Below are 57,671 nucleotides of genomic sequence, written 5' to 3' on the forward strand. Positions count from 1 at the left end.
TACCGCATCCGGTATAGCCTGATCGGCTTCAACTTCCGCAAGGAGTACTTCGAATACCTGGAAGTCAGGGATGTGGAGCTGCGCAAATACGGACAGCTGGAGGCGCAGGAGATCCGCTTTAACGCCCGGGCTGAAGCAGACCAGCTCCTGATGCTGAGCGTGTCGCTGCTGGCTTATGCTGAAACACGGATGGAGGAGGGTTATGTGCTGCTGAACAGCAAGGCATTCAGTCCCTGTGCGATTATTGCCGCTTTCGCAGCTGAACAAGCGGGAGCGTACCCTGCGGGGCCGGTGAACATTGAACTTAACGAAGAACAGCAAACACGGGCAGCAGCCATCAGTATGATGTGTTACGAAGGCAACAGGCTGCTACGAGATCAGGAACAACGGAAAGAGAAGATATCCAGGAAAATAACGAAAACGCCACCAAACGGGGCAACGAAGGAGCGAAAGAGAGACAACTTAGGCTTTGCGATAGGGAAGCGCGTATCGTTTTCTTCCAAGTGCGGGTGATGCTCTTGGCCGTTTATCGAAAATTACAGGGCTAAAAGTCTTCAGTCAACACTGTGACACAGTTTTTATTCAGCTCATCAATCCTTGAATCAAGGGATTTATAAGTAGCGGCATCATCCAGAGCAAGGTAAATGTTCTTAATTGAGGTCAGCACCTGGTCATTCGGGTCACATGCCACAGCCTTTTCCAGATGGGGAACGGCTTTCTTAAGAATCCCTTTGTATTCGGCCATGTATCGCTGGTTTACACTGGCATTGGTCTTTTCTGCCTTCATTTTGGTGGATAAGGCATTGGCATGGTCGAGATAGAGATAACCAAGGGCAAGATGCGGTACATAATAATTAGGCTCAAGCGTCAACGATTTCTCGTAGAAGACAATGGCTTTCTGCTTGTTTTTGCTGTCTTCATAAAGCCTGCCAAGTTTGAAATAGAATATGGCCTGTTGTTTCTTCGAAAGAACGGTGGCAGATGGAATCAGTTTCTCGGCGATTTCCATTGCTTTTTCAGCGTTCCCCTCGGACAGGTGGAGGCTGAAATCGTAATATTGATCTACAGGTGTCTGACTTATAGCGGTTTTAGAAAGAAAAATTAATAGTATTATAGCAATATGTTTCATCTTGAATTCAGCTGTAAATATCCCAAATATGGTATAATTAATATAGAGCTGCAAAAATTCAGCCAAGGTTTACAGTAAGCAAACAATGAGTCTCCCTTGTCAGTTTGATATTTAACCAATGCTAACTATATTGGTGATCAGATTTATGGAAAAGGCAAATTCATCACCGGAAATCAGAGCGTTAATCGACTCGATTCTTAACGTAAGGTTAGGGATGAAGCAGTTTATTCAACGTAAGGTAAGGGATCATGGGATAGACCTCACCTATGAGATGTTACAGGTATTGACTGTCTTGTGGAGAAAGGGAGAAACGAATCAGCAGGATATTGCCGATAATATTCAAAAAAATAAGGCGAGCCTGACATCTCTACTGGACAACCTCGAGAAACGTGGGCTTGTTAACCGATTAGAAGATCCGTCTGATCGGCGTAACAAGATAATTTCGCTTACTGCGCCTGGATTAGGGTATCGGGAGGAACTTCAGCCGATCTTTAATGAGTTTTATGAGGCGTTAAGTAAGGATATTTCGAAAGCAGAAATAGGGGAAGTTGCTACGCTCCTCGGGCGCATTTATAAAAATCTGATTTAACAAACACCATTTGCGGTCATCACTCTAGTTACGGACTGTTAATAGCGATTTAATTTCTGCAAATTAATATGCTAAAGAAGAGTAAGTTCTTCTTGAAGTTTTTTATGGTGGATGAAACTTTCTGTAACTTTAAGAAATTTTATGTCCCATTCCCAGATTCTTATTATTGGAGCAGGCGCGGCCGGGCTTCTTGCTGCACGGGATCTCTCGTCTGCGGGAAAGAAGGTTGCTGTATTGGAAGGCGGTGCCCGTACAGGTGGACGCATTCTGGATGTCGAAATTCCGGGATGGTCTATACCTCTTGCGCTGGGAGCTGAATTTATACATGGCGACCTTCAGCTGACTTTTGATCTTTTAAGCGAGGCTGGGCTGACCTATGCTCCCGTGGATCAGAAAGGGATCAGCGTGAGGGATGGTAAGGAAGTTTCGGAAGAGAGGACCGGACATTGGACGGAATTTATGGATCGCCTGAATACCTTAACGGCGGACCTGACTTTAAGTGATTTTCTTGCTTCATTTTTTGGCGATGACCGCTACGCTGTTTTGCGAAAGGAGGTTCTACGGCTTGCAGAAGGATATGACGCGGCGGATCCTGATAGGGTAAGTGTATTTTCGCTGCGCGATGAGTGGTCTGATGATGGTGTGCAATACCGGGTCAATGGTGGTTATGGACGTCTGATCGATTTTCTTGCTTCCGAATGCAATAAATCGGGTTGTAGCATTCATCTTCATAAGGTGGTGACGCGGATCCGTTGGCAGAAGGGGTTTGTTGAGGTTTTAACTTCCAATGGAGAATCTTTTACGGCTGATAAACTGATCGTGACGGTACCCCCGGGAATCCTTCGCATTCCATCCGGCAATGCGGGATCGATTACGTTTGAGCCTGCCCTGCCTGAACAAGAGCGTGCTTTCGGGGCGATCGGTTTTGGTGCCGTGATAAAAATCGTTATCGCGTTTAAGTCTGCTTTCTGGGCTGATACAGTACATCCGGATATCACCTTTTTGTTTTCAGATGAGGCCGTACCTACGTGGTGGCTGCATTCTCCTAATACAACACCGATCTTATACGGTTGGATCGCGGGGCCTCAGGCTGCCAGGATGGACTCCTGCACCGATAAACAGGTGATGGAAAAAACGGTTGCGGCATTGGCGAAGACCTTCGCGTTACAGGAAGGTTTCCTCTATGAACAGATGGAAGACTTTTCTCTTTTCAACTGGAATACTAACCCGTTTTCAAAAGGTGGATACACCTTTATGACGCTGGAAGGCAGAGAAGCCATAGAAACACTGCGTGCCGGTGTTCAGGATACCATTTATTTTGCCGGAGAAGCGGTCTATACGGGGTCGCACGGGGGGACTGTTGAGGCTGCTCTTGTTTCGGGCAGGGAAACGACCCGCATGATCCTGAACAACTGATGTTTATTTTCTACAAGTAGCGGTATGATCTATCTACGTTTGGCCTTATATCCTTTTTCTTTTTTATACGGAATGATCTTGCGTTTACGTAATTATTTTTACTCCGTCGGGGTGTTTCGTTCACGGAAATTTGATCTTCCCGTAATCTGCATCGGCAACCTGGCCCTGGGTGGGGCGGGTAAGAGCCCGATGGCAGAATACCTGATCCGTTTATTAGGCGGGGACTACCGCGTGGCTGTGTTAAGCAGGGGCTATGGACGGCGAACAAAAGGTTTCAGGTTGGTAAGTGAAGGAGATACGGCGGCCGATAGCGGCGATGAACCCCTGCAGTTTAAGAAGAAGTTTCCGGCCCTCACCGTGGCCGTCTGCGAGAAAAGGGTGACAGGTATTGAGAAATTGCGGGAGGAGCATGACCTGGTGATACTGGATGATGCTTATCAGCACCGGGCGGTAGATGCAGGACTTAAGCTGCTGCTGTTTGATTATACCCGGCTTAATGAGCCCCTGGTAGTTCTGCCGGCAGGGAATCTTCGGGAGCCTTTCGCGGGGCGGGCCAGGGCTGACGCTATTATTTTAACCAAAACAGAAACAGATCTTAGCGACAGCGAGCGAGATAGAGCCATAAAGAGGGTAAAGCCACTTGACGGGCAACTGGTGCTTTTTTCTTATCTTAAATATGGACGGTTAACTCCGCTGTTTGAGGGAGAAAGTGTTGAGCTGGCAGATTTGAAGCGCAACACCAGGGTTTACCTGCTTACAGGGATCGCTAATCCTGAACCGCTGCGCCGGAAAATAACTTCCTCAGGCTTTGTTGTAAAGCACTATGATTACCCCGACCACCATCCTTTCAGCCCAAAAAATATTAGTAAACTTGCGGAAGATTTCAGACAGGATGAGGCACTGGATAAGATAATTGTCACTACCGAAAAGGACATTCAGCGCCTGATGACTGAGGGTCTTCGTGAAGTCCTGGAATATCTGCCTGTTTTCTACCTGCCTGTCGAGGCAGAATTTCATCAATCTGATAAGGAGAGGTTTGACTTATTAATAAAAGACTATGTTAGCAAATATCTATAACACCACTGAATATATTAAGAAACGTATCGGCGATTTTGAACCGGAAATAGGGATTATTCTGGGAACCGGTCTTGGGGGGCTTGTAAGTGATATAGAAGTTCTTCATAAGCTTATGTATTCGAACATTCCGGACTTTCCGATCTCCACGGTGGAGTTTCACTCAGGGCGGTTGATATTCGGAATGCTGAATGGAAAGAAGGTGGTTGCGATGCAGGGAAGGCTGCATTATTATGAGGGCTATGATATGAAGCAGATTACCTTTCCGGTAAGGGTAATGAAAATGCTTGGTATTAAGCGTCTCTTTGTATCCAATGCGAGCGGCTCTTTGAATCAGGACATTAAAAAGGGTGACATCATGATCATTGAGGATCATATCAACCTGGTTTCAGAAAATCCCCTTCGCGGAAGAAACTGGGTTGATCTGGGGCCCCGTTTTCCTGACATGAATGAGCCTTACGATCGTGAAATGATTGCAAAAGGGATGGAAATTGCGGCGGCACATAACATCAGCTGCCATAAGGGCGTTTACGTGTCGGTACCAGGCCCGAATTTGGAAACAAAGGCGGAGTATAAATACTTGCGGATCATAGGTGGAGACGCAGTAGGAATGAGCACTGTACCGGAGGTGATCGTAGCGAGACATATGGGCTTGCCTGTCTTTGCCGTTTCTGTCATCACAGACGAAGGCTTCCTGGAAGCCTTGGAACCTGTTTCTTTAGAGGAGATTGTACGTGTAGCTCAGGAGGCAGAGCCTAAAATGACCTTGATATTGAAAGAGTTGCTTGGCTCTTTTTAACGTTTTGATGTTGATGAGATATTTTGTTGTTGCTCTGGTAGCAGTTTTTTTTGCGGGCCTTAATCCGCTTGCCGCACAGATTCAGGGAACCCCTGAAGTGAGGTCGGCGGGTGCTGAGCTGGATTCCCTGCGTAAGCTGGAGGAGGAGGGGAGAGATACGGTGATTTTTAATTCGACTTATATCCGCTATACCAATCTTGGTTTACTGAAAGACAGTACTCAAACGGAACCGTTGGATACCACTCTTTATCGTTTTCAAAATTATAATCCGCTGATTACGCCGGAAAATCCGAGCGCTAATTTAGGTAATTTGGGATTGCCTTACCGGGATCTCCTTTTTACTCCTACCAAGTCGATTGGCTTTGATGCTGGTTTCCACTCCATGGACCGCTTTAAACTTACACAGGATTCTATCAAATATTACCGTGCACGTACGCCTTATACTTCACTATACTATGTAAACGGCAGCAGGACTGAGCAGGTGTTCAGGGTGACGCATTCGCAGAACGTTAAGCCGAACTGGAATGTCGGCGGAAACTATTTTCGTGTGGGAGCGAGGGGGATTTATCGAAACCAGAATTCGGATCATCTGAATGCAGCTGTATTCAGTTGGTATGAGTCGCCGAAAAAGCGCTATAATTTGCTTGTAAACGGCTTGTTTAACACCCTGAAGACGGAAGAAAACGGTTCGGTGAGAAACAACGACATTTTCAATTCAACCAATACGCTGGGTGCTCAGGAAGAGTCTGTTCATCTGAACAATACACGTGATCCTACGCGTCAGTCGTACAGGTCAAAGTCGTTTTTTCTAAAGCAATTTTACTATCTGGGGAGGATTGATACAGCGGGGGCTGAGGGTAGTTCAAGTATATTGCCAACTCAAAGGGTTTCGCATTCTTTGTTGTACTCCAATGAGGCTTACCGGTTTTATAAGAATGAAGACGATCCCTATAACGTGTTTCCGGATGTTGCCGGTGCTGGTACGTTGGTTATCGACTCCACGCATATAAAAAATCTGCGAAACGAGTTTATGTATAGTTTCTACCTGAGAGGTCGCTCGGTGAGCTTTCTGAAGAACGAGATTAAACTCGACGTGGGAATGCTCCACGATCTGTACTGGTACGATCAGATGGAGTATAATACATCCTTTCAGAATATCACCTTGAAGGCAAACGCGGGCTATCGCTTTAGCGACCGTGTGAATCTGAATGCGGACTTGCAGCAAATTGTACAGGGAAGGAACGCCGGAGATTATCTTTACGATGCGAAAGCCCAGCTGATGTTGAGCCGGTCGGTCGGGCGTATCGTGTTTGGAGCTTATACACAAAATAAGTCGCCGGAAATGATTTATGAAAATCTGGCTTATACATACCATAACTGGAGCAGAAGTTTCGATAATACAAAGGTGAATAACCTGTCTTTCGCTTATGTTAATCCGAAGTTTAATATGCTGGCTAAGGCGGAGTATTTCCTCGTCGACAATTATCTGTATTTAAGGGAAACGCCGTTTGTGAACGAAATTGAACCGGCTCAGGAGGGCAGCAGTATCAACTTGCTAAAACTTACGCTGAGCAAGAGGTTTAAAGTAGGAAAGTTCAATATGGAGAACTTTTTGGTTTATCAGAAAACCGACTATCAGGATTTATTAAGAATTCCTGAATTCTATACTTACAATAGTGTGTATTTTTCAAACAGCTACTTCAAAAAGGCGCTCTTTGCTGATCTCGGTTTTGATGTTCGTTTGAATACTCCGTACACGGCTTCGTCCTACGCCATTAACGTGAGCCAGTTCTATAATGGTTATCCCGTGAAGTACTCATCTTATCCGATTGTGGATCTTTGGGCGCGTTTCGCTTTGCGAAGGGCTAACCTTTTTGTGAGATATGATTATGCAAACCAGGGCTTGTTTTCAAAGGGGTATTATACTGTAAACCGGTATCCGATGCCCAGCGCGCTGTTTAAGTTCGGTGTGAGCTGGAGTTTTTATGATTAATCAGCGTTAGAGCGATGCCCGGTCTGCGGATAGTTTTCAGGTTTTCTGCTTCTTCTTTTTTGCGGCGGGGAACAGCACGTTGTTTAGTATCAGTCTGTAGCCGGTTGAATTAGGGTGCAGGTGCAAATCCGTTGGGGGATCGCCGATCGCATGCTGGTAATCTTCCGGGTCATGCCCCCCGTAGAAGGTCCACTGGCCCTTGCCAAACTCTCCGTGAATGTAACGTGCTTCATCTGCAGCCTTGGATTCGCCTAAAACGAGCACGTTGGGTTTAAGAAGTGATTTTCTGAATGCGGTGGTTTGCCCCATAAAACCTTTGATTACCTGATCGTGGTTTTGAGTGAGCATCGTAGGTATTACATCCCATTTTGCGGAAAAGTCAAAAAGGGTGAAGAAATCGTCGGTGCGTTCGAGTGTTCTGGTGGCGGTGGCATCAATGTCTGAAAACTCGTAGTTGTACGGGTTCATGTCCAGCCTGAAGTTTTGAAAAGCGAATGTTTTGGTATAGTCGAGCTTCTTTTGAGCGTCATTATCCGCGGGGTCGCCGTCAAACATCGTTTCGCAGATGTCGACACCTTCAGCAGCGAGGGCGATATCGAAGCTTTCGGTCCCCGAGCACATGGCAAAGAGAAAACCGCCGCCTGCACAGAAGTTACGGATAGAGAGGGCGACATCGAGCTTCATTTGTGACACCTTCTTATAGCCTAGCTTTTTCGCTGTTTTTTCCTGTAGCTTCACATCATCGGTATACCACTCGGCCATCCGAAATGTAGACCAGAAGCGACCATACTGACCGGTGAAGTCTTCATGGTGAAGGTGTAGCCAGTCGTAGCCGGAGAGGCTGCCCTTAAGCACCTCTTCGTCGTAAACAATGTCATAGGGTATTTCCGCATAGGTGAGGACTAAGGTTACGGCATCGTCCCAGGGAAGCTTGTTTTTAGGCGAGTAAACGGCTATTTTGGGTGCTTTTTCAAGCTTGATGATATCCATATTTACCTGATTGTCGGCTATGGTGGTGAGGATAGTGTTTGTGGCGGCATCGGTAAGGACCTGATAAGATACATTTCTTACTTTGCACTCTTGCTCCACCGCTTGCGAATAAGCGAAGAGAAAGCTTCCTCCGCGGTAGTTCAGCAGCCAGTTTGCCTCGACGCCGTTTTTTAGCGCCCAGAAGGTTAATCCGTATGCCTTAAGATGGTTTTTTTGATCTTCGTCCATCGCGACCAGTAGCGAGGCGGCTCTTGCTCCGAATGAGAGATGGAGAAGGAGGGCGATCATCAAAAGTCTTTGCATGGTGTAAATAGATTATGGGAAAAACCTTTAGTCCGTTAAATCTAAATGAAATAATTAACTTTGGCGTTTAAATTAGGAAATCATGAGTAAAGCAATAATAAAGACAGAAAAAGGCGATATGACCGTAGAGTTCTACGACAAGGACGCTCCTAACACCGTGGCTAACTTCTTGAAGTTATCTAAAGAAGGATTCTACAATGGTGTTACTTTCCACCGTGTTATTCCTGATTTCGTTATTCAAGGCGGGGACCCTACAGGTACAGGTGCAGGTGGTTCTGGTACGCGCATCAAATGTGAGCTGACAGGTGAAAATCAGTATCATGATCGTGGCGTATTGTCTATGGCCCACGCAGGACGTGATACAGGCAGCTCTCAGTTCTTTATCTGCCATAGCCGTAACAATACAGCACATTTAGACAGAAATCATACTTGCTTTGGTAAGGTTGTGGAGAATGTTGACGTGGTGGACGCGATCCGTGCGGGTGATAAGATTTTGAGTGTTGAAGTAATCGAAGAAAACTAAGCGCATGAATTTAAGAGGTCTGGTATCTGTTTCGGGAAAACCGGGACTATACAAAGTTATTGGTCAGAATAAGTCGGGATTTGTTCTGGAAAGTCTGGATGAGCAGAAGGTGAAGCTTGTAGTGAATATTTCTACATCCAAGCTAGCTTCTTTGGAAGATATTACTGTCTTTGGTGAGAACGGCGACCTGAAGCTCATTGACATCTTTGAAAAAATTAAGGCAAGTGAGTCGGTTCCTGATGCTAAATCAGATGGAAAAACCTTAAGAGCATATTTCAGAGAAGTTGCCCCAGACCATGATGAGGAAAAGGTCTACGCTTCAGATATGAAGAAGATCCTGGTTTGGTATTCCATCATAAAGGAGCTTCCGCTATTTGACGAGGAGCCCACAGCGCTTCCTGCATCTGCAGAAGTTGAAGAATCTACAGAAGAGAAATAAAATAAAAGCCCGGATCTACTCCGGGTTTTTTTGTTTCTGTACTTAGAAGAAGTACATGATCGCAGCGCTGATTGCGATTCCGATTAGTATAAGGACCCAGAAGTTTTTCTGCTCCTTGTCGGGGTCAGCGCCCCTATAGCGGTATTTTCTTGGTTTAAATTGCATCTGTCTGCTCTTTATGGTTGTTAATCGTGATGGTAGGGTTCGCCTTTCAAAATAGTGAATCCCCGGTAGACTTGCTCAATGAAGAACAGGCGAACCATTTGATGAGAGAACGTCAACTTAGACAAAGATATTTTGCCGTGGGCTAACTTATAAATGTTTTCATCGAATCCATAGGGTCCGCCGACGATGAACACGAGGTTCTGAATCCCGCTGACCATCTTCTTGTTCAGGAACTCAGAAAACTGTCTGGAGGTAAATTCACTTCCTTTTTCATCGAGCAAAATAATATGATCGGTCGGGTTCAATGCCTTTTGAAGCAGTTCTGCCTCTTTTGCCTTTTGCTGATCCTCCCTTAGGTTCTTGGTGTTTTTGAGATCGGGTATTTCTATCAGATCGAATTTGATGTAATGCTTGAGTCGGCCGAGGTATTTGGTGATCCCTTCGTTTATGTATTTGTCGTCGGTTTTACCTAACACCAAAAAAGTTATTTTCATTAGCGTATAAATTGTTTTTTAGGGCGATGAAGCATGGTCGTCATGCTTCTCTACTTTGTGAGTTTCACCGGGATTTCGTTTCAAAAGTACTGAAATTTAAAAGTCATTGTTTCATCATAAATCGAAGCGGATTTCTGACTGTATATCAGCACTACGATTTAGTCGTTAGTATACTACCATGAAAACTATCTTTGTAATGTACTGTTTTTTACTTGTCGGTCTTAGCGCCTGTGCGCAGGATAAAGTTTCGTCCAATGAGAAGGGAAGCCGGGATACGACTGTAAAGAAAATAATGACAAGCGATATGAATTATAATAAATTAACGGCAGAAGAGGAACGCATCATTGTTCATAAAGGAACCGAATACCCTGGCACCGGCAAGTTCTTACATAACACAGAAAAAGGGACGTATATCTGCAGAAGATGTAATGCGCCCTTGTACCGCTCAGATTCAAAGTTTGATTCGCACTGTGGTTGGCCGAGTTTTGATGACGAGATAAAGGGGGCTGTGAAAAGGGTGCCTGACGTGGATGGTCAGCGAACAGAGATCGTCTGTGCAAACTGCGATGCGCATTTGGGACATGTATTCCTGAATGAGGGTTTTACGGCGAAGAATACGCGCCATTGTGTTAATTCCGTTTCGATGGATTTTATAGCGGATTCGAAGTAGATTCAAAAAAATCTCTAACTTCACAGCCGATAATTTAGTATTATGAAGTTACTCGAAGGAAAAACTGCGCTAATTACCGGCGCTTCAAAAGGAATAGGCCGTAAGATCGCTGAAAAATTCGCTGAGCATGGTGCGAATGTAGCTTTTACTTATTTGTCTTCCGTGGAGAAGGGGCTGGCTCTTGAGCAAGAATTGCAACAGGCTGGAACAAAGGTCAAGGGATATCGGTCGGATGCCTCTAAGTTTGATCAGGCTGAACAGCTTATCACGGATGTGGTTGCTGATTTTGGTGCGCTGGACATTGTGGTCAATAACGCTGGTATCACCAAAGATGGATTACTCATGCGTATGACGGAGCAACAGTGGGATGATGTGCTTGAAGTCAACTTGAAGTCTATTTTTAATGTTACTAAGGCCGCTTCTAAAATCATGATGAAGAACCGGAAAGGTGTTTTTATTAATATGAGTTCGGTTGTTGGCGTTCAGGGAAATGCCGGACAAGGAAACTATGCTGCTTCTAAAGCGGGTATTATCGGTTTTTCTAAGTCTATGGCCAAGGAGCTTGGCTCGCGCAATATCCGTACGAATGTTGTAGCCCCTGGATTTATCAAGACCGAGATGACGGACGTTCTGGATCCGAAGGTTGTTGCAGGCTGGGAGCAAAGCATTCCGATGAAGCGTGCAGGTGAGACGGACGACGTGGCTAATGTCTGTGTATTTCTTGCATCTGACTTGAGCGCCTATGTAACGGGACAAGTTGTTGCCGTGGATGGCGGTATGCTGTAGGCATTACTGATAAGATATAGGGCCGGGATATTATCTCTGCTAATAATCAGGTTATATTTTAATGAAAATTGGCATATTTACATTTGGTAGTATGCCAATTTTTTTATCTTGGAATTTCAGATAAGTCATCTTTTATGGTTAGTGTTCAGCCTTCTCCTCGGAGTAGGTTATGCATTTTTTTTATATGCGCCAGCTAACCGGGCGACGGGCATCCCACACCGCCTGCTGTTTGTATTACGGCTTTTCAGTGTCGCTGCGATAAGCTTTCTTCTGTTTGCTCCGGAAATCAGGTCAGTTGAAAAGACGCTTGAGAAGCCTCTGATAATTTTGGCTCAGGACAACTCCGCTTCGCTGACGCTTGGCCCGGCCGATAAGACGGAACGCGTGCGATATCGTGCTTCTGTTAAAAGATTATATGAAGAACTTGCAAAAAAATATCAGGTAGATACGCTTCTGCTCGGTGACAGTGTGCGTGCGGGGCTTCGTGTTGATATGCAAGATAGAAGTACTGATATCTCTTCCCTTTTTCAAAGTGTAAGAAGTCTGTATGCCGGGAGAAACGTCGGGGCTATCATTTTAGCATCTGATGGGCTGTATAATCGGGGAGGTGATCCACTGTCTGAAGCTTTATCCTTGAAGGCGCCTGTCTATTCCATTGCGCTTGGGGACACCAATGCGAGGAAGGATCTCCGGATATCCAATGTCAATTACAATGAGCTAATTCAGGCGGGCAATGACTTCGAGATCAACCTCCAAGTGGAGGCGTATCAAAGTAAGGGGCATCAGTCAAGGCTCTCGGTTTACAGAGAACGGGAAGTGGTATTTTCGAGGGTATTAAGTGTCAACTCAGATAATTTCCATCAGAACCTTTCGGTTGTTTTACCTGCGCAGCGTGCAGGGACAACACGGTATACTGTTCGTCTAGACACACTACCAGATGAGGTCTCTGTTGAAAATAATATAAGTGATTTTTACATTCAGGCTCGTGATGTAAAAAAAGGTGTTCTGATTATTGCCGATGCTCCGCATCCGGATATCGGTGCTATCCGGCAATCACTTGGAATGGCGGGTGATTATGAGGTAAGTCTTGCTTATGTACAAGATCTTAAGGCTGCTGAAATCGCAAAGGCTGATCTGCTCATCTTGTATCAGTTGCCTTCCCTGAGAGAGCGTTTACATACTTTTATGGGTATGATCAAGGCTAAACCTATATTATATGTCCTGGGTGCTCAAAGTGACCTTCCTGCTTTCTCCTCCATGCAGAGCCTGCTTGACCTAAGAGCCGCAGCGGTTCCGCTTGAGGCCTCAGCGGTTATAAACTCTTCTTTCGGGGCGTTCGCTGTGCCCGACAGTTTGAATTATGCGATAGGAGGTTACGGTCCCTTGCTGGTGCCCTTCTCTGATGTTCATTACAAAGGGAATCATGATGATTTTCTTCATCAGCAAGTTGGTAAATTCAATACCGGCAGGCCGCTTTTTAGCTTCTCTCCCGACTCTGAGCCCAGGTTCGCTGTGTTTGGCGCGGAGGGTATCTGGCGATGGCGCCTTCAGGCTTATCTCGCTTCGGGAAATCATAACTTGATCGATGAACTTTTACGTAAGGCGATGCAATATCTGGTGGCAGATACGGACAAACGTAGGTTCAGGGTTTATTCCTCTCAGCAGCTTTATACTACTAGTGAGCCGGTTATTATCAACGCAGAGCTGTATAATGAGGCACTTGAGCTGGTAAATAAGCCTGACGTGTCTTTAACCTTGCTTGGAGCATCCAATAGAATCTTTTCGTATCAGTTGTCGCGAACGGACAACTCGTATACACTTAATGTGGGTGTGCTGCCTGCAGGTGAATATACTTACACAGCATCTACCAAGCTAGGTAGTGTTACGCATAAGGCTGGAGGCAAGCTGCTGGTGAGAGCCAATCAGCTCGAGTTTCAGGAAGTGAAAGCGAACCATCATCTTTTCCATCAGCTCGCCATGCAGAGCGGCGGAGAGCTGTTTTATCCGCATCAGTTGGCGGAGATGGCAAGAGCAATTGATAAGAATGAAATGGTGAAAACGGTATCATATGAAGATGCCACGGTAAACGACCTGATCAATGTGAAATGGCTTTTAGGCCTTATCTGCGGATTGATATTCTGTGAATGGTTTTTGAGAAAAAGAGGAGGTGAATTATAGCGGCGCCTGATCTTCCTTCTTGAAAAGATAGAAGGATAGGCCTGCATGCTTGCTTTTCCAGTCTCCTTCGATAGTCCCTTCGAAGTTTTCGCGCCCTTTGAAGGTATAGATTGTTTGTCTTTTGTTGTTGAGGCATCTCAGGTTCCAGCTGCCGGTTTCCGAATCAATAGTCCCCGCCATCGGATGGGTTTTTCCTGATGCTGCTTCATAGCAGGTTCCCCGAACAGAAATCATTTCCGAACCTCCAGTGGTTTGAACAGGTTCCAGTATAATTTTGATGTAAGATCTCCCTTTTATTTCCCCGATATAAGTTAGTGTGGTGGTTCGTTTTAGCGGAGTGTTTTTATCCAGTATAATGACCTCTTTTTGGGGTTCTGGTTGCTGAGCAAGCGCCAGCGACACTCCTGGAATAACCAGGGTGGCCAAGAGGGTAAAGAATATTTTATGCAATTGGTTCAATTTGGATAAGTTCTTATTCTAGTTATTTCTCTAACTCTCTCTCCGGAATAATTACATATACATCCTCATTTTCCTTTTTCATGAGGTATTTCTCTCGGGCGAACTTTTCGAGCTTGGTTTGATCAGTAGTCAGCTCGCCTAAGGTCTTTTTTACTAATTCAGTTTCTTTGGTATAAAAGTCCTTCTCTTCCTGGAGCTTTCTTAACTCTGTTCGGTAGTCGTATTGAGACATCAAATCATTTCTGTCAAAAAACAGCATCCATGCTACAAAGATAGAGGCAGAAAGGAAGTACTTATTGCTGAAAAGGTTGATGATGCGTTTCATAGTGGTACAAATATAAAACATCCCGTATGGTTTTCATACGGGATGTGCATTATGAGTATTAAAACTTTATTATCAGTACTTTACGCAAACTGATTGCGTAGTGACTATTTTAAGAATTTGAAGTCTCTTCCGATGAAACGGGCAGATGCACCAAGTTCTTCTTCGATGCGGATTAGCTGATTGTATTTTGCAATCCTGTCTGAACGTGATGCAGAACCAGTCTTGATTTGACCACAGTTAAGAGCTACGGCAAGGTCAGCAATCGTGTAATCTTCAGTTTCACCTGAACGATGGCTCATCACAGATGTATAGCCGTTGTTCTGTGCAAGTGTTACTGCGTTGATCGTCTCAGACAACGAGCCAATTTGGTTTACCTTTACCAGGATAGAGTTAGCAACTCCGGTTTCGATTCCTCTCTGAAGGAACTTTACATTAGTAACGAACAAATCGTCACCTACCAGCTGGATTTTCTTGCCTAGTTCGTCTGTAAGTTTTTTCCATCCGTCCCAGTCAGTTTCAGCAAGACCATCTTCGATAGAAAGAATAGGGTATTTAGCAGCCCATTCAGCCCAGTAAGCAACCATATCGTCACTGCTAAACGTTTTGCCTGGGTTGGATTTGTAGAAACTGTATGTTTTTGTTTCTTCATTGTACATCTCAGAGCTGGCCGCATCCATCGCAATGTAAATGTCCTGACCTGGCTTGTAACCAGCAGCTTCAATTGCCTGAAGCACTGTTTCGATAGCTTCTTCGTTGCTCTGGATTTCGGGAGCAAATCCGCCTTCGTCTCCTACGTTGGTAGAGTATCCTTTTTTCTTTAAAACGGACTTTAACGTGTGGAATATTTCAGTTCCCATTCTCAATGCCTCAGAAAAAGTATCAGCGCCTACGGGCATGATCATAAATTCCTGAAAATCGATTTTGTTGTCAGCATGAGCGCCACCGTTCATGATGTTCATCATGGGAATAGGAAGTGTGTTCGCATTAACACCGCCAATATAACGGTATAAAGGCTGGCGGCTTTCCTGCGCTGCAGCTTTTGCGACAGCGAGAGATACACCAAGGATTGCGTTTGCGCCGATAGAACCTTTGTTGTGAGTTCCATCAATATCGTTCATCAATTTATCGATAGTATTCTGATCAAATACATCAATACCCTGAAGTTCTTTAGCTAATTTTTCATTTACATTTTTAACAGCGTTTAGGACGCCTTTACCCATGTATTTGCTTTTATCGTTATCACGCAGTTCAACCGCTTCGAACTGGCCGGTAGATGCTCCTGATGGTACGGCAGCGCGCCCAAGGGTTCCGTTTTCAGTTACTACGTCTACTTCAACAGTAGGATTGCCCCTTGAGTCGAGGATTTGGCGGGCATGTACGTCTAAAATTAAGCTCATTTGTTTTGTATTAGTTTATTACCGTATTGGGTTATTTTCTTCTTATATAGTTACAAAAACTATGCAGGATTAGGCCAAAAGTAGTGTTTTTTAGAGCATCAAAAATAACTTATCTTACAATTATTTATGATTAGAAACAAAAAACCCGTCAATATAAACTATTAACGGGCTGTAATCTATTTCGTGGTTTCAGGAATCATCATGTCGACAAACTGGTCGAACAAATAGCGTGAATCATGAGGTCCGGGAGAAGATTCAGGGTGGTATTGAACCGAGAATGCTTTCTTTCCCTTTACACGGATACCTTCAATCGAGTTGTCATTCAGGTTCAGGTGAGTGATTTCAACCTTGTCTGAATGGCGAACGTCATCTGAAATTACGCCAAAGCCATGATTCTGCGATGTGACTTCACAGTGATCTAAGATGATATTTTTGACAGGATGGTTGAGGCCACGGTGGCCGTTCTTCATTTTCATGGTCCTGATGTCATTGGCTAACGCAAGCAGCTGATGGCCAAGACAGATTCCGAATAGCGGCTTATCCGCTGATAACGCCTGCTTGACTGTTTCAATTGCGTAAGGCATGGAAGCCGGGTCGCCGGGACCGTTCGAGATAAAGTAACCATCGGGTGCCCATTTCTCCATTTCCTCGAATGGTGTTTTCGCAGGGAAAACCTTTGCGTAAACATCTCTATGATCGAAATTGCGGAGGATGTTCTTTTTGACCCCTAAGTCCAGAACGGCCACGCGATGTTTTGCATTCTCGTTGCCATAATAGTAAGGTTCCTTTGTACTGACCTGAGAAGAAAGTTCCAGCCCGTCCATAGAAGGAACTGCAGCCAGCATTTTTTTTAACTCTTCAATGTCGAGTACTTCTGATGAGATGATTGCGTTCATAGCGCCTTTGTCACGAATGTGACGGACGAGTGAACGTGTATCAACATCAGAAATGCCAACCACATTTTCTTCCTGGAAATAGTCCTGGATAGATTTGTCAGATTGCTTACGGCTGTAGGCAATGTTGAAGTTTTTACAAACGAGGCCGGCAATTTTAATATCACCTGATTCAATCTCTTCAGAATTTACTCCATAGTTTCCAATGTGTGCATTGGTGGTAACCATGATCTGTCCAAAGTATGACGGATCGGTAAAGATTTCCTGGTAACCGGTCATTCCGGTATTAAAACAAATTTCCCCGGTTGTAGTGCCAATCTTTCCGGCAGCCTTTCCGTGGTACACAGTTCCGTCCTCAAGAAGGAGCACAGCAGGTAGTTTGATATAATTAATCATTTCAGTTTATGTCGTATAGATTTGAATTCTTGTGTTCGCTTAATGTTTCGTTTATCCACTCATAGTACAGGTATTCTGCACCTGGGCCATAAGCCAGAATGAATTCATTCTCAGCGTATCCCTTGTTTTTGATGTTTGTAAATAAATGAAACAGGTTAAAGTTCCCGAAAGATTTTCCGGATTCAGAGTACAACATACTGAAGCAGTTCACTTCAATTTTCACAGGGGACAAAGGTATAAAATTATTGTGAATTATAGAATCGGATGAGCATACTTTTTCTACATTTGCCGGAATACCAATCGAGACGAGATATGTCAGTAAATACACAGATCAAACGTATCACCACCAACACTCTTCATGATATGAAAGCGAGAGGTGAAAGAATCGCTATGTTAACGGCCTATGATTATTCAATGGCCAGAGTGGTTGACGATGCAGGGATAGATGTTATTCTGGTAGGCGACTCTGCGTCAAATGTAATGGCCGGGCATGAAACAACATTGCCCATTACACTTGATCAGATGATCTACCATGCAGCATCGGTAGTGAGGGCGGCAGCACGTTGTCTGGTAGTTGTGGATCTTCCGTTTGGTACCTATCAGGGAAATTCGAAAGAGGCGCTGCATAGCGCTATCCGGATCATGAAGGAGTCTGGTGCCCATGCTGTAAAGCTCGAGGGGGGCGAAGAGATCCGTGAATCCGTTGAGCGAATTATCACTGCCGGGATTCCGGTGATGGGACATCTTGGTTTGACGCCGCAATCTATCCATAAATTTGGCACGTATACAGTAAGGGCTAAAGAAGAGGCTGAAGCTAGCAAGTTGAAGCAGGATGTGATCGCTTTGCAAGAGGCTGGTTGCTTTGCTATTGTGCTGGAAAAGATTCCGGCAGAGCTGGCCAGGGAAGCAACTGCTAGTTTGAAAATACCCACCATTGGCATAGGTGCGGGTCGTTACTGCGATGGGCAGGTCCTGGTTATACACGATATGATTGGCTTGAATAAAGGTTTTAAGCCCCGGTTCCTGCGTCAGTATCTGGATATGTATGGAATGATGAATGACGCGGTGAAGTCGTACGTAAATGATGTAAAATCAAGTGATTTCCCTAGTGATAAGGAACAGTATTAATCCTAATGGCTAAGATAGATAAGGGATATATAAGCTACGATGTGACAGATAAGGATGTCTTATTTGAAGACAACCATCTGATAGCCATAAATAAACGTGGAGGAGACATCGTGCAGATCGATGATACTGGTGATGAGTCTCTGGATGAAAAAGTTAAAAAATACATCGCCAGGAAGTACAACAAACCCAATGGTGCGTTTTTAGGGGTGGTACACAGGCTCGACCGGCCGGTAAGCGGTGTGATTTTATTTGCCCGTACAAGCAAGTCTCTCGATCGTGTTAATAAGCTGTTCAAATCCCGGCAAATGCACAAGACGTATCTGGCAGTGGTAAGAAATCGTCCGGTTCCGGAATCAGGCAATCTTGTACACTGGTTGGTAAAGAATCCGCAGAAGAATGTCACTAAGGCCTATGATCAGGAGGTGCCGGGAAGTCTGCGTTCTGAACTTAATTACAAGCTTATTGCTGAACTGGGGGGGTATTATCTTATCGAGGTAGATCCCATTACAGGCAGACCTCACCAGATCAGAGTGCAGTTATCCACTTTGGATTGTCCGATCGTAGGTGATAATAAATATGGGTACCCTCGCGGCAGCCTTAAGAAAACTATTGCTCTTCATGCACGCAGGTTGCAATTCGTGCACCCGGTAAAGAACGAACCGGTTGACATAGTTGCGCCTTTGCCTCACGACGGGTTCTGGGAAAAGTTCGAACACCTCATCTGATTGTTAGGATTAAGCCTGCGAAACCGCTATATTACGGCCTCTAACATGATTGGATGTACAAATCGGCTGTAAAATCTTTTTTTACCTGGTATATAGGGTTTATTTTAAGAAAGGACTTTTCGAGGTTTTCTTTCAATAAGATTTCTTTTGAAGAACAGCGGTCAATCCTCTTACTTGCCAATCATTTTTCCTGGTGGGACGGCTTTATGATTTTTTGGATCAACCGTTTGCACTTCCGGAAAAAATTTCATGTAATGGTCACGGAAGAGAACTACAAAAACGTTTGGTTTCTAAAGTACCTGGGCGCGTTCCCGGTCGGTCGGCAGCCTAAAAAGATGATAGAGTCCCTTGAATACGCCGGCCGTTTGCTGGATGATCCGGGAAATCTGGTGCTGATCTTTCCACAAGGGAAGTTACATTCTAATCATGTAAAAGAGATTGCCTTTGAGAAAGGACTAATCAATCTCATCAACTCTTCGAATAAGCATTTCCAATACGTTTTCTCCGCGTCTTTCGTTGATTACTTTGATACACGTAAACCCACTGCAGCCTGTTATTTACAAAGCTGGGAGGGTGCCGAGTTTGCTAGTTTACAGTTAATTAAGAGTGCGTATAACAAACATTATGAACATTCACGGCAGGAACAATGCCGAACTATCAAATAATAAATGCTTGTCTTTTATGTAGTTTTCTTTTTCCTGATACTGAGGTTTACGATTAGTCTTTTCAACTTTATTTCTAATCCCAAACTTCCTGTTTCACCCAGAAAGTATACTGATCTGGTGTCTGTTTTAATTCCCGCTCGCAATGAGGCTGGCAGGATAGAAGTTCTGCTTCAGTCTGTAATGGAGCAGTCATATCAGAACCTGGAGATCCTCATTCTGGATGATCAGTCTACAGATGAGACGCTCAGAGTCTGTAACTTATATGCCAGTCAAGACAAGCGAATCCAGGTGATCAGGGGAAAGGAACTGCCCGATGGGTGGCTCGGCAAAAACTTCGCGTGTCATCAGTTGGGGCAGCTTGCGAAAGGCCGGTATTTCGTGTTTATCGATGCGGATACAAAAATAGAGGATGGCTTGTTTGACAATGCCGTTCACAGGGCCAGGCGGGGCAAGCTTGTTCTTTTAAGTCTGTTCGCTACTCAGATCATGGAAACCATAGGCGAAAGGATTGTCGTTCCCCTGATGCACTTTATTCTTCTTAACCTGCTGCCCCTGCGTCTGGTTAGATTATCACGAAATCCCTCGTTTTCTGCTGCTAGTGGCCAGTTTATGATGTTCGACGGGCCAATGTACCAGATCTACCACTGGCATGCCCAGGTAAGGGATAAGGTGCTTGACGATATGGAAATTGCGAAGCTGATAAAAAATTATCAGCTGCCCATAGAAACGCTTCTTGCAAACGGTTTTATCAAGTGTCGTATGTACAGCGGCTATGACGAGGCCGTAAATGGCTTCAGTAAAAACATCCTTGCAGGGTTCAATATGAATGTTGCAGGCTTGATCTGCTATTTGCTGCTGGTAATGGTTGGTCCCATATTTATCGCCTACTACCTGAGCGTTTCTCTGCTTATGTTTGCTGTGACCCTGATCCTTTTAAGCAGAATAATGATATCGATGATGAGCGGGCAGAACGTGTTTTGGAACCTGATTTTACATCCTGTTCAGATGGTCTCATTAACCTTGATTTCAGTTGTTTCGATAGTCAGACACTTAACCCAAAAGACCACGTGGAAAGGGCGTGCAATAAAATCATGATTATAAGATTTAAAACGTGTTCTTCGCTCATTGTTTTGTTCTATAGTGTTGGTCTGTTTGGGTTTTTATATCCGCCGACCGTGCCTCTGTTCAAGCAACTGGTGCCGTTTCATCTCTTGCTAATGACCGGCTTGCTGATAGTAAATCAGCATGTTAGAAATCGATCATTCTGGATTTTTCTTGCAATTACTTATGTCGCTGGCTTTCTCGTGGAGCTGGTGGGCACCCAAACCGGACTGGTCTTCGGAAGCTATTCTTATGGAGGGACGCTTGGTTATAAAATTTTTGATACACCGCTCCTGATAGGAGTAAACTGGATCCTGGTCATTTATTCTGCCGGAATGGCCCTGTCGATACTGGGTGTGAGGAATCTCTACGCATTTCTGTTTCTAGGAGCGTCATCAGTTACCTTGCTCGACTTCCTGATAGAACCTGTTGCTATGGAGTATGACTATTGGGATTGGGCAGGTGGTGTAGTTCCTGTGCAAAACTATATCGTATGGTTCATTTTTTCTGCTGTTCTTCTTCTAGGATTTCATAAAGCTAAATTCGCCAAAAATAGCGGGCCGGCTGCAATATTGTTCGTGGTGCAGTTTTTGTTCTTCCTGGTTCTCTATATCAGCCTGTAACCGTTTATTTTGCGCAGATAATAATGCAGTACCAAACAGAAACATTTTGCTATTTTTGCGTTAATTTATTATGAGTTATAATCTACAAGTAACAATAGACGGAAATTCAGGGTTTTGCTTTGGAGTGGTTTACGCCATAGACATGGCAGAAGAGATATTGGAAGAGGATGGATATCTGTATTGCCTTGGAGATATAGTACATAATGATGAAGAAGTGGAGCGCTTGAAAGCCCGTGGCCTGAGGATTATCAATCACGATGAACTTCCTGGTCTTCACGGGGAGAAGGTGCTGATACGCGCTCACGGAGAAGCTCCGGAGACTTATCGTATTGCCTTGAAGAATAATATTACCTTGATTGACGCTTCTTGTCCGGTGGTTCTCAAACTCCAGAATAGAATCAAGGTGTCTCATGAAGACGACGAGCCCGTCCTTATTTTTGGTAAACATGGCCATGCGGAAGTTATCGGTCTTCAGGGACAGACGAATAATGAGGCTTTGGTTTTTCAGGATCTCACTGAACTTGACAATGTCGACCTTCCCGCCAAATTTACGCTCTATAGCCAGACAACAAAGGGTACCGAGAAGTTTTACCAAATCAAAGATGAACTTATTCAACGAGGGTATGAGGTAAAGGCTAACGATACCATATGTCGGCAGGTCTCTAACAGGAATGAAGATCTGGAGAGTTTTGTGACGAATTTTGATAAGATTGTTTTCGTATCTGGCAAGAAATCATCAAACGGCAAGGTTCTCTACGAAGTGTGTAAAAAATATAATCCAAACACCTATTTCATATCTCAGGCTGAAGAGCTCGATATTAACCTGTTCAGTCCCGGTGACAAGGTTGGGATTTGTGGAGCCACCTCCACCCCGATGTGGCTGATGGAAAAGGTAAAAGCTGTACTTGAAAATTTCTAATAACTGGTTTCTCTCATGAGAAAGGCATCTAACTTCGGTATACTGGTCGCTTTGGTTGTCATCTCTTGCTGGGCGCTGTGTCTGTTTTCACTTCTTCGCTGGAACTTTCAATGGGATAATCCGCTCGTTTATCTCATGATTCTGGTGCAGACACATCTGTATACGGGCCTTTTCATTACGGCGCATGACGCGATGCACGGTACTGTGTCTTCTTCACGTAAATTTAATCTCTTCATAGGTCAACTTTGCACTGCCTTATATGCTGCTTTTTCCTTTAATAAATTGATGGTCAAACACCACGAACATCATCGTCACGTACACTCCGATCTTGATCCGGATTATCATGAGGGTACCTTTCCTGTGTGGTATTTTCATTTCATGAAGGAGTACATGTCTGTCTTGCAGATTGTGATGATGGCCGTGTTGTTTAATATCTTAACCATCTGGTTTACAGAAGTTAATATACTTGTTTTTTGGGTATTGCCTGCCTTGCTCAGTACGCTTCAGCTTTTCTTTTTTGGTACCTGGCTGCCTCATCACGGCGAGCATCAGAACGTTCATCATTCCCGGAGCTTGAAGAAAAACCATCTTGTTGGATTCTTTTCCTGCTATTTCTTTGGATATCATTACGAACATCACGAGTTTCCCGGTACGCCATGGTGGAAACTTTGGCGGATGAAATAGCTAAGCGAAATCAGCTATATTTGCAATCGATTTATGAGCAAGCAAGGCGTTTTATTGGTAAACCTGGGGACACCGGATAGTCCCTCAGTCAAAGATGTGAGACGGTATCTGGATGAGTTCCTGATGGATGAACGGGTGATCGATATCAGTCAGCTTGGACGGACCCTGTTAGTTAAAGGGATAATTGTGCCTTTCAGAGGGCCTAAATCAGCCAAAACATATCAAAAGATATGGACAGATAAGGGCTCGCCACTGATGTATTATAGCGAAATAATGAGAGACGAGCTGCAGAAGCGCCTGGGAGATCGCTATCAGGTGGAGCTGGGTATGCGCTATCAGAACCCATCCATTGAGTCGGCACTTAATAAGCTGAAGGCAGGCGGGGTCAAAAGTATCCGGGTAATTGCGTTGTTCCCTCAGTACGCCTCGGCAACCACCGGATCTGTTCATCAGAAGGTGATGGAAGTTGTGAGCAAATGGCAGGCCATTCCGGATATCTCATTTATTAATTCCTTCCACAACGATCCTGATATGATCACTGTTTTTGCAGAAAATGGGAAAAAGCATGAGCCGGAAACATATGATCACTATCTCTTCAGCTTCCATGGCTTGCCACAAAGGCAGCTCATTAAAGGGGATGATTCAAAGAGACATTGTCTGCAATCTTCAGACTGTTGTTCGGTACTCAACGAGACGAATAAATTTTGCTATTCAGCACAGTGTCATGATACAGCGCGCCTGATCGCTGAAAAACTTAATATCCCCGCGGAAAGGTTTACCGTGACTTTTCAATCCCGACTAGGCAAGGAGCCCTGGGCGCAGCCTTACACCAGCGAAGTTATTCATAACCTTGCTAAACAGGGAATCAAGCGTCTACTGGTATTTAGTCCGGCTTTTGTAGCTGACTGTCTGGAAACCATATATGAAATCGCGGAAGAATACGATCTGGAGTTTAAGGAACTTGGCGGAGAGAAAGTTCAGCTTGTCGAGAGCCTGAATGATAACCCGATTTGGATAGGAGTCCTGGAGAAATTAGTTAAGCAGGCGGTATAAGCTTTTACCTTCGCTTAAATACATACTCATCCAGATAGGAAAAGATAGCTTCCGTCGCACCGGTATTGTTTAGAACCAGTTTCTTTGCTGCATTGCCACTTTCCCGGCGGAAGTCAATTTCTTTAAGCTTATTCAATACTTCGAGTAGTTCATCTTTATTTTTAATGCTGAAGGCGGCGTTTTCAGCAATGAGCATTTTTGCTTCCAGAAAGCGTTTGTAATTTGGTCCAAATATTATGGGAAGACCGAATGCAGCCGCTTCGAGCGTGTTATGGATACCTACCCCGAAACCTCCTCCGATGTATGCGATCTGGCCATATTGGTAAAGAGAGGAGAGCATACCGATATTATCGATTATTAAAATTCTCCACTTTTTCGTCTCGTCAGGAAGTCCGTTTTCTTTCAATTCAGAATATCTCAGGTAGGTGTTTGCAGGAAGGAGACTCTCAAAGGCTTTCAGCTTATCGGGTTTGATCTCATGTGGCGCAATGATAAACTTCCATTCTTCAAATCGCTCGATGGCCTTCGAGAGGATGTTCTCATCCTCCGGCCAGGTGCTTCCGGCGACGAGAACATTTGCTGAGCCACAAAACTCCCTCACAAGCTGAAAATCTTTCGGTTGCCGGGCGTTCGAGGCAACCCGGTCAAAGCGGGTATCTCCACCAATACTGGCATGAGTGATGCCAATATTTTCAAGCATCGAAATGCTGGCAGCATCCTGTACAAAGAGCCTGCTCACCTTTCTCAGCATAGCCCGGTGCAAACCGCCATACCATTTGAAGAATATCTGATCATCCCTGAATATAGCTGATATTACGATCAAAGGGATGGAACGTCGATTCAGCTCGCTAAAGAAGTGGTACCAGTATTCATATTTCGTAAAAATAGCCAGCTTCGGATTGATGATATCTACAAATTGGCTGGCATTTCTTCTTGTATCTAAAGGAAGGTAGAACACATGATCAGCAAGGGCATAATTCTTTCTGAGTTCATATCCCGAGGGGGAGAAAAAGGTGATTACAACAGGATACCCAGGATAGTCACTTTTTACTTTTTCTATCACCGGCCGGCCCTGCTCAAACTCCCCTAAAGACGCAAAGTGAAACCAGATGTGTTGCTTTTCAGAATTTACCTCCTGTTTCATCTTTTGAAACAGGTTTTTTCTACCTTTAACCCAGGCTTTAGCTTTGACGTTAAATGCTTGGGACATTACAATTATTATCCAATAAAATTGAATCCCAAGATTATATATGAACAGCATGTGTTTCTTATGATTAATATTGGCCGAAAATACTGTTAAATAACAAATTAATTTGCTCATTACATGAAAATTGCTGTAGTTAGAACTGCATATTCACGACGAAAATATATTAGGTAACCCGGGTAAATACAAACGTGCACGTGCTGTGAATGTGAGGCTGCAGTTAGCAGATCACGAAGTAAGCACGTTAGCAGTTTACTTGGATGGCCGTAAAGCATAGGGCTATAATTGATATACCGTGGATATTACCACATAAAATACATAAAGAAATAGTACAGTCATAATGGCAAGAAAGAGAATTTTAATTACTGGAGCGGCCGGTTTCCTTGGTTCACATTTATGCGACAGGTTTATTAGTGAGGACTTTCATGTCATCGCTATGGACAACCTGATCACAGGAGATCTGCGCAATATCGAACATCTGTTTAAACTGGAGAATTTTGAGTTCTACAATCACGATGTGTCTACTTTTGTTCATGTGCCCGGGGACCTTGATTATATCCTGCACTTTGCATCCCCGGCTAGTCCTATCGATTATCTGAAGATCCCCATTCAAACATTGAAGGTTGGTTCACTTGGTACTCATAACCTCCTTGGCTTAGCACGTGCCAAACAAGCCAGGATGCTTATCGCTTCTACATCGGAAGTCTATGGTGATCCTAACTGTAATCCGCAACCTGAAGAATATTGGGGCAATGTGAATCCCGTCGGCCCGCGTGGCGTTTATGATGAGGCCAAACGTTTTCAGGAGGCCATAACGATGGCTTACCATACTTTCCACGGTGTTGAGACAAGAATAGTTCGGATCTTTAATACTTATGGACCACGTATGCGACTCAATGACGGTCGTGTACTGCCCGCTTTCATTGGTCAGGCGATCAGGGGAGAGGACCTTACCGTATTCGGAGATGGATCTCAGACTCGGTCATTCTGCTATGTAGATGATCTTATCGAAGGCATTTATCGCCTGTTATTCTCAGATTACCCTTACCCCGTGAATATCGGGAATCCCGACGAGATCACTATTCTTGAGTTTGGTGAGGAAATCATCAAGCTGACCGGAACAGACCAGAAACTCGTAACGAGGCCGTTGCCTACAGATGATCCGAAGCAACGTCGCCCGGATATCACTAAAGCGAGGGAGATTCTCGGTTGGGAACCCAAAGTGTCCCGTGCAGAAGGTCTGAAAATTACTTATGAATACTTCAAGTCGCTGCCAAAAGATATTATTGAAAAAATTGAACATAAGGACTTTGCCAATTATAACAAATAGCTATGGGTAAAATATTAGTAACAGGTGGAACCGGATACATTGGTTCACATACTGTAGTCACACTTCAGGAAGCAGGTTACGAAGTCGTAATCGTTGATAATCTGGACAATTCGAGTATCGGTATTCTTGATCAGATTACGGAGATCACGGGTATAAAGCCCGAATTTCACAATCTGGACCTGTGCGAAGAGAAAAAGGTCATCGACTTCATATCAGCAAACCCCGGTATCACCGGAGTAATACATTTCGCTGCGCATAAAGCCGTTGGAGAGTCGGTGGCTCAGCCGCTAAAGTATTATAGGAATAACTTTTTTTCGCTTATTAACCTGTTAAAGGCTTTTGAAGGAAGAGAAGTGAACTTTGTCTTCTCCTCGTCGTGTACCGTTTACGGACAGCCTGATATTCTGCCTGTTACCGAAGATGCGCCAGTAAAAAAGGCGGAATCTCCTTATGGAAACACCAAGCAGATAGCGGAGGAAATCCTTTCAGACATTGCTAAAGTCAATACCAATTATCATATTATCTCCCTGCGGTATTTTAACCCCGTTGGTGCGCATGAAACTGCTCTTATCGGAGAACTTCCAATAGGTGTTCCCCAGAATCTGGTTCCTTTCATCACGCAGAGTGCCATAGGTAAACGTGGTCCTATCACAGTATATGGAGATGATTACGATACTGAAGACGGTAGCTGCATAAGGGACTATATTCATGTGGTCGACCTCGCCAAGGCACATATCGCCGCACTGAAAAGGCAGGAAGAAAAGAGAATGGAGGGCAGTTATGAAGTTTATAACGTTGGTACAGGTAAAGGAAGCTCCGTACTTCAGGTTATTGATGCGTTTGAGAAAAGTACCGGGGTAAAGCTTAATTACCAAATAGGTCCAAGACGCGAAGGCGACATTGAAAAAGTATGGGGAGATGTGACAAAAGCAGAGAGCGAATTAAACTGGTCCGCTGATCTGGATCTCGAAGAGATGATGAAATCTGCATGGGCCTGGGAAAATTACATTAAAGAAAATCCCATTCAATAATATGGAAAGCGTGGGCTGAACTTCCCGGGGACAGATCAGCCTGCTACACGTCTCAAAAAGTAGAAAGAGGAGTTGCATGCGTATGCAGCCCTCTTTCTATTCATACCTTAAGGCCTCAACAGGATCCAGTCTCGAAGCCTTGGATGCAGGGTATATACCTGAAATAATTCCGACAACAATACAGAGAACCACTCCTACAGCCATCCAGAGCCAGGGGATGATAAAACTTGCTTCCAGAGCCATGGCCACCACATTGCCGATCAGTATCCCCAAAACAATACCGGCCAGGCCTCCTATCAGGCAGATAACGATTGCTTCATACAGAAACTGCTGCCTGATCAATGTAGGGTTCGCGCCTATTGCTTTGCGTATGCCTATTTCCCTGGTCCTCTCCGTTACCGATACAAGCATGATGTTCATCAGACCGATTGAGGCCCCAACAAGCGTTACAAAGGCGATGACTATCGCACCTATTGTTACCCATTTAATGTTTTCCAGAAGCGTTTGGACGATAGCATCACTCTTGGTGATCTCAAAGTTGTCGTCCTGACCTGCACTTAGTCCTCTTATATTTCGAAAAAGTGCTGTTGCTTCTCCAATGGTCGACTCGCTTTGCCGGGTATCTAAACTCATCACGGTGATTGTATAACTCGGTCTTGCATTAGTTGATATCTGTCGCGCTTTGAGTAGGGGCACTACACAAACTTTATCTCCTCCAAAGCTCGCGCCTGACCCTTTCTTTTCAAAGATTCCGATAACCTTGTATTTGTTATTACCCAGAAGGATAAACTTGTCTATGGGATTCAGGTTGGGAAATAGCCGCGTTTTGATCTCTTCACCAATGATCACAACGTTTGCACCGTAGTCTACTTCTGATTTGGAGAAGTTTCTTCCGTCCGACAGCGAGTATCCTCCGGTGGTGATGTACTCCCGGTCGCCACCTATGATGTTGATGTTGGGATTAGTCTTCTCGCTCGCATATTTTGCAGTGGCACCCTGTGACGCAAACGTGTTGACAGAGACTATTGCAGGATAGTCAAACCGCTCCTTAAAAGCAATCGCTTCCCTGAAAGTGATAGAAGGATGTCGCTTCGGCTGTTCCCCCGGGCCTCCGAACCGAATACCCGCACCACGGTTCCGTATGGTGAAAGAGTTTGCCCCCATCCTGGAGAACGTGCTGTTTAAAGAGCTTTTTATGGCGTCTATCGACGTAAGAATGCCAACCAGAGCCATTAGTCCAATGGCGATTATCGCTGCCGTCAGCAATGTCCTCAATTTGTTGCTTTTTACAGACTGAAGCGCAACTTTGACGTTCTCTTTATAATTATTACTTACTGGCATGAGAGACAATGGTTAACCTATGTTTAGAGCAGCAGATATACTTCTTTGTTACATTTGAACTATTATTTTATCTGATCACGATTGGTTTCATAACAGAACTGTAGCTGCCATGAACAAATTTATTGCTGCCGCCGAAGGAGCTTCATCGCTTCCTCTGCAGCCACCTGCCCCGATATAATCGCCGGCGGTACGCCCGGTCCTGGTACAGTAAGCTGCCCTGCGTAAAATAAATTCTTAACTTTTCCAGAGCGTAGCTTCGGTTTTAAGAAAGCTGTTTGCAACAGCGTATTCGCCAATCCGTACGCATTGCCCTTAAAAGAATGATAATCGTCCACAAAGTCTTTGATGGCATAACTTCTCTTAACAATAATCGAGTCTCTGATAGTTTCCCCTGTTACCATTTCAAACCTATCCATAAGAAGCTTAAAATATCGCTCTCTGATCTCCTCTGTATCTTCCAATCCGGGAGCTACCGGGATAAGGAAGAACAGGTTTTCTCCCCCTTCCGGCGCAACAGAGCTGTCAGATCTGGAAGCGCAGCAAACATAAAAGAGCGGTTTCTCCGGCCATTGAGGTCTTTTGTATATTTCATCAGAATGCTTGTTGAAGTCTTCATCAAAAAAAAGACTGTGATGTTGAATGTCTCTCAGTTTTTTGCCCACTCCAATGTAAAATAGTAATGAGGATGGAGACAGCGTACGATTATTCCAGTACTCGGGAGTATAGCCCCGATAGTTGCTTTCAAGCAAAACCTGATCGGTATGATGATAATCAGCATTCGAGATGATCAGATCAGCAGGCTTAAAGCCTGAATCTGTTTCCAGTCCCATTGCTATGCCCTTTTCTACCTTAATCTTTGTTACTTCCGTATTCAGGCAGAACTTTACTCCCTGTTCGGATGCAATCGAAACCATGGCCTTTACAATTTCGTTCATTCCACCTATAGGATACCAGGTTCCAAGCGCCAGATCCGCATAATTCATCAGACTGTAGAGCGCCGGAGTTGTTGCTGCTGTTCCTCCCAGAAACAGCACCGGGAACTCCAGGATCTCAATAATTTTAGGATGCTTAAAATACGACTTCGCATGGTTTCGAAGACTCGTAAACAACTGCAGTCGGAAGCTGGCACTGATGAGCTTGAGGTCAATATACTCTGCAATGGAGTGAGAGGGTCGGAACACAAAATCACCCATACCTGTTTGGTACTTATATTCGGCCTGCTTGAGAAAACTGTCCAAACCATGCGAAGCACCCGGCTCAAGTTCTTCAAACAGTTGCCTAAGCTTGGCCATATCAGCAGGAACGTCCGTAAAGTCCCTCTTGCCCCAGTAAACACGATAAGAAGGGTCAAGTCTTTTTAGTTCATAAAAGTCTGAGCTTTTCTTTCCAAATAAGGAAAAGAAGTTTTCAAATACATCCGGCATCCAGTACCAGCTTGGTCCCATATCGAAGCGGAAACCGTCTTTTGACCATACCCTTGCTCTGCCACCGGGTTGCTCATTCTTCTCATAAACAGTTACATCACATCCCGCTTGGGCGAGAATAGACGCTGCTGCCAGACCTGCAAAGCCGGAGCCGATGATAGCCACTGAAGATGTATTCATATAACGGTAAATGTAACCTCAAAAACTTTTAAACCAAAATTTCGTATTATTGATAAATGGGGCGCTACGTTTTATGATGGATTTATATAATTACTCTTGTTTTGAGTGCAGTAAGCTCATTACGAAAACCTATAGTACCTCTTTTAGTCTGGGTATCCGCGCCTTTCACAAAGAACTCCGTAACCCCATTTACGCCATCTATGGATTCGTCAGGTACGCCGATGAGATAGTTGACACCTTTCATGACTACAATAAGATGGAAATTATCCGCCAGTTTGGTCTTGATACTTACCAGGCTATTGAAAGGGGGGTCAGTATCAATCCAGTGCTTCATTCATTCCAGCTTGTTGTAAACCAATACCAGATAGACAAGGGTCTTATAGAAGCCTTTCTGCATTCTATGGAAATGGACCTGCAGAAACTATCTTATACCGACGCACTCTTTAAAGAATATATATATGGTTCTGCCGAAGTAGTGGGACTCATGTGCCTCAGGGTTTTCTGTCATGGCCATGAAGATTTGTACGCAACGCTTCTGCCTTCGGCCAAACGGCTGGGCGCCGCCTTCCAGAAGATCAATTTCCTCAGAGATATACAAGCCGATTACGAAGAGAGGGGAAGGGTGTACTTTCCGGACGTTGACTTTCTAAGTTTCAGTGAGTCTGACAAAAGAATTATTGAGGAAGATATCCGCATAGACTTCGATGAAGGACTCACCGGGATACGCCAGCTGCCTCCTAAGTCCCGTGGGGGCGTCTACGTTGCCTATCTCTACTATCTCGAGCTTTTCCATAAAATCGAGTCGAAGCCGGCACATACACTGGCCGCTGAACGCATCCGGGTGTCTGACAAGAGGAAATTATGGTTGTTCGGACGGGCGCTGTTTAAGGAGAAAATAATAGGCTTATGATCAAGTTGTTTCTATTGCTGCTGATGCTGCCCCTATCGGTCCTTTCAACAGATCTGGATAAAGTGAGAGCGCAGTTCTACCAGGCTGTCGAGAATAAGGCCGTTGCAGAAAAGTTTTTGGAACGGATGAAGCGTGACCAGGGAATCAGTGCGGTTCATCTCGCCTATTACGGCTGCGCTCAAACATTAATGGGGAAGCACGCATGGAATCCTTATCAGAAGCTGGCTCATCTCAAAAGCGGAATGCAGGTGCTCTCCACTGCATCGAAAAAGGCCCCCGACGATCTGGAAATTCGATTTTTACGGTTTAGTATCGAGCATTATCTGCCCTCCTTCCTGGGCATGAGCAAGCATCTTGATGAAGACAGGAAAAAGATAGTCAGCCTCGTTCAGAAACGCCAATATGGCTCGCTCGGTAAAGATGTCCTGAAAAACATGGTTACCTTTGTTATCGAAAGTGGCAGAGCAAATGGCGGAGAACTGGATATTCTAAACCAATCCATGAAATGAACGAGAAATACACCTACCTGTTAATTAATTTCCTCACGGTACTATTTCCGGTCCTCTTGTCCTTCGATAAGAATGTACACTTCTATAAGAAATGGAAGTATATCTTTCCTGCCCAGGTGATAAGCGGGTTGTGCTTCTTACTCTGGGATTATATCTTCACCTTATATGATGTATGGTCTTTCAACAGCCGGTATGTAACCGGGCTTTATTTCCTCAATCTTCCAATCGAGGAGATTTTATTCTTTGTAACGGTGCCTTTCTCCTGTATATTTATTTATGAATGCCTTAACTTCTACGTTAAGAAAGATATTCTCGCCAGGGCCAGTCTTTCGATCACACACGCATTGACTGCTCTTTCAGTGGTTCTGCTGGTGTTTTACCACGACCGGGTCTACACGCTGATCACGTTTGGTTTGCTGTTGGCCAACTGCTTATATGTGTACCTCAGGAGACCAGACAATATGGGTCGTTTCTATCTCGCCTTTCTGGTTTCCATGTTCCCGTTCTATATCGTGAACGGAATATTGACCTCCTTGCCGATTGTGATGTATAACGATGCTCAGAACATGGGTCTGCGCATATCAACAGTGCCTTTCGAAGATCATTTCTATTCCCTTTCCATGCTGCTCATCAATATTTTATTATTCGAGTATTTCCGGAGAAAAGGTAAAAACGCTTAATGGAAACAGATCTGCCAGAGTATACGATCGCTCAGTTAGCCCTCCGAAACGGGCAAGACAAACCACAGATTTGGGTTGCAGTGGATGGTGTTATCTACGACGTGTCGGAAAGCCGGCTTTGGAGAAACGGGCAGCATTATGAGCATTGGGCAGGGCAGGACTTAACGTCCGAACTAAAAGATGCCCCTCATTCAAAAAGCGTATTTATTCGGTTTAAAAAGGTGGGAAAAATCAGGTGATAATCCCGCCGGGAGACTATCACCTGAAGTACTATGGTTCTATAACAAAGCTGCTTAGCGTTACAAATTCCCTTATGCGGCTTTCCACACCAGTCTGAGTAAGATCTTTAATTTTCTCTGTTCCAAATTTTTCAACACAAAACGATGCCAGTGCCGATCCGTAGATCACCGCGTTCTTCATATTGTTGAAGTTGATGGTGCCAACTTTAGCCAGATACCCGATAAATCCCCCGGCAAAAGTATCACCTGCGCCTGTCGGGTCAAACACCTCAGCTAGCGGCAGAGCCGGGGCAGAAAATACGCGTTCTGAATCAAATAACAGTGCACCGTGCTCACCTTTCTTAATAATCAGATATCGTGGTCCCATCGCAATAATTTTCTTGGCGGCCTTCACCAGCGAGTATTCGCCTGACAGCTGGCGCGCCTCGGCATCGTTAATCGTCAACACGTCGACTAGCTTCAGTGTCTCTTTTAAATCTTCCATCGCCATATCCATCCAGAAATTCATTGTATCAAGAACGATCAGCTTTGGACGGTTCCGAAGTCTTTCAATGGTAACCTTTTGTATCTGAGGGGTGAGGTTGCCCAGGAGAAGGTACTCGCATGTCTGATACGATTCCGGAATGATAGGGTCGAAGTCAGCCAATACGTTCAGTTCGGTAGTAAGTGTATCGCGACTGTTCATGTCATTATGATACCTTCCCGCCCAGAAAAAAGATTTTTCACCTTCCTTTACCTGTAATCCTTCTACGTCAATTCCATGTGTGGTAAACGTTTCAATATCTTCTTTGTGAAAATCATCACCAACGACTCCCACAATTTTTACTTTATCATAAAAATATGATGCGGCAAGACTAGCATATGTTGCTGCTCCGCCGACTATTTTGTCCGTCTTTCCGAAGGGCGTTTCAATGGCATCAAAAGCCACTGTACCTATAATAACTAAGCTCATAAATTATTTTTAAAAAACTTTAAGCAAATATTGCATAAATAAATTTAAATCCCGAATATTGCAGTCCCAAAACACAGCAGCGCTGTCCACTAAAACAGGGCAGCAAGGCACAAATAACCGGGTTTAATACTCCTGAGTAGCTCAGCCGGTTAGAGCATCTGACTGTTAATCAGAGGGTCGCTGGTTCGAGCCCAGCCTCAGGAGCAAAGGGGTGAACAAATTAACGTTGTTCACCCCTTTCTTTTTAACCTGTTCCCTGCTTTCCCGGTTTTAATAGCCGCAGTCCGTTACTAGTGGCGAAGCGCTTAGATGGTATTTCCTGCAACGGCTCCTCCTGAAAAAATTAATGTCCTTATTATGAAGCTTTAGCAGTTCGAAGCCTGATTTTTATTGAAACGCACTTTTAAAATCAGATTTAAATCGCGAATATTGCATTCCCAAACACAGCGAAACTTTCTTAGAAGGTGAAGCAAACATTAACCGGGTAACACTCCTGAGTAGCTCAGCCGGTTAGAGCATCTGACTGTTAATCAGAGGGTCGCTGGTTCGAGCCCAGCCTCAGGAGCAAAAGCCTTCCGGTATCAAACCGGAAGGCTTTTTTAATTCCACACGATCCACTCAATCCCGTCCTAAAACTCGTAATTAATGCCCAGGGAAGGAATCAGGTTGCCTGACGACTCATTAAGGATGACCGGAATTGCATTACTTCCATTCGGCTGAAGCGGTCGCCCATCACTAGTAACAAAGCTGCTGTTATCATCGCTTCGCTTGAAGGTATACTTAGGGAAAGATGCGTTCTGCGTTTTCAGGATATTTTGGATATCTACGTAAAAATTAATAGACGTCTTCTTCAGGTTTATTCGTTTATCTACACGAAGATCGGTTTGACTAAACGAACGAAGTCTTTCTGAATTAAGGCGACTATAGTCGAAGGTTCCTGTACCAATAGCCAGGTAGTTCTGTTGCGAACTTATCATATTAAACGGGGTATAAGGAGATCCGCCCGCGAAACGGTATTTGACACCCAGGTCCCAGTTATTCTTGAACTTATAACCCAAAGTTGCCGAAAACAGATGTTCGTTATCCCAGGAGGATGGCAGTAGCCTTCCGTTCAGGCCAGAAAATTTGCTTCTTACATACGTATAGCTGGCTACATAAAAGATTCTGTTCTCCAGCTTCTGCTGCGCGTAAACCTCGAATCCGTAAGTTTCCCCCTTGCCGATACTCAAAAGTTTTTCACTTCCCACAGAGGTATACTCCGAACCCTGATTGGCCAATGATATTCCTGTCGCCTCCGAAACAGGGTAGTCGTTATATTTTTTGAAAAAAGTTTCGAAGGTGAATCTCAGCGAGTTCTTCGGCAAGAACTGGGTACCTATTACGTAATGGGTCGACTGTATATAGTCAAGGCCTTTGTTCGCGTTTAAACCGTTGTTATCAGCATACCCGAGAGCAGTATAGGGCGGAACCTTGAAATACGTGCCTACAGAAGCGTTGATGTCCCAGCGCGAATTAACATGATAGGCAAAAGAAAGTCTTGGCGAAAGTGTCTTAAGCGGATTGTTGCCCTTGTCGGTAAACGTATTCATATCCGTGCGGATACCGCCAGAAACCAACAGCTTATCATTAAGAATGTTCTTCGATGCCTGTGCAAAAAGTCCGTATTTCCAGAAATTAATAGAATTATCAAAGTTGAGTATCCGTTCAGGAGTAATGACGTTTCCCTGATCGTCACTTATTTCATTGGACAATTTGTTAAAAATGTTTCCACTATAGCCTACATACTGGGTCATCAGTCCTCCCGAAAGCTTCCAGCCGTTAACAAACTTGTTAATATCAAACCGTAGTTTGTTTTCCATCTCCTGTGATTCAACAAAGAGGGTCCGTGTCGACTCAATTTTCTGCTCATCCTCAAACTTGTCCAGGTTATTTTCAAACATGTTCCGGCTAAGCGAAACGTTCATGTAGCCGTTCCTGATCTTATGATTTAAGTTAAACCCAACAGTATAATTCCATTGGTTAATATAGGGCGTCGACCGGAGAACATAGGTGTTCTCCGGCGTCGATTCCTTTGTTGGAGCAAAGTTGAAATGATCCAGCGCACCTAAGCCGATCGCTGTTAAGGTAGTCTTCGCATTGAATTTGTGCGTAACCTTATATTGAAAGTCTTCAAAATCCGGACGAATCGGAAGGTCGATAAGCTTAAACAACAGGCTGAGATATGATTTCCTCGCCGACGCCAAAAATGTGGTCTTCTCAGACAGAGGACCCTCAAGCGTCAACACCGATTCTGTGAAGCTTATCCTGGCATTTCCTGATAGTCGTTCCGAGTTTCCGTCTCTTTGGGTGATCACAAAGGTCGAGGCAAGAGGATTGTCATAACGCGCGTCGAAAGCAGAAGAGGATAGCTTGAGGCTCTCAATAAAGGAAACATTTAAAATTCCCTGCGCCCCGCCCGAGCTTCCCTGCGTTTGGAAATGGTTAAGGACGGGGATTTCTATTCCATCCAGGTAGTAAACGTTTTCGTTAGGTGCCCCCCCGCGAACAATAATATCGTTCCGTTCGCCTACACCATTGCTAATCCCTACTCCCGGAAGCGTTTGCACAACTTTTGATACATCAAAGTTTCCTCCCGGATTGCTCTTGATCTCCTCGGTCGTGAGTTGCTGAACAGAAAGAGGAGTAACCATATCCGTCGCAATAGCAGATTGTCCTCTGTTAAAGGTTACCTGTACTTCGTTCAAACTATTTACAGCCGGCTCGAGCCGGAAATTGACAATCTGGGCATTGCCCGTTGATATCACCACATTGAACTTTTCTTCACTTAAATAGCCAACGTATCCGGCACTTAAGGTGTAGGTTCCTACCGGAACGCTGATCCTGAACCGCCCTGTACTGTCTGTTGCGGTACTGATATTGGTGCCCTTTACAGTCACCGTGGCACCCAGAATAGATTCGTTCGTGTACCTGTCGGCTATGCTGCCGGTCACTATACCGTTCCTTTGTCCAAGAACCTGTATGCTGATGAATAAGAGAAATGTTATAAGTACTGTTCCGAGCCGGGAGCTTGCTGTCATGCGTAATTCAGGTAAGTGATAAAATTACCAATATTCATACGATTATGTTTCGTCTTCGCCATTTAATAAAGCTGAAAACGGATCTTTTCTCATAGCCTTAGGGATGAATGGCTTCGCTGATCCGGCTTGAGCGGGTCTTAACAAACGATTTTGTTACAAATATTTTTACTCGCCGCTTGACAGCTCTGATTTATTTCTATATTTGTCTATCAAAACTATAGACTATGAGTGCAAACTTACCTTTTGGGTTCCCCGCGCTGGTTTGGCGCAACAGTGAAACAGGTTGTCGTTACCATGAAAATTAATCGGCTTAAACTATCAAATAATATTTCACGACAACGCAACACATGAAAATTACCCATATTGCCTTTTTCCTATCCTTATTCTTTGCTCCAACCCTCATCCTTGCGCAAGGAAACAATTTTATCATCGTAAGCGGTACTATCGTACAGCAAGAAACAAAAGCTCCTCTGCAGGGTGTCAGCGTCCTGCTTAAAGGTACCGTAACCGGTACCCTAACAGACTCAAAGGGCGATTTTAGCCTTAAAACCCGCGCGAAATATCCTTTTACACTGGTGTTTTCCAGTATTGGCTTTGAAACGCAGGAATTCGAAATCACCAGTCCTGAATCAAAGCTGAACATTGAGCTTCTCACTCAAACCGTTTTAGGAAAAGAAGTGGTGGTTACAGCCTCCAGGGTAGAGGAGAGCATTTTGAAATCTCCCGTCGCGATTGAAAAGCTGGATATCCGCGCCATAAGAGAGAGTCCGGCACCAGGATTCTATGACGCGCTGGAAAACGTGAAAGGTGTTCAGATGACCACCTCGAGCCTGACTTTTAAAGTCCCTAATACCCGGGGATTTAACATCCCCAATAACTTCCGCTTCGTGCAGCTGGTGGACGGTGTCGACATGCAGGCCGGAACACTTGGCGTTCCACTGGGCAACGCGATCGGTCCCACCGAACTGGACATCGCCAGTGTAGAGATCACCCCGGGTGCGGCCTCTGCCCTTTACGGTATGAGTGCTATAAACGGCATGGCCAATCTGATCACCAAGAGTCCTTTCTTATACCAGGGCTTGAGCCTTTATACGCGCAACGGAGTAAACCATGTAGGGGGCACTGGCCGTGATGCCGGTATACTCACAGAAAGTGCGCTGCGTTATGCACAGGCTTTCAACAATAAGTTTGCTTTTAAAGTGAATGTGAGCTATATGAGGGGCAAGGACTGGTTGTCAGATACCCGCACGAATCAAAACCCCAATACGCTGAATACTGCCAACCCGCGCTTTTCTGAGCTAAATGCTGATGCTGACAATCCGGCTTATGATGCCTGGAACAAGTACGGGGATGATAATGGAAGTAATGCAGTAACCATCAGCGGTCTTACCATCCCCGGACAAACAGGTGCTCAGAGTATCGTCGTACGTCGTACCGGATATTGGGAGAAGGATGTCGTTAATCCTATTGTGGATAACCTGAAATTTGATGCCGCGTTGCATTACCGTTTGTCGGATAACGCGGAGCTGTCATACGGTTACCGCTTCGGTAAGCTTGACGGTCTCTTTCAGAGAGGAAACAAGATTCAGATGGACAATGTGACTGTCCAGAACCATAAAGTGGAGTTAAAAGGTTCGAACTACTTCGTTAAGTCATACGTATCTATCGAAAATACGGGCGACTCATATAATATCAAACCCCTGGTAGATAACCTGGACATCACCAGCGGAGGTAAGAACTCGGTTTGGCAAGCCAAATACAAAACAGCACTCCAAAATGCACTTAATGCAGGAACGCCTTTGGCAGAGGCGTTGAAAATAGGTCGTACTGCCGCAGATGCCGGTCGCGCGGAGCCGGGAACCGCCCAGTTTAACGACTTAAAAAATACTATCGTTGGAATCAACAACTGGGATCACCAGGAGGTTGTCGGCGGCGATGCACCTGCAACCGGAGGCGCCTGGCTTAACCAGAAAAGCCGCACCTATCATACTGATGCCCAATGGGACCTGTCCGAAAAGGTGAAAATATTTGATCTGTTGGTGGGCGGTGACCTCCGCATATATGAAGTCGTGCCTGACGGGAACAACTTCGTTGACTTTACGCGCCCTCTTGCTGAACGGAATAATCCTTTGGAAGATGGAAGCTTCGGCGACAATGTGTATTACAAAAAGTTTGGTGGTTTTGCACAGGTAACCAAAACACTTTTTGAAGAGAAGCTGAAACTTTTCGGTTCTTTGAGGCTTGATTATAACCCCGAGTTTGACGCAAAATTCAACCCGAGAGTTGCGGCTGTATATACCCTCGCCGGGAAACACAACTTCAGGGCATCACTTCAAAACGGATATCGTTTTCCTGCTCTCTTCGAAGCGATTTCATTTGTTAATAACGGCAATATCCGGCGTGTAGGTGGCCTTTCTTATATCAACGAGGGACTAAACTATCTGGATAACTCCTATACTCTTGCCTCAAGTGATATCTTTAATGCAGCTGTAAATGCTGATGTTGCTGCGGGACTGTCGGCCAATGACGCTGCGCTTAAAAACAGAGCACTGCTATCAGCAACCTCCCTGTCGCCAACTCGTCCGGAGCGTATCAACTCATTCGAAGTAGGTTACAAAAGCGTCCTGCTGGAGAATAAGCTGGTAGTAGATGTTGATGCATACATCAATCAATACGATGGCTTCCTGGGCCAGGTAGAGGTTTCTGTGCCATACAAAAGGGCATTAACCCCTGGTGCTAATTTCGTGGAACAGGCACCTGTAGGAAGTGACGAGGCCGTACTCGCCATGCTTAGGGCAAACCGGGATGCGCAGCAAACGCGGTACAGGGTATATACTAACGCTAAAAATAAGTACAATAACTATGGGGCCGCACTGGGACTGACTTACAACTTCTACCAGAAGTATACGGTTTCCGGCAATGCGAGCTACAATAATATATCAGAAAATTCAGAGCCTGATGTGTTTGTTACCGGTTTCAATACGCCAAAATGGTCAACCAATGTGTCTTTCGGGAACCGGGAGGTAGTAAAAAATATCGGATTCAACATCGTTTACAGATGGCAGCAGGAATTTTTATGGGAGAGTCCCCTCGTAAATGGCACCGTTCCTTCATTCGGAACCTTTGATGCCCAGGCTACCTATAAAATACCGCGGCATAAAGCCACATTTAAAGTCGGCGGAACGAATATTTTTAACAACAATTATGTGCAATATGCCGGGGGGCCAACCCTCGGGGGGCTGTACTATGTGGCCATTACTTTAGACGGGCTTTTGCAGAAATAGGGTGCAAAAAGTTTAGTAGGTTATATGTTTTTCAGTCAGGAGGGTCCGTCATCAGGCCCTCCTTTCTTTTTTAGCAATGTTGATCGTAATCGCTATGCTCCTTTATCAAAAGATCAATAGGCATGGCAATAATCTGGTCCAGTTGCTGATCCGATAAGAGCTTGTCAGTGTTCACCTTCCAAGCAGGGAAGCCCTGCAATTCCGGACGCTGTCCGATTAGCGCCTTTTATCTCCTCTTCCATCTATCTTGTTAGAACCTCCGTCTACCTATTTCCATATTGAATCGGTGAAGAGTCAAAGTCTAGTCCATGTTTTCTTACGGTACGTCTGACTTAACATGGACTAAACATGGACTAGACATGCATTTGATCAGAGCAGTTCCCGAACGAGGGGGCTTTAAATTACCTTTAAACCGCTTTTTCAGTTCCTGCGTTAATGATACGATTTGTATATATTTTGAAATTATTTTATTGAAATTTAAAGGGAGAAATTCAGTCCTTTGAAAGGAGGGAAAGAAGCGTTATTCGAACTAACCGTTAACAGATCAACCTGATAAGCTGAAGACGGTTAACTCGGAGCATCAACGCAAACTCAACACGTATACTAACCAACCAGTTACATTTATGAAAACTCTCAGTACTTTATTCTTATTCGTGTTTGCTTCCGCAGCTATATGTTATGGACAGGATTCTGGCTGGAAGCCGGTTCCGGGGAAGATCCAGACACCCTGGGCAGAGAAAGTAAACGTATCCAATCCGCATCCCGAGTATCCCCGGCCGCAGCTGGTGCGCGGTAATTGGAAAAGCTTGAATGGGCTGTGGAATTACGCCATCACGCCAAAGCAGGATGCTAAGCCAAAGTCGTATGAAGGAAAGATACTGGTTCCCTTTGCGGTCGAATCCTCTCTCTCGGGTGTGGGTAGGAATGTCGGAAAGGACAGCGTGCTCTGGTACCATACACAATTTTCCGTACCTCCTTCCATGAAAGGCAAGAGGGTTATCCTGCATTTAGGCGGTGTAGACTGGGAAGCGAAGGTTTCGGTAAATGGCAAGGAAGCCGGCACACACCAGGGAGGAAATGATCCCTTTTCGTTTGATATTACATCCTTGTTGAAGCGTGGAGGACAACAAGATCTATCCATCCGCGTCTGGGACCCTACAGACGAAGGCCCTCAACCTCGCGGTAAGCAGGTGCGCAAACCTGAGGGGATATGGTATACGCCGGTAACAGGTATTTGGCAAACGGTTTGGCTGGAGGCGGTGTCTGATACCTATATTCAAGCAACAAAACAGACTCCTGATGTTGATAAAGGGTTGGTAATGGTGAGCACTCAGGTTAAAAATCCCAGGCCGGGCGACCGGGTGAGGATATCGGCCTGGGACGGAACGACCAAGGTAGCGGAACAGGAGGTAAGTAGCGGTGCTGCCGCTAGTCTGAACATTCCCCAGGCCAAACTGTGGTCTCCGGAAAATCCTTTCCTATACAAGATGCAGGTCGCCGTTGTTCGGGGCGGAAAAGCAGTGGATGAAGCAAAGAGCTATTTCGCTATGCGTAAGTCCTCGATGGCAGCAGACAATAAGGGCATCCAGCGAATGTTGCTGAACAATCAATTTATATTTCAATACGGTCCGTTGGATCAGGGCTGGTGGCCTGACGGGCTGTATACTGCACCTACAGATGAGGCCCTGAAGTTTGATATTGAGAAAACTAAGGAGATGGGTTTCAATATGATCAGAAAACACATCAAGGTGGAGCCTGCCAGATGGTACTACTACTGTGATTCGATTGGTTTACTTGTTTGGCAGGATATGCCCAGCGGGGATCTCGGAAATCGATGGGAGTCTCGCCCGGGAGTTGCCGGCAGGGGTACAGAGCAGGATCGTTCAAAAGAGTCGGAAGGATACTATCGTAAGGAATGGAACGCCATCATGGACGCCCTTCATAATTTCCCGTCGATTGTGGTATGGGTGCCTTTTAACGAGGCATGGGGACAGTTTAAAACTACCGAAATAACAAACTGGACTATGCAGAAAGATCCGTCCCGTTTAGTGAATAGCGCGAGCGGGGGTAACTTCTTCCCGGTAGGACATATCATCGATCTGCACAACTATCCCGATCCCGCTATGCCCCGCCCCGACCTCTTCGGTTCCAGGCAGGCACTGGTTTTAGGAGAGTTTGGCGGTCTGGGTCTGCCGGTTGACGGGCATGTATGGCAGCAGAAGGATAACTGGGGATACCAGAGCTTCAAGACCGCGGATGATCTGATTGACCGCTATTCGTCCTTCATGGTGAAAATGCAGGAGCTCATCCGGAGCGGCCTGTCTGCTGCGGTATATACGCAGACGACGGATGTTGAAATTGAGACGAACGGTTTGATGACCTATGATCGCAAAGTCATTAAGGTGCCCGCAGCGAAACTCAAAAGTCTGCATGCCCCTTTATATCATACAAAATAGGTAAGCAGGGCTGAAAGGAGAATATCGAAGACTCAGATAACGCTGCTGTTTGTTTTCCTTTCAGCCATTTTTATTTGCATATATTCTGTCGGCGGCATCCCGAATTGCTTTGCAAAGCACCTGCCAAAGTGCGTTTGAGAGCTGTATCCCACCATTTCGGCAATTTCGTAGATTTTAAATTCATTCCCGGCAAGCAGTTGGGCAGCCTTTTTCAGCCGTGCAATGTTGATCAGTTCATGAGGGGTGAGGTTGGAAATGGCTTTAATCTTCCGGTATAATGTAGGCTTGCTCATGTTCATGGAGTCAGCAAGGTGCTCGACATCAAGATCAATGTTTGCAATATTCCGGTTGACGGCTTCGTTCAGTTTTTCCAGGAAGTTCTCATCGGCCTTAGAATAGGCCATCGTTTTGATATGCACCAAAGGGGAGTTCGCGAAGTAATCTTTTATCTTGCTCCGGTTCATAAGGAGGTTGGCGATCTGAACCTGTAGATGTTCAGGCGAAAATGGTTTTTCGATATACGCGTCGGCTCCCAGTTCAAGTCCTTCGATCTTTGATTGCAGGGTATTTTTCGCCGTTAACAAAACCACCGGAATATGGCTGTATTCGAAGTCTGACTTGATTAGGCGGCAAAGTTCGAAGCCATCAACTTCGGGCATCATGATGTCGCTGATGACCAATTGTATGGAGTGAACGCTTAACAGGTCGAGCGCTTCCCTGCCGTTGCGGGCGGTAATGACGGCGTATCGTTCGTTCAGATCATCCGAGATAAAGTCCAGGATCTCTTCATTATCGTCAACCAACAAGACGGTGGGCCGGTTTGCTATTTCTTCTTTCATTGGATTTCTGATTGGGTTCATCTGCTCATTATTGGATGGAATTCAATTTGCTGATGCAGCGGAAGTGTAACTGCAAATACATTACAGTCGGCTTGTGCCGGTCTCAACTCAAGATTTCCTTTATGTAGCTCTGTCAGGGAGCGGGAAATGGAAAGCCCGAGTCCGCTGCCCGGTTGATTTTCTGTAAGCTTCATCCGGTAGAAGGTGTCAAATATTCTTTCTTTCATGTTCCAGGGAATGATATAGCCGTCATTCTTGATCAGGATGGTAAATGTAAGGTTGCCTTCAAAGACAGGCAATATTTCAATTATGGCGGTCTTAGCGCCGTATTTAATAGCGTTGTTAATCAGATTACTCATGATTTTGTCGAACGCTCCGAGATCGATATAAGCGAAGAATTTATTGGCGGGCAGTTCCAGTATAAAGCGTATATTTTTCTGCTCGGCCGCAGGCTTAAAGCGAATATAGTTGTCTCTTACTAATTCACAAATATCCGCTTTGACGAAATTGAGGCTGAACTCCCTGGTTTCCGTCTTTCTGAAGTCGAGCAGCTGGTTGGTAAGATTAAGCAGGCGCTCGGTGTTTTTCTGCATAATCATCAGGTTATGCTTGATCTGGGGTACCTCCTCGGCCCGTTTGATGATTTTTTCCATAGGCCCTTTGATCAGGGTGAGCGGGGTGCGTATTTCGTGAGCTACATGCGTAAAAAATTCAATTTTTGCCTGGTAGATTTCCTTTTCTTTTTTGTGCTGGAATATTTCGAGCCTGCGTTTGTTTTTTGTCTTGGCGCGTCGGTGATAATTGCGTATAGCGAGGTAGACGAATGCAAACGAGAGCAGGACGTACAAGAACAACGCCCACTTACTTTTCCAGAAGGGCGGTACAATTTCAATTTCGAGATGTGTTTCGTCATGATTCCATACGCCGCTGTTGTTAGCTGCCTTTACTTTGAAGATATAATTTCCTGGTGGAAGGGAGGTGAAATAAGCCTTACGGTTAGTTTTCAGATATGTCCAGTCATTGTCAAGCCCCTCCATCTTGTAGGCATACTCGGTTGTATTTAAGGATGTGTAGCTTAAGGCCGAGAAATCGATACTAAACGAGGATTGCTCATGCGTTAACCATATTTTTTTGGTGAAGGTGATGGATTCTTTCAGCGGTGAGTTGGCGTTCTGGACATCTATCTCCTGACCGAATATTTGAAACCCGGTGATATAAACCGGTGGTTTATAGGCGTTTTTAACAAATGATGAGGGACGAAACCTGACTAATCCGTTGACGCTTCCGAAATACATTCGTCCGGAGTCATCTTTAAAGGCAGAATTGTAGTTCAGCTGGTCGCTCAGCAGTCCATGCGCCCTGGTATAGGTTCTTATTTTTTCTGTTTCGGGATTAACGACCGCTAATCCACGCGATGTGCTGACCCAAAGCAAACCTTCCTCATCTTCCAGCATAGATAGAATTAGGTTGCTTGGAAGGCCGTTCGCTGTGGTATAGCGCTTGAACTTGCCTGCCTGCGGATTCATTTTATATAAACCTCCCTCGGTGGCAAGCCATATATGCCCCTTGCGGTCTTCGAATATTCGGTTTATGCGGTTGTTGCCCAGGCTTTGAGGGTCATTGCTCTGATAGGTGTAAGAACCCTTTCTTCCGGTACGGGGGTCGTAATAGTATAACCCCTCTCTGTATGAGCCGAGCCAGAATATCCCCTTGCTATCTTGAAGCATAGTGCTGTAGAACATCCGTTCTGGCACACCGGTGATGTGGATGAAATTATCCTCTTTCCTGTTGTACTTGAAAAAGCCGCCGGATGTGCAGAAGAAGAGTTCTCCGGATCGGCTTTTGTGAATGCTATAGATGAAGTTGCTCTTTAGGGAATTCTTTCCTGCTCCTGCCGAGTAATGTTTAATGATCTTTCCGGTTCTTATGTCCATGAGATCCAGTCCGTTTTCGAATGTCCCGATCCAGAGAGAATCGCCCTCGGGAAGCAGGCCATGTATGTTAGTTGAGGCGAGATCATGTTTCTTGCCCGAGGGCTTAAAATGCACGAACTTCATCGTTCCTGCTTCGAGTTTGTTCAGGCCGGCATCTTCCGTACCGATCCAGAGATTCGCGTATTTATCTTGGACGATCTCCCTCACGACATTTCCGCCAAGTGAGTTTTCTCCTATCATGGGGAAAAACTTCTCGAAGGAATTGTATTGCTTGGGATAGTAATTCAGCCCTCCAAAATAGGTTCCTGCCCAGATTCCGCCTTCCCAGTCTTTGCAAAGCGTGTAAACGGCATTGTCTGACAAGGAGTAGGGATTATTGTATTCTTTCTTGATATTAAGGGCCGTTCCGGTTTGGATGTTATAGAGATATATGCCTGATTCAGTAGCAATCCAATAGCGGTCGCCTGATTCGTGCATGAAGTTTCTGGCGAAAATCTCTGTGTTGTCTGTGTTCCTGGTTAGGATATTTTTGTAGGTTCTGGTATTAATGTCAAATAGCTTAACACCTTGATTTGACGTTCCGATGAACAGGGAACCCTTGCCCGAGTCGTAAATTTTTTCTATCCATTTCGACGATTCGGGTTGTGAGCCCGGCGACACGTCGTAGCTCTCGAAAGTCTGGTTGGCAGGTTGGTAATGTTCGAGGGTTCCGTATCTGGAGGACACCCAGACCTGCCCATCCTGGAGAGTACTGACGGATGTCGCTTCAAAATAGTTTGCGATGCTGAACTCAGTGAGTTTTTTTCGGTTTTCGTCGTACTTATAGAGCGTAAATCCGGCGATAAACCAAACATTGCCGTTCCTGTCGATCTGAATTTCCCTTACGTCTTCTGTTGGACATCCTCTGAGAGGTGTAAAGCTTTCGGTTAGCGGACTGTAGATAAAAAGACCCCTGTCTGTTCCTATCCACATAAGGCCTTTTTTATCTTCGGCGAGGGTATGGATGAAATTGCTCTTCAGACTGTTTTGATTAAGGGCATCCTCTCTGAAAATTTTAAAGGTATAGCCATCAAATCGGTTGAGGCCGTCCTTGGTGCCGAACCAGAGAAATCCCTTACGGTCCTGCATACTGCAGATTACCGTATTGTTTGACAGACCGCTTTCCACCTGATAGCGGCTGAAGTAATAGGGTGCCGCTCTGGCAACGCTTGTCGCAAACATGAGCGAGATAAACAGTATGAGCGTTTTAATTGGTTGCAAAGGTTACGTTTACTATCAAATATAAGATAGTCAGATGATATAGTTCCGATGATTTTGTAGTGTCTGCGGGTGCTACCGAACATGAGAAATAGTGGGAATGAAGCTACACTTTCCAGACTTTTTCTTAACTGCGGAGTAATCTTTGTAATTTTCAGCAGGAAGTGCCAGCGCCTGAAGTGGGTTTATAAGTTAATCAGGATTGTTTTATGAAGATTGTTTTTATCTGTGGTTCTCTAGAAGATGGCAAAGACGGGGTGGGAGACTATACCAGGAGACTGGGCAGAAAACTGGTGGAAAACGGTTACTCTATTGGAATCATGGCGTTGCATGACCAGTATGTGAATGATAAGCCCTGGGAAGAAGAGGAAGAGCCATCTATGAGGACGTTGAGACTGCCGGCGTATTTGACCTGGGAAAGGCGAACGAGCCTGGCAGCTGATTTTGTCAGGTCTGTCGATCCGGAATGGATAAGTCTGCAGTTTGTAGGCTTCGCTTATCAACGCTATGGCCTGCCCCTTGGCCTGAGCCCTCTCGTGAAGAAAGTATCGAAAAACCGGCAGCTGCATATGATGTTCCATGAACTATGGTGTGGTATGTCAGCGTCTGCGCCTATAAAGGAAGTTGTTCTTGGAAAACTTCAGTACTGGTTTTTAAGGATGATGCTGGCAACGTTAAAACCTGACAAAGTATTTACCAATATTGAAAGATACGAAGGGCGACTAAAGAAGCTGGGAGAGCAGCCGCTGCTCGTTCCGGTATTCAGCAATATCCCTTTAGCGTCTCACGTCTCTGACATATCCTGGGAGGAGGTAATAGCGAAAAGTAATCTGCAGGATTTAGTGACGGGCGTTGACAATAAGCTCGTACTCGGTTTTTTCGGGAGTATATACCTCATTCCGGGCTTCACTGCGCTAATTCAAAACGCTTATGATGCTGCTTGCAGGCTCGGCCGGGAGTGTTGCATTCTTTTGATCGGAAACAATGCTAAAGAAGACCTGGAAAGGCTTTCCGGCCATGATCTAAAACCCCGCGTTTTTGAGCTAGGCATGCAGTCTCCCGGGATCATTAACCGGGCGATGGCCCTGGTGGATTTTGGAGTAATCACCACTCCAATTGATGGGATAAACAAAAGCGGCGGGGCAGCCGCATGGATGGAAAGGGGCATACCGGTACTGGTTTCCGGTGAAGACCCTACCGATAATGGCAATGATCTCCGGGCCGCTTGCGGAGCTTACCGGGTGAAATGCGAAGAGGATGTTGTAGAAGCCTTGCTGCATGGGAATCGGAACAGGCAGAACAAAGAGCGGTTGGATGGCGTAGCTGAGGTCTATATGCGACATCTCTTCCATAAAAAAGCCGCTTACCTGCATGAAGACAGTTAAGCGGCTTTTCCAATGTATACAATATTGATTATTGCTCGATGATAGGAGGCATCTTTACGGCGTAGTTGATCGCTTTATTTGCCAGATTTTTAACGTTACCAACAGCCTTGACGTTGGTGAAGGTATTGGTGATAACCCCAAGCCAGCTGTATCCTTCCTGGCAAATGTTTCTCACCAGATAGATGTCTTTACTGCCCGGAAGCGCCTGTAGCCTGATACAATGTGCATTCGTGTAAATCGTGTTTCCTTCTACAGTTATGTTGCTAACCACTCTGGGTATACCATAAGTTCCTACTACTATACCGGAAGAGTTGCCTTTAGACAAGCGAGTATCTATGACGTTGTTTTTTACCGTTATGTCGCGCAGGTTGTTTCCACCATTACCCATTTGGATGCCGCCCACGTGATCTCCTTTGGTTTTAACGGTGTTGTTATTGATCACGATGGCAAAGCCGTCCTCTTTTAAGCCAGGTGCTATAGCTATGCTTCCTGCGGTAATGGTGTTGAAGCTTAACGTATTTTTCTGTCCGAATATCTCCAGGCCGCTCCGGTGGTTTCCGTTTCCACCACTGAATACGTTTTTAGAAATCAGCGTATTTTTATAGTATCCGGATATTCCGTTTCCACCCAGGTTTTTGGGGTCGTTGAGCTTGTTATCGGTGATTTCTGCGTCAATCACATAGGCAGCTGCACATTCGATTGCGAACTGCTTGCCCAGGGTGTTATTAAAGGTATTCTTTGTGATCCGGGTATTGTAGTTGTGCTGACTTTGCAGCTGTATGGCCGGTGAATTAGGGTTTTGCGATCCCCAGTTGGTAAACACACAGCTGGTGACGGAGACGTTGCGTGTTCCTCTCATTTCCAGGCTGGTGCGTCCTGCCCCGGAGAAGTTGCAGTTCAGGAAGACAACGTTCTTTACCTGATAGTCGTTGAGGCCTTTGATTTGAACAGCGCCCCTGTCTCTTCCCCCTGCAAAATTTACGTTCTCAAAGTGGAGGTTGCTGACGTTATCCGTCACGTACAGCCCTACCAGGTCTGCGCCGGTATTGGCAGCCTGATTGGCGTTGATCTTGATGTTTTTTAAGCGGATGTTCGATGCACGGGTTGGAATTTTAAAGACGTTGCGTCCTGGTCTGCTTCCTGAAGTCAGCTTAATCTCCGTAGCATTGCCTTCAATCGACGCATTGGAAGGAAGAATAAGTTCATCTGAAACCATGAACTTTCCGGATGGGAGGATTAACGTTTCTTTCCTTGCAGCCCAGGTATTGATCAAATCCTGAAGTTCCTTACGCTGATCTTTTCCATTAGAAAGGATGCCGCTATTACCAGATTTTTTGGAAATTGCGCTTTCCTGTATGCGTGTGGTGTGCTGAATAATATCTTCAGACGATTCCTTCTTGCAGGCAAAATTAAGTGTGGCAAGAAGAAGAATGAAGATCATAAAGACGTTTTTCATATAAGTTGATTTCGTATGCTTACGAAATCAACTTATTTTGGTTACTAATCAGTAAATGTTTCTTCGGCTTTTTTAAGTGCCAGGCCTACAACGTGATGCATGTCGTAGTATTTGTAGTCTGCAAGCCTTCCTCCGAAGATGGTATTCTCTTCCTGACGTGCCATTTCTTTATATAGCTTGAACATCTCGTTGTTTTTTTCGTCGTTGACGGGATAGTAGGGTTCGTCTTTCTTTGTCCACTCCATCGGATACTCTTTAGTAATAACCGTGTGCTCCTGCTCACCGAACTCAAAGTGCTTATGCTCAATAATGCGGGTGTAAGGAATTTCGGAGTTGATGTAGTTCACCACCGCATTCCCCTGATAGTTTGGTATATCCAGATTTTCGTGCTCAAACCGGAGGCTTCTGTATTCGAGAACACCGTGCTGGTAGCCGAAGTATTCATCGATCATACCGGTGTATACTTTCATCTCGGCCAAGGCGTCCATTTCCTGGCGGGAGTCGAAGTAGTTGACACCGAGTCTTACTTCGGTTCCCTCGAGCAATGCGTCAATCAATTTGGTATAGCCCCCGATGGGGATTCCCTGATACAGGTCGTTAAAATAGTTATTGTCGAACGTGAACCTAACCGGCAGGCGCTTAATGATAAATGCGGGAAGCTCGGTGGCCTTTCTTCCCCACTGCTTTTCAGTATATTCCTTGATAAGCGTATGGTAAATGTCTGCTCCGACAAGAGACAGAGCCTGCTCTTCCAGATTTTGAGGGTCGTCGATTCCGGCTTCTTTTACTTGCTTGTCGATAATCGCCTTCGCTTCAGCAGGCGTCTTCACCTTCCAGAGCTGATAAAAGGTGTTCATGTTGAAAGGCAAGTTGTAGAGATTGCCATTATAGTTAGCCACAGGACTGTTAGTATAGCGGTTGAATTCCACAAAGGAATTCACGTAATCCCAGATTTTCTTGTTGCTGGTATGGAAGATATGCGCACCGTATTTATGAACGTTTATCCCGTTCACATCTTCACAATAGATGTTCCCGCCGATATGGGGCCTTTTGTCAATAACTAAACATTTCTTTCCTTTTTTCTTTGCTTCATGAGCGAATATTGCTCCGTATAAACCTGCTCCTATGATTAGATAGTCGTACTCTTTCATTCGTTATATAGTAAAATGTAATCCTTCAAAGTCAACGGGTGCCTAATGGACCCGTGCGTTTTTGGAGTTGAGTGTGTAATGGGAAACCTCAACAGACTTAGTTTGTTTGGCGATATCGGGTGGAATTATTAAAGAATTTTTGAATTTCTTACATGCAAGTATGTACATGAAATAGGGGCCGTAATAGAGATATCTTTTCCACATACGTCCAGGCTCATTGATCAGCCTTACTAACCATTCCATCTTCATATTTATCCAGAATTCTGAAGGTCTGTTAATGGTTCCGGCATAGAAGTCGAATACGGCACCGATAGCACATATCACTCCTGCATCGACAACTTTATGATGTTGATAAGCCCATTTCTCCTGCTTGGGCGCAGTCATCCCGATAAACAGCACGTCAGGCTTCACTCGGTTGATTTCTTCGATCATGACACGGTTGTCTTCGTCGGAAAACTCCTTTTTGAAAGGTGGCGAGAACGTATGAACGCTTACGTTCGGGAATTCCTGATGTACATGTACGCTGATCTTCCGGAGCGTGCTTTCGGAGGAACCCAGGTAGAAACAGCTGCCTCCCTCTTTTTGTAGTTTGGTCAGCAGGAATTCATGAAGTTCGGCGCCGGCTATCTTCTTTACTTTTATGCCGTTGAGTAACCGGGACGCGATGGTCATCCCGACACCGTCCGGAAGCAGAACATCCGATGACATAAGCGCTTCTTTAAAAACAGGATCTTTGGTAGTCAGCACATAAGAGTACTGATTGATGGTGTTGATGACCGTTTTTCGTTTCAGTTCGATCTTGTCGAGGGATGAATTAAAGACTGGGAAATCCATAATTATGGTTTCCTGTTTTGGTGCTATCCCTTCTGTTACACCGGCTTTTGAATGAATGGCCGAGCTGTAAATGCTCAGGAGTTGCTCCAGATTATTTTCAGGAGTATAATGGCATTCGTAGGTTCTTCTCGCGTTGATGCTTTTTATCGTTTTACTGAGGAGGTCCATCGCTTCCCATTCCGCTATGCTTGAACGTAAGCCTCTTATATCGCCCGGAGTGAACAGGTAGCCGTTGTGGTCATGCGTGATGAGGCTTTCCATCGCACCCAGACGGCTTCCCATGACGACGGTGCCGGTAGAGAATGCCTCCAGGATGGTCATCGGCATTCCCTCATACCAGATCGAAGGAAATATAAGTGCCCTGGCGGATTTCATCAGGTTTCTTATTTCTTGGTTCGAACGTGGTCCGAGGTAGGTGATATTGGCGTTTTCACCAGCGAACTGTTCTACATCTTTACGCAGCGGACCATCGCCGACTATGCGAAGTTCATATGCGGTGTTAGAAAATGCCGCCAGGAGAGTAGGAATCCCTTTTTCGGGGCTCAGTCTGCCAACGTAAAGGTAATACGTCCCTCTGTCCTTAATATTGCATCCGCTGTCGGTAACGAAATTCGCCTTTACGTCAATCTGATCTTCGCTCAGCTTCAGATCAGACTTTAAGAAGAGGTCTTTTGAGAATTCATTAAGGGCGATGTAACGATCTACTCCCTGCCATGTTTTGAGTCTCTTGTGCCAATAGGTGATGCCGGCAAGCCAGAAGGTCTGAAACCGGGAGTTTCGGTAGACCTTGCTACTGATGGCTTTCCAGGGAAATCGTTCTTTAAGGCTCTCGGTAAAGAGCTTGCCATTATGAAACAGCGTTGCCGATGGACATAGCAAGCGATAATTATGCAAGGTTACCACAACCGGAATTTGCAGTTTCTTAGCAGCCCTGATCAATATGGGCGAGGCCGCGAAATGCCAGTTGTGGATGTGTATTACATCCGGCCTGTCTGCCTTGATTGCCGATTTGAATTTTGACAGGGAGAAGACGTTGAAAGGACCTAATATAAACTTAAAGAGAACTTCTGCCTTTTTTCCTCCATTGTCGAAACACAACTGCCTCGCTTCGGCAGCACAGGAAAGAAGATCACATTCATTCTTAAATACTTGGTCTTCGCCGCCACTTTGCCCATAAAAAGTATGGATAAGTAATATTTTCACAGGTGATATTTTATAGGTTATGCTTCTATTGTTTTGCTGATCAAAGACCTGTCGATAGGAGCTGCTTTGTTTGTGTATTTAGAAAGAGTATTGAACAGCCTCTTTGAATGTCTCTGCAGGAAATGCATGTAGTTAGGTTGATCGTATTTGCGGATCAGGCCAGCGCTGACTTTTTGATTTAATGGAACGAAGGAAAAGGAAGTTAGTGCTACTGCAGCAGAACTGGTATAGACGCTTGCATCATCAATGCTGATCTTTCTCTTTTGAAAATGCACATAAGCGAGCTCCCGATGCTGCATGGTGCCTCCGTTTAAGAAGTATTGTTTTACCTGCCCGCCTTCCCAAACAAAGAGTTGCTTCTTGTAATTTTGAATATTGCTGCATGTGTATCTGGCCTTATTCGGATTGATATCGGCCATGCACTCCTTATGATATTGAGGCACGTTGAATTCTTTGAACACCTGATGGATGCCATGCCATTCATCAAAGATGAAACACGCTTTTGATTCCATTATAGCCTGTGCGTCAATTGTTTTGGAGGATCGGTAAAGTGTGTTGATGCGCTCTTCATTCTTGTATAATGTAAGGTGTCCTCTGTTGAAAATTTTCTGATACGTGGATAGGATATCATCAGTAATGAAGTTCGACAGCTTACCGAACATCAGGTCCATATCACAGTATCCCCAGAAATCGTAATCTGTAAGATAGGGGGCGAATAGTTCTCCGAACGCTGGCCTGAAATCGCACAATTTATAAGAGAATTGGAAGGTTGGCTTGACATGGAGACGTTGTATAATGGTTTCTTTCAAGTCTTCCAGGGTTAACCTGGTTACCTTGAGATTATCAGGGATCTCCGTTCGATCAATTTCCTGGTCGGTAAACAGGAGGAAATCATAACCATCATTTGCCCTTAGCGAACGGGTCCATAGTCGGAAATAATCATGCAGGGGACCGAACCACAGGGTTATGACTGCAATTTTTTTCATTAGGATCAGATTTGTTTTCATTGGTAATGATGACATCATCAGCATGCTGCCTGATGATGTCATGAGAGTAAGTCGGGTTTGGCAGTGTTCTGCGAGCGCTATATCGGGATGAGCGACAGCGCTTTATATTTGAGCCGTGTTATGACACTATATTTCTTAACAAACTGCTTTATGAGCGAGTTATTGAGGCTCACAAAAGGATTAAGCTTAAAGATATGTGCATTTGTAGTGTCCAGCGAGGTGGCAAACCTGGATTGTTGAATAGACGAGGTATGGGTGGCTGTGTCGCCGAATCCGATGTTCTGAACTTTGGATATTGACGGAAATGCCGTGTATGTATCGGTTTTGAACTGATGATAACACCATCTGATAGCCCAGGAACTGATCTTGCCTTTCATTTGTTTATCGAGCATGCCAGCCATATCACTTCCCATCAGGTTGAATCTTTTACGTGCGGCAGGATTGCGGACGAAGTCGTTATAATCTTTGACATCCCAGTCTACCGCGTTCCACCGGTTACGCCATGTTCCCCAACCCCATGAGGAGCTGCGTTTGGTGAAGTAATTGTCGTACACGTATACCTGTGGAAAGGTGATCCGGAAACTGTATCCGGAGATGGAAAGTATCTTTCTGTTGTCTTTATAGAAATCCAGGCTATCGTTCATATAACTCAGGAAGTTTGTACTCGTAAGCAGGTCATCTTCCAGTACGATCACTGTTTCGTGCTTCTTTAAAACTTCCGTTACCCCTTCTATGATAGATGTTGCCAGACCTTTATTATGCGGTGAGTTGACCATGTTGAGCTCTCTAAATCCAGTTATGGTAGGAACATATTCGCGGATGGCGGCCACCTTGTCGGTATCTGCTTCATTTGAGGGGCCGTCAGAAAAAATGTACAACTCGGTATCGCAGGCCAGAGTGTTCCGTTGCAGATTTGCGACAGTGCATTTAAGGTTGTCTAGTCTGTTATAACAGAAAATAACTACGGGACTTGGCATATGATTTACTTTTTGAAGGTGTCCCACAAAACAGGGAAGAGCGTCTTTAGCCAGAGCTTGGAAAAAGCTACTGGATAAGAGAGTGGAAAATGGTACCGGATGAAGCCCAGGTATTCTGAATAGGCCAGACCTTTGGGGCTTTTAAGAAATGCAATTCTTTCTTTTAGCCGCACTTTGGTGCTCTTCCAGTTCTTGTCGTGGTCATGAATACAGGTACCCAGGAAGCCGGGGGCAACCAACACGTCCATGCCGGCCTTTTTTGCTTTAAGGGTGTAATCGTAGTCAGCGATTCCATGAGTAAAGGCGCTGGACAAGATTCCTATTCGTTTTACGGCCAAAGATGGTACGAGCATTATGTTTGCATTTCCAAGATCACAGGGCATGAATTTATCTTCACTGAAAATGAATTTCCCTTGAAGGGAGTATCTGGAGGTGAGTGTCTTGCCACCGTATGTTATATTGCCCTGATCATCGCAGGTGCTGCCAATACAGATAGCAGGCAAGCGGTTAGCTGCGGTTGCCTGCATGTTATATTGAAGCATCCTATTAAGGGCATCGTCTCTTAGGAGCGTGTCGTCGTTTAATAAAAGATAATAGTCATAATCGCCGGAAAGCGCCGTATTCCATGAGTTACGCATGCCTCCGGCCCAGAAGAGCGAGCCGGTGCCTTTCAACAGGTGTACCTCAGGAAAATGAAACGCGACAGCTTCCGCGGTACCGTCGGATGAATTGTCGTCGGTAACGAAAATGTCTGTTTTAGTGCCTGAGGGCAGTTTTTGCTTGCTGAGGTTGCGTAAGCACGACAGGGTCTTTTGTTTCCTGTTAAACGTGGTTAGCAAAATGGCAATTTTCATGGGGATTGAATTTGTTGTTCAGTGGTGATGCGGGCTGTCATGAGATTATTCACGCTGCTTTTACTGAGCACCTGCATACTTCCGGATCCTTTTTGCGATCGCTTTGTAATAGCTGATAGAATAGTATCCGATCTTCCGCGAGGTTCTCAACCGCGGAATTCCTGTAGTTTTTCTGACCAGGCCAAAAAAGCTTCTGTCAGAAATGTTTTTTCCATATTCATCCAGGCGAAAGAGGAGATAGTCGTAGAGACGTGCAATTCCAAACGTCTTTTCTGCCGGAAGATGCCATAGAGTAAGCTTTAGATCGGAGGGGTCGACGTTCCTGTAAAACACTGGATTGGTCCAAATCCTCTTCATGAACAGATTCTGCTTCGCTGCTTTCCATCCGTTTTTAAAATACAGGAAGCTTAGTGTATGTGCCTCCTCGTTCAGCTTTTTAAGTCCTTTTTCATGGCGTTCCAACAATACGGGCCAGAGTTCTAGAAAGTCTGCGTAAAGCTTCTTAATATGGGAATTGCTGCTCAGCAGGAACTCCCCCAAATGATAGGAAGGTATTTCTTCCACCTCCTTGCCAAGCATCTCGGCGAAAAGCACCTGCATGTCCAAGCGGCTCAATCCGTTTATTTGATGGTCTACAGGGCTATCTATTTCAAATGATATAAATCCATTAGGCTCTGCTGCATGGAAAAGACGTTTGGCTGGTCTGATGAACACACAATCAGAGTCGGCGATCAGGTACAGGTCCGTGGGTTCATGCCTGTTCTGAGCGATATACTCAAGAATGGAAAACTCAAAAAACTGATTTTGGAAGGACCCGAAGTAGCCTTTCGGCGTTTTATATTTGAAATCGATGTGTATCACATCAACGCCCAAATCATGCATGATATCCGAAACAGGTTGACCATCGACTATCGGGAGGGTTTTAACATTGGTAAACAGCAGATGTTTTTCCTCTTTGTTAAATCGGGTGCTGCTGATGAAAAACACAATAAGACATCTCCAGTAAATGTTCTGATGGTTCTGACTGGATGACTTCATACCGGATTGAGGAAAGTCACTTTCCTCTCCTTTTTCATCAGCACATAGCCAAGTACAGATATGGTTCATATTTTATTCTTTAAAATTTTTATTTGTTTCCAGATAATACAGGCACATGCCTACGTGCCCCCAGTATATAAGCGGAGCGACGTAGCTGAGCGAAAATATGAGGCCACTCAGGCAAAAAGGGATCAGGACTACGGCTCTGTTGGAGACTTTGGAACTGAACGCTTTGAAGACGATATAGATGAGAAATGAGAATTTGAACAGGAAACCCAATACGCCATGATAGAACAGTATTTCGATAAAACCCTCATGGAAATGGTGTCCTGTGCCCGCATCCCACCAGTCTACCAGTGGATTGGGAAGACTATATCCCTCAAACGACCAGCCGAGCAGGGGCTTCTCTCTGATAAAGTTCATATACATATTGCGCTGCTCGATGCGGAAGCCACCGGTGCCGCTTTCTGTGGACGGGTTAAGTATTTCGGCAAACCGGTCAGAAAAGAAATCGAGTAGTCCGGGAGACATGCTGGATATGTAATATAAAGCAATGATGGAAACCAGAAAACAAGTTACCGTGAAACTAGCTATACCCGTGAGTGCCTTTCTGTTGGTTCGTAAAACCATGATAAAGTAGATGAGCGTGGCGAATATGGCACTGCTCCATACTGACCTGTGCTGGTGTATCAGGATAATGGTGAAACACAGCGCAAAAAGCAGGAACGATTGCAAGGTCTGCCGGGTAATAAACTTGTTGAGATACCAAAGAAAGGGTATGATCATCATGAAGATCGAATGCGCATGTATAATCCTCGTGTCGCCGGAAAAAGGACCGCTGTTTGGCTCAATGTGTTCGAGACTAAAAGAGAACTGGTGTCCGAAGAGCGCCATAAAGACGAGGTATGTTACCAGATAGAATCCTGCAATAAAACCCAGGAGATCTGCATTCATCTTTCTCATGACCGATTTAATAAATACCGTATATATAATCGGGAACAGGACGGTGTAGATCTCAAAGTTGCGGAAGGGAACCTGATACTCGATCAATGACTGCAAAATCAGCTTGACAATAAAAACAGAGAAAAGGCCCACGTAGATCTTTTCCTTTAGCTTGAGGTTGTTGAAGTCTACCAGGATGTATCCGTAAATAAGAAGGCTTAAGGCCTTCACGGCAACTACGTTAATATAGGCGTTTTGCGT

The 57,671-nt window shown here is 45.0% G+C and carries 50 protein-coding genes, 2 tRNA genes and 1 pseudogene (1 of these 53 running past the window's edge); 30 read left to right on the forward strand and 23 right to left on the reverse strand.

The features are described from left to right. Nucleotides 1-513: pseudogene (locus ACKI5J_RS09665) on the forward strand (hypothetical protein); the annotation flags it as partial. 31 nt (nucleotides 514-544) lie between these two features. Here ACKI5J_RS09665 and ACKI5J_RS09670 read toward each other — a convergent pair. After that, nucleotides 545-1,129, reverse strand: coding sequence for a tetratricopeptide repeat protein (locus ACKI5J_RS09670; RefSeq protein ID WP_407428921.1), 585 nt, complete (start codon nucleotides 1,127-1,129; stop codon nucleotides 545-547). Nucleotides 1,130-1,247: 118 nt separating this feature from the next. On the opposite strand from ACKI5J_RS09670, the gene ACKI5J_RS09675 reads away from it, so the two are divergent. From ACKI5J_RS09675 to ACKI5J_RS09695, 5 genes are all read left to right on the forward strand, one after another. Next, nucleotides 1,248-1,718: a MarR family winged helix-turn-helix transcriptional regulator gene (locus ACKI5J_RS09675; protein ID WP_407428923.1), complete on the forward strand. Its 471-nt coding sequence runs from the start codon at nucleotides 1,248-1,250 to the stop codon at nucleotides 1,716-1,718. A gap of 141 nt (nucleotides 1,719-1,859) precedes the next feature. Further along, nucleotides 1,860-3,134, forward strand: a complete 1,275-nt coding sequence (locus ACKI5J_RS09680) for a flavin monoamine oxidase family protein (RefSeq protein ID WP_407428925.1) — start codon at nucleotides 1,860-1,862, stop codon at nucleotides 3,132-3,134. Nucleotides 3,135-3,158: 24 nt separating this feature from the next. Further along, nucleotides 3,159-4,211 (forward strand): tetraacyldisaccharide 4'-kinase, encoded by a 1,053-nt coding sequence (gene lpxK / locus ACKI5J_RS09685; protein ID WP_407428927.1) that lies wholly within the window; start codon nucleotides 3,159-3,161, stop codon nucleotides 4,209-4,211. Then, a complete protein-coding gene (locus ACKI5J_RS09690) occupies nucleotides 4,192-5,007 on the forward strand; it encodes a purine-nucleoside phosphorylase (RefSeq protein ID WP_407428929.1) in 816 nt (271 codons plus the stop codon). Before lpxK ends, ACKI5J_RS09690 begins: the two co-directional genes overlap by 20 nt. Nucleotides 5,008-5,020: 13 nt before the next feature. Then, complete coding sequence (locus ACKI5J_RS09695; protein WP_407428931.1) at nucleotides 5,021-7,000, forward strand: putative porin; 1,980 nt, start codon at nucleotides 5,021-5,023, stop codon at nucleotides 6,998-7,000. 36 nt (nucleotides 7,001-7,036) lie between these two features. Here the strand turns inward: ACKI5J_RS09695 and ACKI5J_RS09700 are convergent, their stop codons facing one another. Next, nucleotides 7,037-8,218, reverse strand: coding sequence for an asparagine synthetase B (locus ACKI5J_RS09700; RefSeq protein WP_407429064.1), 1,182 nt, complete (start codon nucleotides 8,216-8,218; stop codon nucleotides 7,037-7,039). A 157-nt stretch (nucleotides 8,219-8,375) separates the two neighbouring features. Here ACKI5J_RS09700 and ACKI5J_RS09705 point away from each other — a divergent pair, with 157 nt between their 5' ends. Both ACKI5J_RS09705 and ACKI5J_RS09710 read left to right on the forward strand, forming a co-directional pair. Then, the gene (locus ACKI5J_RS09705; RefSeq protein ID WP_106291809.1) at nucleotides 8,376-8,816 is read left to right on the forward strand and encodes a peptidylprolyl isomerase; all 441 of its coding nucleotides are present in this window, start codon (nucleotides 8,376-8,378) and stop codon (nucleotides 8,814-8,816) included. Nucleotides 8,817-8,820: 4 nt separating this feature from the next. Further along, the gene (locus tag ACKI5J_RS09710; RefSeq protein WP_407428933.1) at nucleotides 8,821-9,255 is read left to right on the forward strand and encodes a DUF5606 domain-containing protein; all 435 of its coding nucleotides are present in this window, start codon (nucleotides 8,821-8,823) and stop codon (nucleotides 9,253-9,255) included. A gap of 42 nt (nucleotides 9,256-9,297) precedes the next feature. On the opposite strand, the gene ACKI5J_RS09715 is transcribed toward ACKI5J_RS09710, so the two are convergent. Then, a complete protein-coding gene (locus ACKI5J_RS09715; protein WP_407428935.1) occupies nucleotides 9,298-9,420 on the reverse strand; it encodes a hypothetical protein in 123 nt (40 codons plus the stop codon). A gap of 20 nt (nucleotides 9,421-9,440) precedes the next feature. Then, entirely contained in the window at nucleotides 9,441-9,914 is a 474-nt protein-coding gene (rlmH, locus tag ACKI5J_RS09720) for a 23S rRNA (pseudouridine(1915)-N(3))-methyltransferase RlmH (protein WP_407428937.1), read from the reverse strand. 178 nt (nucleotides 9,915-10,092) lie between these two features. Between rlmH and ACKI5J_RS09725 the strand changes: the two genes are divergently transcribed. From ACKI5J_RS09725 to ACKI5J_RS09735, 3 genes are all read left to right on the forward strand, one after another. Further along, the gene (locus tag ACKI5J_RS09725; RefSeq protein WP_407428939.1) at nucleotides 10,093-10,584 is read left to right on the forward strand and encodes a methionine-R-sulfoxide reductase; all 492 of its coding nucleotides are present in this window, start codon (nucleotides 10,093-10,095) and stop codon (nucleotides 10,582-10,584) included. Between the two features lie 42 nt (nucleotides 10,585-10,626). After that, nucleotides 10,627-11,370, forward strand: a complete 744-nt coding sequence (gene fabG / locus ACKI5J_RS09730; protein ID WP_407428941.1) for a 3-oxoacyl-[acyl-carrier-protein] reductase — start codon at nucleotides 10,627-10,629, stop codon at nucleotides 11,368-11,370. A gap of 108 nt (nucleotides 11,371-11,478) precedes the next feature. After that, nucleotides 11,479-13,548, forward strand: a complete 2,070-nt coding sequence (locus ACKI5J_RS09735) for a hypothetical protein (RefSeq protein ID WP_407428943.1) — start codon at nucleotides 11,479-11,481, stop codon at nucleotides 13,546-13,548. Here ACKI5J_RS09735 and ACKI5J_RS09740 read toward each other — a convergent pair. The 4 genes from ACKI5J_RS09740 to carA form a co-directional block, all read right to left on the reverse strand. Beyond that, entirely contained in the window at nucleotides 13,543-13,998 is a 456-nt protein-coding gene (locus tag ACKI5J_RS09740; protein WP_407428945.1) for a hypothetical protein, read from the reverse strand. The two genes, ACKI5J_RS09735 and ACKI5J_RS09740, sit on opposite strands and share 6 nt — an antisense overlap. 31 nt (nucleotides 13,999-14,029) lie before the next feature. Beyond that, nucleotides 14,030-14,332 (reverse strand): FtsB family cell division protein, encoded by a 303-nt coding sequence (locus ACKI5J_RS09745; protein ID WP_407428947.1) that lies wholly within the window; start codon nucleotides 14,330-14,332, stop codon nucleotides 14,030-14,032. Between the two features lie 104 nt (nucleotides 14,333-14,436). Then, on the reverse strand, nucleotides 14,437-15,729 hold the full coding sequence (gene eno / locus ACKI5J_RS09750) for a phosphopyruvate hydratase (RefSeq protein WP_407428949.1): 1,293 nt from the start codon (nucleotides 15,727-15,729) through the stop codon (nucleotides 14,437-14,439). 176 nt (nucleotides 15,730-15,905) lie between these two features. Continuing rightward, nucleotides 15,906-17,018, reverse strand: coding sequence for a glutamine-hydrolyzing carbamoyl-phosphate synthase small subunit (gene carA, locus ACKI5J_RS09755; protein WP_407428951.1), 1,113 nt, complete (start codon nucleotides 17,016-17,018; stop codon nucleotides 15,906-15,908). Nucleotides 17,019-17,330: 312 nt separating this feature from the next. On the opposite strand from carA, the gene panB reads away from it, so the two are divergent. From panB to hemH, 8 genes are all read left to right on the forward strand, one after another. After that, a complete protein-coding gene (gene panB, locus ACKI5J_RS09760; RefSeq protein ID WP_407428953.1) occupies nucleotides 17,331-18,146 on the forward strand; it encodes a 3-methyl-2-oxobutanoate hydroxymethyltransferase in 816 nt (271 codons plus the stop codon). A 5-nt stretch (nucleotides 18,147-18,151) separates the two neighbouring features. After that, nucleotides 18,152-18,871 carry an RluA family pseudouridine synthase gene (locus tag ACKI5J_RS09765; RefSeq protein ID WP_407428955.1) on the forward strand — a complete coding sequence of 240 codons (720 nt, stop codon included), beginning with the start codon at nucleotides 18,152-18,154 and terminating at the stop codon, nucleotides 18,869-18,871. 53 nt (nucleotides 18,872-18,924) lie between these two features. After that, nucleotides 18,925-19,536, forward strand: a complete 612-nt coding sequence (locus ACKI5J_RS09770; protein WP_407428957.1) for a lysophospholipid acyltransferase family protein — start codon at nucleotides 18,925-18,927, stop codon at nucleotides 19,534-19,536. A 3-nt stretch (nucleotides 19,537-19,539) separates the two neighbouring features. Then, on the forward strand, nucleotides 19,540-20,631 hold the full coding sequence (locus ACKI5J_RS09775; RefSeq protein ID WP_407428959.1) for a glycosyltransferase family 2 protein: 1,092 nt from the start codon (nucleotides 19,540-19,542) through the stop codon (nucleotides 20,629-20,631). Continuing rightward, nucleotides 20,628-21,260, forward strand: coding sequence for a carotenoid biosynthesis protein (locus ACKI5J_RS09780; RefSeq protein ID WP_407428961.1), 633 nt, complete (start codon nucleotides 20,628-20,630; stop codon nucleotides 21,258-21,260). The genes ACKI5J_RS09775 and ACKI5J_RS09780 overlap by 4 nt, the downstream gene beginning before the upstream one ends. A gap of 70 nt (nucleotides 21,261-21,330) precedes the next feature. Further along, nucleotides 21,331-22,179: a 4-hydroxy-3-methylbut-2-enyl diphosphate reductase gene (locus tag ACKI5J_RS09785; protein ID WP_407428963.1), complete on the forward strand. Its 849-nt coding sequence runs from the start codon at nucleotides 21,331-21,333 to the stop codon at nucleotides 22,177-22,179. Between the two features lie 15 nt (nucleotides 22,180-22,194). Further along, nucleotides 22,195-22,863 (forward strand): fatty acid desaturase, encoded by a 669-nt coding sequence (locus tag ACKI5J_RS09790; RefSeq protein WP_407428965.1) that lies wholly within the window; start codon nucleotides 22,195-22,197, stop codon nucleotides 22,861-22,863. 33 nt (nucleotides 22,864-22,896) lie between these two features. Continuing rightward, nucleotides 22,897-23,916, forward strand: a complete 1,020-nt coding sequence (gene hemH / locus ACKI5J_RS09795; RefSeq protein WP_407428967.1) for a ferrochelatase — start codon at nucleotides 22,897-22,899, stop codon at nucleotides 23,914-23,916. A gap of 4 nt (nucleotides 23,917-23,920) precedes the next feature. Here hemH and ACKI5J_RS09800 read toward each other — a convergent pair whose 3' ends face one another. Next, nucleotides 23,921-25,126, reverse strand: a complete 1,206-nt coding sequence (locus tag ACKI5J_RS09800) for a 3-deoxy-D-manno-octulosonic acid transferase (protein ID WP_407428969.1) — start codon at nucleotides 25,124-25,126, stop codon at nucleotides 23,921-23,923. Nucleotides 25,127-25,460: 334 nt separating this feature from the next. Between ACKI5J_RS09800 and ACKI5J_RS09805 the strand changes: the two genes are divergently transcribed. Then, on the forward strand, nucleotides 25,461-26,450 hold the full coding sequence (locus tag ACKI5J_RS09805) for a UDP-glucuronic acid decarboxylase family protein (protein WP_407428971.1): 990 nt from the start codon (nucleotides 25,461-25,463) through the stop codon (nucleotides 26,448-26,450). A gap of 2 nt (nucleotides 26,451-26,452) precedes the next feature. After that, nucleotides 26,453-27,481, forward strand: coding sequence for a UDP-glucose 4-epimerase GalE (gene galE / locus ACKI5J_RS09810; RefSeq protein WP_407428973.1), 1,029 nt, complete (start codon nucleotides 26,453-26,455; stop codon nucleotides 27,479-27,481). Nucleotides 27,482-27,577: 96 nt separating this feature from the next. Here galE and ACKI5J_RS09815 read toward each other — a convergent pair whose 3' ends face one another. Together ACKI5J_RS09815 and ACKI5J_RS09820 are read right to left on the reverse strand one after the other, a co-directional pair. Continuing rightward, nucleotides 27,578-28,822: an ABC transporter permease gene (locus tag ACKI5J_RS09815; RefSeq protein WP_407428975.1), complete on the reverse strand. Its 1,245-nt coding sequence runs from the start codon at nucleotides 28,820-28,822 to the stop codon at nucleotides 27,578-27,580. 119 nt (nucleotides 28,823-28,941) lie between these two features. Then, nucleotides 28,942-30,426: a phytoene desaturase family protein gene (locus ACKI5J_RS09820; RefSeq protein ID WP_407428977.1), complete on the reverse strand. Its 1,485-nt coding sequence runs from the start codon at nucleotides 30,424-30,426 to the stop codon at nucleotides 28,942-28,944. Between the two features lie 73 nt (nucleotides 30,427-30,499). Here ACKI5J_RS09820 and ACKI5J_RS09825 point away from each other — a divergent pair, with 73 nt between their 5' ends. The 4 genes from ACKI5J_RS09825 to ACKI5J_RS09840 are packed head-to-tail and all read left to right on the forward strand — an operon-like array spanning nucleotide 30,500 to nucleotide 32,764. Continuing rightward, nucleotides 30,500-31,336 carry a phytoene/squalene synthase family protein gene (locus ACKI5J_RS09825; RefSeq protein ID WP_407428979.1) on the forward strand — a complete coding sequence of 279 codons (837 nt, stop codon included), beginning with the start codon at nucleotides 30,500-30,502 and terminating at the stop codon, nucleotides 31,334-31,336. Beyond that, the gene (locus ACKI5J_RS09830; protein ID WP_407428981.1) at nucleotides 31,333-31,845 is read left to right on the forward strand and encodes a hypothetical protein; all 513 of its coding nucleotides are present in this window, start codon (nucleotides 31,333-31,335) and stop codon (nucleotides 31,843-31,845) included. Before ACKI5J_RS09825 ends, ACKI5J_RS09830 begins: the two co-directional genes overlap by 4 nt. Next, entirely contained in the window at nucleotides 31,842-32,525 is a 684-nt protein-coding gene (locus ACKI5J_RS09835) for a lycopene cyclase domain-containing protein (RefSeq protein WP_407428983.1), read from the forward strand. The genes ACKI5J_RS09830 and ACKI5J_RS09835 overlap by 4 nt, the downstream gene beginning before the upstream one ends. Further along, complete coding sequence (locus tag ACKI5J_RS09840) at nucleotides 32,525-32,764, forward strand: cytochrome b5 domain-containing protein (RefSeq protein WP_407428985.1); 240 nt, start codon at nucleotides 32,525-32,527, stop codon at nucleotides 32,762-32,764. Before ACKI5J_RS09835 ends, ACKI5J_RS09840 begins: the two co-directional genes overlap by 1 nt. Before the next feature lie 31 nt (nucleotides 32,765-32,795). On the opposite strand, the gene ACKI5J_RS09845 is transcribed toward ACKI5J_RS09840, so the two are convergent. After that, nucleotides 32,796-33,716, reverse strand: coding sequence for a PfkB family carbohydrate kinase (locus ACKI5J_RS09845; protein WP_407428987.1), 921 nt, complete (start codon nucleotides 33,714-33,716; stop codon nucleotides 32,796-32,798). 130 nt (nucleotides 33,717-33,846) lie between these two features. Between ACKI5J_RS09845 and ACKI5J_RS09850 the strand changes: the two genes are divergently transcribed. Together ACKI5J_RS09850 and ACKI5J_RS09855 are read left to right on the forward strand one after the other, a co-directional pair. Beyond that, nucleotides 33,847-33,920: transfer RNA gene (locus tag ACKI5J_RS09850), tRNA-Asn, on the forward strand. Nucleotides 33,921-34,207: 287 nt separating this feature from the next. After that, a tRNA-Asn gene (locus ACKI5J_RS09855) sits at nucleotides 34,208-34,281 on the forward strand. Nucleotides 34,282-34,345: 64 nt separating this feature from the next. Here ACKI5J_RS09855 and ACKI5J_RS09860 read toward each other — a convergent pair. Beyond that, a complete protein-coding gene (locus ACKI5J_RS09860; RefSeq protein WP_407428989.1) occupies nucleotides 34,346-36,793 on the reverse strand; it encodes a TonB-dependent receptor in 2,448 nt (815 codons plus the stop codon). A 347-nt stretch (nucleotides 36,794-37,140) separates the two neighbouring features. Here ACKI5J_RS09860 and ACKI5J_RS09865 point away from each other — a divergent pair, with 347 nt between their 5' ends. Both ACKI5J_RS09865 and ACKI5J_RS09870 read left to right on the forward strand, forming a co-directional pair. Further along, entirely contained in the window at nucleotides 37,141-40,077 is a 2,937-nt protein-coding gene (locus ACKI5J_RS09865) for a TonB-dependent receptor (protein WP_407428991.1), read from the forward strand. Nucleotides 40,078-40,700: 623 nt separating this feature from the next. Further along, nucleotides 40,701-42,533 (forward strand): glycoside hydrolase family 2 protein, encoded by a 1,833-nt coding sequence (locus ACKI5J_RS09870; protein ID WP_407428993.1) that lies wholly within the window; start codon nucleotides 40,701-40,703, stop codon nucleotides 42,531-42,533. Between the two features lie 32 nt (nucleotides 42,534-42,565). Here the strand turns inward: ACKI5J_RS09870 and ACKI5J_RS09875 are convergent, their stop codons facing one another. Continuing rightward, on the reverse strand, nucleotides 42,566-43,372 hold the full coding sequence (locus tag ACKI5J_RS09875) for a response regulator (RefSeq protein ID WP_407428995.1): 807 nt from the start codon (nucleotides 43,370-43,372) through the stop codon (nucleotides 42,566-42,568). A 17-nt stretch (nucleotides 43,373-43,389) separates the two neighbouring features. After that, nucleotides 43,390-46,527 (reverse strand): two-component regulator propeller domain-containing protein, encoded by a 3,138-nt coding sequence (locus ACKI5J_RS09880; protein WP_407428997.1) that lies wholly within the window; start codon nucleotides 46,525-46,527, stop codon nucleotides 43,390-43,392. A 245-nt stretch (nucleotides 46,528-46,772) separates the two neighbouring features. Between ACKI5J_RS09880 and ACKI5J_RS09885 the strand changes: the two genes are divergently transcribed. Beyond that, on the forward strand, nucleotides 46,773-47,948 hold the full coding sequence (locus ACKI5J_RS09885) for a hypothetical protein (RefSeq protein ID WP_407428999.1): 1,176 nt from the start codon (nucleotides 46,773-46,775) through the stop codon (nucleotides 47,946-47,948). A gap of 28 nt (nucleotides 47,949-47,976) precedes the next feature. On the opposite strand, the gene ACKI5J_RS09890 is transcribed toward ACKI5J_RS09885, so the two are convergent. The 8 genes from ACKI5J_RS09890 to ACKI5J_RS09925 all read right to left on the reverse strand — a co-directional run. Next, nucleotides 47,977-49,404, reverse strand: a complete 1,428-nt coding sequence (locus ACKI5J_RS09890; protein ID WP_407429001.1) for a hypothetical protein — start codon at nucleotides 49,402-49,404, stop codon at nucleotides 47,977-47,979. A gap of 44 nt (nucleotides 49,405-49,448) precedes the next feature. Continuing rightward, complete coding sequence (glf, locus tag ACKI5J_RS09895; RefSeq protein WP_407429003.1) at nucleotides 49,449-50,555, reverse strand: UDP-galactopyranose mutase; 1,107 nt, start codon at nucleotides 50,553-50,555, stop codon at nucleotides 49,449-49,451. Between the two features lie 42 nt (nucleotides 50,556-50,597). Continuing rightward, on the reverse strand, nucleotides 50,598-52,592 hold the full coding sequence (locus ACKI5J_RS09900; protein ID WP_407429005.1) for a WecB/TagA/CpsF family glycosyltransferase: 1,995 nt from the start codon (nucleotides 52,590-52,592) through the stop codon (nucleotides 50,598-50,600). A 17-nt stretch (nucleotides 52,593-52,609) separates the two neighbouring features. Beyond that, nucleotides 52,610-53,578: a DUF6625 family protein gene (locus ACKI5J_RS09905; protein WP_407429007.1), complete on the reverse strand. Its 969-nt coding sequence runs from the start codon at nucleotides 53,576-53,578 to the stop codon at nucleotides 52,610-52,612. A 98-nt stretch (nucleotides 53,579-53,676) separates the two neighbouring features. Continuing rightward, on the reverse strand, nucleotides 53,677-54,576 hold the full coding sequence (locus tag ACKI5J_RS09910; protein ID WP_407429009.1) for a glycosyltransferase: 900 nt from the start codon (nucleotides 54,574-54,576) through the stop codon (nucleotides 53,677-53,679). Between the two features lie 5 nt (nucleotides 54,577-54,581). Further along, nucleotides 54,582-55,430, reverse strand: a complete 849-nt coding sequence (locus ACKI5J_RS09915) for a glycosyltransferase family 2 protein (protein ID WP_407429011.1) — start codon at nucleotides 55,428-55,430, stop codon at nucleotides 54,582-54,584. 60 nt (nucleotides 55,431-55,490) lie between these two features. Continuing rightward, nucleotides 55,491-56,537, reverse strand: coding sequence for a hypothetical protein (locus ACKI5J_RS09920; RefSeq protein WP_407429013.1), 1,047 nt, complete (start codon nucleotides 56,535-56,537; stop codon nucleotides 55,491-55,493). A 3-nt stretch (nucleotides 56,538-56,540) separates the two neighbouring features. Then, a protein-coding gene (locus ACKI5J_RS09925) for an O-antigen ligase family protein (protein ID WP_407429015.1) crosses the window boundary here: on the reverse strand, nucleotides 56,541-57,671 show its 3' portion. The gene runs 105 nt beyond the window's last position; only the last 1,131 of its 1,236 coding nucleotides appear in the window; its start codon lies off the right edge, out of view; the stop codon is at nucleotides 56,541-56,543.

It is taken from the genome of Arcticibacter sp. (genome assembly GCF_045629565.1).
Lineage (GTDB): Bacteria > Bacteroidota > Bacteroidia > Sphingobacteriales > Sphingobacteriaceae > Arcticibacter.

Bases quoted from the DNA above. Each gene is read 5' to 3' on its own strand.
- ACKI5J_RS09670 (WP_407428921.1), bottom strand. From the start codon at position 1,129: ATGAAACATATTGCTATAATACTATTAATTTTTCTTTCTAAAACCGCT.
- ACKI5J_RS09675 (WP_407428923.1), top strand. From the start codon at position 1,248: ATGCTAACTATATTGGTGATCAGATTTATGGAAAAGGCAAATTCATCA.
- ACKI5J_RS09680 (WP_407428925.1), top strand. From the start codon at position 1,860: ATGTCCCATTCCCAGATTCTTATTATTGGAGCAGGCGCGGCCGGGCTT.
- lpxK (WP_407428927.1), top strand. From the start codon at position 3,159: ATGATCTATCTACGTTTGGCCTTATATCCTTTTTCTTTTTTATACGGA.
- ACKI5J_RS09690 (WP_407428929.1), top strand. From the start codon at position 4,192: ATGTTAGCAAATATCTATAACACCACTGAATATATTAAGAAACGTATC.
- ACKI5J_RS09695 (WP_407428931.1), top strand. From the start codon at position 5,021: ATGAGATATTTTGTTGTTGCTCTGGTAGCAGTTTTTTTTGCGGGCCTT.
- ACKI5J_RS09700 (WP_407429064.1), bottom strand. From the start codon at position 8,218: ATGGACGAAGATCAAAAAAACCATCTTAAGGCATACGGATTAACCTTC.
- ACKI5J_RS09705 (WP_106291809.1), top strand. From the start codon at position 8,376: ATGAGTAAAGCAATAATAAAGACAGAAAAAGGCGATATGACCGTAGAG.
- ACKI5J_RS09710 (WP_407428933.1), top strand. From the start codon at position 8,821: ATGAATTTAAGAGGTCTGGTATCTGTTTCGGGAAAACCGGGACTATAC.
- ACKI5J_RS09715 (WP_407428935.1), bottom strand. From the start codon at position 9,420: ATGCAATTTAAACCAAGAAAATACCGCTATAGGGGCGCTGACCCCGAC.
- rlmH (WP_407428937.1), bottom strand. From the start codon at position 9,914: ATGAAAATAACTTTTTTGGTGTTAGGTAAAACCGACGACAAATACATA.
- ACKI5J_RS09725 (WP_407428939.1), top strand. From the start codon at position 10,093: ATGAAAACTATCTTTGTAATGTACTGTTTTTTACTTGTCGGTCTTAGC.
- fabG (WP_407428941.1), top strand. From the start codon at position 10,627: ATGAAGTTACTCGAAGGAAAAACTGCGCTAATTACCGGCGCTTCAAAA.
- ACKI5J_RS09745 (WP_407428947.1), bottom strand. From the start codon at position 14,332: ATGAAACGCATCATCAACCTTTTCAGCAATAAGTACTTCCTTTCTGCC.
- eno (WP_407428949.1), bottom strand. From the start codon at position 15,729: ATGAGCTTAATTTTAGACGTACATGCCCGCCAAATCCTCGACTCAAGG.
- carA (WP_407428951.1), bottom strand. From the start codon at position 17,018: ATGATTAATTATATCAAACTACCTGCTGTGCTCCTTCTTGAGGACGGA.
- panB (WP_407428953.1), top strand. From the start codon at position 17,331: ATGTCAGTAAATACACAGATCAAACGTATCACCACCAACACTCTTCAT.
- ACKI5J_RS09765 (WP_407428955.1), top strand. From the start codon at position 18,152: ATGGCTAAGATAGATAAGGGATATATAAGCTACGATGTGACAGATAAG.
- ACKI5J_RS09770 (WP_407428957.1), top strand. From the start codon at position 18,925: ATGTACAAATCGGCTGTAAAATCTTTTTTTACCTGGTATATAGGGTTT.
- ACKI5J_RS09775 (WP_407428959.1), top strand. From the start codon at position 19,540: ATGCTTGTCTTTTATGTAGTTTTCTTTTTCCTGATACTGAGGTTTACG.
- ACKI5J_RS09780 (WP_407428961.1), top strand. From the start codon at position 20,628: ATGATTATAAGATTTAAAACGTGTTCTTCGCTCATTGTTTTGTTCTAT.
- ACKI5J_RS09785 (WP_407428963.1), top strand. From the start codon at position 21,331: ATGAGTTATAATCTACAAGTAACAATAGACGGAAATTCAGGGTTTTGC.
- ACKI5J_RS09790 (WP_407428965.1), top strand. From the start codon at position 22,195: ATGAGAAAGGCATCTAACTTCGGTATACTGGTCGCTTTGGTTGTCATC.
- hemH (WP_407428967.1), top strand. From the start codon at position 22,897: ATGAGCAAGCAAGGCGTTTTATTGGTAAACCTGGGGACACCGGATAGT.
- ACKI5J_RS09800 (WP_407428969.1), bottom strand. From the start codon at position 25,126: ATGTCCCAAGCATTTAACGTCAAAGCTAAAGCCTGGGTTAAAGGTAGA.
- ACKI5J_RS09805 (WP_407428971.1), top strand. From the start codon at position 25,461: ATGGCAAGAAAGAGAATTTTAATTACTGGAGCGGCCGGTTTCCTTGGT.
- galE (WP_407428973.1), top strand. From the start codon at position 26,453: ATGGGTAAAATATTAGTAACAGGTGGAACCGGATACATTGGTTCACAT.
- ACKI5J_RS09815 (WP_407428975.1), bottom strand. From the start codon at position 28,822: ATGCCAGTAAGTAATAATTATAAAGAGAACGTCAAAGTTGCGCTTCAG.
- ACKI5J_RS09820 (WP_407428977.1), bottom strand. From the start codon at position 30,426: ATGAATACATCTTCAGTGGCTATCATCGGCTCCGGCTTTGCAGGTCTG.
- ACKI5J_RS09825 (WP_407428979.1), top strand. From the start codon at position 30,500: ATGATGGATTTATATAATTACTCTTGTTTTGAGTGCAGTAAGCTCATT.
- ACKI5J_RS09830 (WP_407428981.1), top strand. From the start codon at position 31,333: ATGATCAAGTTGTTTCTATTGCTGCTGATGCTGCCCCTATCGGTCCTT.
- ACKI5J_RS09835 (WP_407428983.1), top strand. From the start codon at position 31,842: ATGAACGAGAAATACACCTACCTGTTAATTAATTTCCTCACGGTACTA.
- ACKI5J_RS09840 (WP_407428985.1), top strand. From the start codon at position 32,525: ATGGAAACAGATCTGCCAGAGTATACGATCGCTCAGTTAGCCCTCCGA.
- ACKI5J_RS09845 (WP_407428987.1), bottom strand. From the start codon at position 33,716: ATGAGCTTAGTTATTATAGGTACAGTGGCTTTTGATGCCATTGAAACG.
- ACKI5J_RS09860 (WP_407428989.1), bottom strand. From the start codon at position 36,793: ATGACAGCAAGCTCCCGGCTCGGAACAGTACTTATAACATTTCTCTTA.
- ACKI5J_RS09865 (WP_407428991.1), top strand. From the start codon at position 37,141: ATGAAAATTACCCATATTGCCTTTTTCCTATCCTTATTCTTTGCTCCA.
- ACKI5J_RS09870 (WP_407428993.1), top strand. From the start codon at position 40,701: ATGAAAACTCTCAGTACTTTATTCTTATTCGTGTTTGCTTCCGCAGCT.
- ACKI5J_RS09875 (WP_407428995.1), bottom strand. From the start codon at position 43,372: ATGAAAGAAGAAATAGCAAACCGGCCCACCGTCTTGTTGGTTGACGAT.
- ACKI5J_RS09880 (WP_407428997.1), bottom strand. From the start codon at position 46,527: ATGTTTGCGACAAGCGTTGCCAGAGCGGCACCCTATTACTTCAGCCGC.
- ACKI5J_RS09885 (WP_407428999.1), top strand. From the start codon at position 46,773: ATGAAGATTGTTTTTATCTGTGGTTCTCTAGAAGATGGCAAAGACGGG.
- ACKI5J_RS09890 (WP_407429001.1), bottom strand. From the start codon at position 49,404: ATGAAAAACGTCTTTATGATCTTCATTCTTCTTCTTGCCACACTTAAT.
- glf (WP_407429003.1), bottom strand. From the start codon at position 50,555: ATGAAAGAGTACGACTATCTAATCATAGGAGCAGGTTTATACGGAGCA.
- ACKI5J_RS09905 (WP_407429007.1), bottom strand. From the start codon at position 53,578: ATGAAAAAAATTGCAGTCATAACCCTGTGGTTCGGTCCCCTGCATGAT.
- ACKI5J_RS09910 (WP_407429009.1), bottom strand. From the start codon at position 54,576: ATGCCAAGTCCCGTAGTTATTTTCTGTTATAACAGACTAGACAACCTT.
- ACKI5J_RS09915 (WP_407429011.1), bottom strand. From the start codon at position 55,430: ATGAAAATTGCCATTTTGCTAACCACGTTTAACAGGAAACAAAAGACC.
- ACKI5J_RS09920 (WP_407429013.1), bottom strand. From the start codon at position 56,537: ATGAACCATATCTGTACTTGGCTATGTGCTGATGAAAAAGGAGAGGAA.